Source organism: Streptomyces sp. BE303 (assembly GCF_036290945.1).
In the GTDB taxonomy this organism is placed as follows: Bacteria; Actinomycetota; Actinomycetes; order Streptomycetales; family Streptomycetaceae; genus Kitasatospora.
In genome coordinates this window covers 57,672-115,342 of sequence record NZ_JAQYWZ010000859.1, presented here as the reverse complement: position 1 = coordinate 115,342, position 57,671 = coordinate 57,672, and the positions used below count along the sequence as shown (strand labels likewise).

Sequence of the window (57,671 nt, the reverse complement as noted above, 5' to 3'; positions counted from 1 at the left end):
CCAGCAGGCCACCCTCGCCGAGTTCAAGAACCGCGGGCTGAAGGTCGCCCAGTGACGATCCGCACCACCCGCACCGGGACCGCCCGCGCCGCCGCCACCGCGCGGCGCGGGCGGTACGGGGCCCCGGCCGTCCTGCTCGCCCCGTTCCTCCTGCTCTTCACGGCCTGCACCCTCGTCCCGATCGGCTACGCGGTCCGGCTCAGCCTCTTCACCGAGCGCCACTCGGGACTCGGCTTCGGCGGCACCGAGACCGTCTTCACCGGCCTCGGCAACTACACCCGGGCCCTGGAGGACGAGGCCTACCGCGAGGGCTTCCTCACCATCGCCCGGTACTGCCTGCTCTACATCCCGCTGATGGCCGGCTTCGCACTCGTCCTCGCCCTGCTGCTGGACTCCGCGCTGACCCGCGCGAAGCGGTTCTTCCAACTCGCGCTGTTCATCCCGCACGCCGTCCCCGGCATCATCGCGGCGCTGATCTGGATGTACCTCTACACCCCCGGCATCAGCCCGGTGCTCGACGCCCTGGAGACCCTCGGCACCCGGCCCGACCCGCTCGGGAACCCCCTGCCCGCCGTGGTCAACATGGCCCTGTGGCAGTGGACCGGCTACAACATGGTCATCTTCTACGCCGCGCTCCAGGCCATCCCCCGCGAGGTGCTGGAGGCCGCCGTGGTCGACGGCGCCGGCCCGCTGCGCACCGCCCTGAGCATCAAGATCCCGCTCATCAAGCCCTCGCTCGCCATGGTCGGCCTGTTCACCGTCATCGGCTCGCTCCAGCTCTTCACCGAACCGATGATCCTGCACGGCACCGCACCGGGCGTGGTCTCCACATGGACCCCCAACATGTACGCCTACACCGCCGCCTTCGAGCGGGGCGACTACGGCCTGGCCGCCGCCTCCTCGGTGCTGCTCGCCCTCGCCGCCGCCCTGCTGTCCTTCGCGGTCACCCGGGCCACCCGCAGCCGTTCCGACCGCCGGAAGGAGGCCGCGGCATGAGCACCCCCCGCCGCCCCTGGACCCTCTCCGGGACCGCCGTCAACGGCACCCTCGTCCTGGCCACCGTCTACACCCTGCTGCCGCTCGGCTGGCTGCTGACCGCAGCCGCCAAGAACACCGCGGACCTCCTCGGCGGCAACGCCCTGACCCCCGACAACATCAACCTCGGCCGGAACCTGCACGACCTCGCCACCACCGGCGACGGCATCTACTTCCGCTGGTACCTCAACTCCCTGCTCTACGCCGGGTTCGGCTCCGTGCTCTGCGCCCTGGTCTGCGTCGCCGCCGGCTACGCCTTCCACGTCTACGACTTCCCCGGCAAGGAGAAGGTGTTCGGACTGGTGCTGCTCGGCGTCCTGGTGCCCACCACCGCGCTCGCCCTGCCGATGTACCTGCTCGCCTCCGAGCTCGGCATCGTCAACACCTTCTGGGCGGTCTTCCTGCCCTCCCTGGTCAACCCCTTCGGGGTCTACCTCGCCCGGGTGTTCTGCGCCGGCTACGTCCCCGGCGAGGTCCTGGAGGCCGCCCGGGTGGACGGGGCCGGCGAGCTGCGCACCTTCTGGTCGATCGGGCTGCGCATGGTCATGCCCGGCTTCGTCACCGTGGTGCTGTTCCAGTTCACCGCGATCTGGAACAACTTCTTCCTGCCGCTGGTGATGCTCTCCGACAACGAGCTCTTCCCGGTCAGCCTCGGCCTCTTCACCTGGAACGCCCAGACCAAGGCCTTCCCCGAGTACTACCCGCTGGTCGTCACCGGCGCGCTCCTCGCCGTCGTCCCGCTCATCCTCGCCTTCGTGCTGCTCCAGCGGCACTGGAAGGCCGGACTCACGGCGGGGAGCGTCAAGTGAACCCCGCCGCCCACGCCGACCCCGAGGGAACGAACACCATGCCCCACCCCCCGGCGGCCGAGGGGGCCGGCGCGGTGCGCCGCCCCCGCGCCGTGCTCGCCATGCAGCGGGACCTCACCGGCCGCCTGATCGACGAGCACACCATGGCCCGTCTCAGCGCCCTGGCCGACCTCGACCCGGCGCTCGTCCTCGACGACTTCACCACCCCCGAGGCCGCCACCGCCCTCGCCGGGGCCGAGGTGATCGTCTCCGGCTGGGGCTGCCCCCCGATCGACGAGGCCGTCCTCGCCGCCGCCCCCCGGCTGCGCGCCGTCATCCACGCCGCGGGCTCCGTCAAGCACCACATCACCGACGCCTGCTGGCACCGCGGCATCCAGGTCACCTCCGCCGCCTGGGCCAACGCCCTCCCCGTCGCCGAGTACACCGTCGCCGCCGTCCTGCACGCCAACAAGCAGCTGCTGCGCATCCGCGAGGACTACCGGACCCGCCGCGCCCCGTACGACTGGCAGGCCGCCTACGCCGACGCGGGCAACTACCGGCGCACCGTCGGCATCGTCGGCGCCTCCCGGATCGGCCGCCGGGTCCTCGAACTCCTGCGCCCCCACGACCTCGACCTGCTCCTCCACGACCCGTACGTGGAACCGGCCGAGGCCGCCCGCCTCGGCGCCCGCTCCGTCGGGCTCGACGAGCTGTGCGCGGAGAGCGCCGTGGTCAGCGTCCACGCCCCCGAGCTCCCCGACACCCACCACCTGATCGACGCCCGGCGGCTCGCCCTGATGCCCGACGGCGCCACCCTCGTCAACACCTCCCGCGGCTCCCTCGTCGACCAGGACGCCCTGGTCCGCGAGCTGACCACGGGGCGGCTCGACGCCGTCATCGACGTCACCGTCCCCGAGGTGCTGCCGCCCGACTCCCCGCTGTACGACCTGCCCAACGTCGTGCTCACACCGCACATCGCGGGCTCGCTCGGCCGCGAGCTGCACCGGATGGCCGCCGCCGCGGCCGACGAGCTCGCCCGCTACACCGCCGGACAGCCGTTCGCCCACCCGGTCCACGCCGAGGACGCCCACCGCACGGCGTGAAGCGCGCCGTCCACGGCCCGCCGCCGCCCGACCGACCCGACCCGGGTCCTCGGGCGGCGGTCAGCCGTCGATCCGGTGGGCGGCCCAGAACGGGGCCAGGTCCTCGGCGGTGGCGGCCTGGGCCGCGGCCTTGAACGCCGGGGTGCTGCTCACGCCGTACCAGTGCTCGCGGACGTAGCCGCGGAGCAGGTCGGCCATCGCCCCGGCGCCGATCAGCCGGCGCAGGTCGTGCAGCGCGCACCCGCCGTACCCGTAGACGACCTCCCCGTACCGGGCCGGGTGGTCGTCCCAGTACGCCATGCCGTTGGTGATCCGCTCCTGCGGCGACGACCACGCGACGGAGTTCCAGCAGTCCGCCCCGTCCCGGCCGAGGGCCAGGTCCGTGGCGTACTCGGCGAACGACTCGTCCAGCCAGGGCCGGCCGTACTGGTCGTCTCCGACGACGCCGTACCACCACTGGTGCGCGACCTCGTGGACGAGCGCGGTCGTGTTCACCCGGTCCAGGACGAATCCCGGGTACTCCATGCCGCTGAACCAGAGGTCGTCGTCCAGGACGGCGTCCAGCTCCGCGTACGGGTAGGCGCCGAACGCCCGGGAGTGCGCGTCCGTCGCGGACACCGCGACGGCCAGTATCGCCCGCGCGTCCTCCGCCCCGACGCCGGCCACCGTGTGGACGTTGACCACCACCCCGCCCGCGGAGACGCCCGAGACGGTGCCGAACGGGCCCGCGGCCCACGCGAAGTCGCGCACCTGCCGGGCGGTCGCCGTGGTGACGGTGCGTCCCGCGGAACCCGGGGCCCCGGTCGACGTGCCGGTGGCCGGCACCCCCAGGCCGGACGGGTGGTCCAGGGCGACGGTGAAGTCCGCGGCCAGGGTGTAGAAGGACTCCCCGGTGTCGGTGAACGGGTCGAGGTGCCAGCCCGCGGCGTCCCGCACCGCGAGCACCGGAAGCGCGTTGCCGAAGTAGCTGTACGCCCCGTGCCGTCCGAACCGGTCGGCGCTGTCCGCGCGTTCGGGGGCCCGGACGGTCAGGTCGAAGCCGATCGTGTGCCGGTCCCCGGGACCGAGCGGGACCGGCAGGGTGACCCGCAGCGCGGTGCAGCCCACCGAGAACGCGTCCCCGGCGGCTCCGACCAGGCCCGTCACCGTGACCGCCGGCTCCGCGCAGCCCCCGTGCGCGTTGCCCCACAGGCGGAGCTGGACCTCCCGGAGCGGTTCCGGGGAGTCGTTGGTGAAGCTCACCTCCTCGTGCCCGGACCACCGGCCTCCCGCGGAGTCACCGGTCAGCGCGACCGTGTAGACCGCCGCCGCCGGTGTCGGGGCCGGGGCCGGCTCGTGCCGCCGGCCGCCGGGCGGCACGAAGCCAGTGGCGGTGGCGGTCAGGGCGAGGCAGGCCAGGACGGCCGGCAGGATCCGCACGGACCTGCCGCGCTCCCCGGGGACCGGCCGGGGCGGGGCGGTGGACGAGGCCGTGAAAGGGGTCGTGGACGGGTGGGCCGGGCTCCGGCCTGAGCCGGAGCCCGACCCCGGGCGGTCGACGGTCACCGGCCGCCTTCGCCCTCCCGCAGGCGCAGCACCGCCCGCTCGACCGCCCGGTCGACGGCGGGCAGGCAGGCGGCGATGTCCGTGTGGACCACGTACTCCACCGACGCCACCGTGTGCAGGCCCTGCACCAGGAAGGTGTACTCCCTGCCGCGTTCCAGCAGCAGGACGATCGGCTTGCCGAAGGCACTCGCCCAGCCGATCTCGATGTGGGTGCCCGGGGAGGCCGGATGGCCCGGCAGCGCGACGAAGACGTCGGCCTTGCGGATCTCGTCCTGGTCGAGCCGGGTGCACTGCTCGGGCCGCATCAGCTCCGCGCCCCACGCCTCGCGGCGGTGGGCGTTGTGCACGGAGAGTCCCTGTGCCTCGAAGTGCTTGATCAGGACGTCGAACGGGGCCCGGGCGTCGGCCGGCATCTCGCCGGTCTCCGGGTCCAGGAGCTGGATGAACGGGCCGGCGAGGAAGATCGATCGGATGCCGAGGTCGGGGCGGGAGCCATCGGGCAGCGTGACGGTCATGGGAGTACCTCCGGGGCGGCGCCGGTGCGCGGTGTCGGGTGAGGGCCGACCGGCGGAGCGGTCGTGGACGGCGGGCGGTGTGCCGGGTCAGTCCTTGCGGAAACACTGGATGAAGGCGTCACCGGTGGTGCCGCCGTGGGTGTACTCCGTGGTGTCGTAGGCGACGAACGGGTGCCGCTCGACCCGGATCGACCGGAAGTGCGGCAGGTACTGCCAGCGCAGCTCCGGCTTGGTGCTGAAGAACGGGATGAACACGCCGCCGGGCCGCAGCACCCGGACGACCTCCGGCATGGTCCTGGCCCACAGCTCGGCGTCCGTCCAGACGTCCATGTCGAGGGCCGGGTCGAAGAACATCCCGTCGATGCTCTCGGACGGCAGGTCGAAGACCCGCTCGAAGAAGTTGCCGCGCTCGACGGTCAGGTTGTCGGGCACCCGGGGGTGCCGGGCCCGGAAGAGGTCCTCGACCTCGTCGAAGAGTTCGAGCACGGTGTGGCTGCGGGTCGCCGGGTTGCCGGCGATGCGCAGCGCGGACAGGCCGAGGCCGAGTCCCACCTCGTAGAAGTCCCGGCCGTACTCGCAGAGCATGTCGGCGCTGGCCCACATGAGGTCCCGCTCCCAGGCCTGCATGGCCTGCTCGCCGCCGATGCTGAGGGTCACCTCGCCGTTCTGCTCGATCAGTTCGATGGCCGGCTTGGTCTGGCTCTCCATGGTTCTCCCTGGGGTTGCGGGTGGGTCAGGCGCTCCGGGGGACGACCCCGAAGTGGCGCCGGGCCGTCGAGACGGCGAGGTCCTGCACGGCGAACACCGTGAAGTAGTAGGCCTGCGGGGCCGTGCCGGGGGCGAACCGCACACGGAACGCGACGTCCTCGGCCTGTCCGCCGGGGAGCTTGAGCCTGGTGGTGGCCGGCTCCACGGTGGTGTCCTCGCGCAGGTAGGTCGGGACGAAGAGCCCCAGCCGGACCGGGCCGGAGCGGGCCGCGGTGACCGTGGCCCGGACCTCCAGCACCCCGCCCTGTTCGACCTCGTCCGCGGCGTGGGCGAGCAGCGCGGGAGCGTCCGGGACCCGGAAGGTGACGTCGCCGCACCGCATGCAGACGGCGCAGGTGGTGTCCAGGATCTGCGGGAGCAGCCCGCGCCGGGTGAACTCCTGCGCGGGGCGGCCGCAGTGGCAGGTGACCTCCCGGACCTGCGGATCCAGGCTGCTCCGGTCCCCGAAGTGCGCCGGGTAGTTCATGAGCTCGGTCTCGGGGTCGGCCGCGACCTGCTCGGTGATCACGTGGTCGAGGGACTGCAGGTCCGCCGTGAGCGAGGCGTGGATCTGCTCGGGCGACTGGTCGGCGAGATGCGTGGGCCGGGCCACCCAGAGGTCCACCTTGCGGGCCAGTTTGGTCAGCCGGGGCCGGAGCGGGTGGTTGTGCGGCAGCAGGTCGGACGCGAGGTAGGCGGTCAGCCGCCGGCCCACGGTGAGCAGCAGCGCGTCGGGCCGGTGGTCCGCCGGGGCCGGGGGCGGCGGGGTGTCCTCCGGTGCGCCCGGCAGTCCGAACCGCATGAACGCCGGGTAGGGGTGCGAGCCCGCCAGACTGGCGTTGAGGGTGTCGACGGAGTCGGCGCCGAGGAGGGCGCCGTGCATCCAGGCGACGTTCTCCGGCCGGTCGGAGTCGTGCACCGACACGGCCGACACCACCGTGCGGGCCGGGCCGTCGAGCGCGTTGAGCAGCAGCTGGTACTTCGGGTCGTACAGGGCGAGGTCCGCGAGCGGGCCGCTGTTGCAGGCGCTGAGCACCACCTCGACGGCCTCCACCCGGTTGAGGGGCACCAGCTTGTCCTCGGGCTTGTAGCAGGGGAGTCCGTACGCGCAGCGCGGGCCGAGCAGTCCGGGCACGGCGCGGGCCGTGCCGTTGAGGCCGCAGATGGTGAACTCGCCGAGGTTGACGCTGTCGTCCTTGCCGTGCCCCTGGAAGGCCACCCGCCGCCACCGGGTGCCGAGGATCTCCGCCTGGATGTCCGAACGCTCGAAGTCGCGGTCGTCGAAGACCTGGACGCCGGGCAGCCGCGGGGGCCGGTCGGTGTCGGTGAACAGGCCCAGCGCGTCGACGTCCAGGGCCGGTTCCGCGTACTGCTTGGCCACGTTCCAGACCACCGAGTCGCCGTCCCGGCCGCTCAGCAGCGTCAGCCCGTGCCGCGGGCCGCGGTAGGTGGCCATCAGCAGGGCCCGGACGGGGTCGAGGGTGAGCCGGTCGTAGCAGCCGACGACCAGCAGCGAGCCGGCGTGCCGGGCCCGGAACGCCGGGAGGTCCGCCAGTTCCTCCTCGGACACCCAGGTCCGGGCGAGCGGGCGGGCCAGCTCGGCGAGCCCCGCGGGCAGGTCGGCCGCGCCGAGGACGACTCCGACGTCCAGCGGGTGGGGTCGCCGCAGGCCGCCGTACAGCCGGCCCGCGAGCTCGACACCGGCTGCCAGGTCGGCGCGGTCCTCGGTCGCGACGGGCACCGGCGAGAGTTCCGGAGCGTCCAGGAACTCCCGGACGGCCTGGGGTAATTGCTGCCGGGTGACCTGGCGGAACAGGGGCTTCGGCGCGGACGGCCCGTCGGGCCGCCGGTCGGTGAGGGCTGTACTCATGAGGGACCACCTCGGGTCGTCCGCGCCGGGAGGGCGGGAGGGAAGGGAGCGGCTCGGGGCACGAGCCGACGACGGGTGAACGGGTCGACGGGCCGGCGGAGGCGGGAGCGCCTGCGTGGCCGGAGGGAGCCGGGGGGACGGTGCGGGCCGGGGGGACGGCCGGGACTGCGGGGCCGGCGGGGGCTCCGCGGACCGCGGGCCCCGCACGGGTGGCGCGGGCCGCACAGGCCGGCGGGGCCGGAGGGGCCGGACCGGCGGCCTACCACGGGGGTCGCGGGCCCGGCCGTCACGCCGCACACTCCACCAGCGGGGCCGGCCGACGGGCCAGCAACCCCCGGCAGGCGAAGGCCAGTCCGGCGGCGGCCAGGGCGGTGCAGGTCGCCACCGCGAAGACCGCCCGCGGCCCGAACGGGTCCATCAGCAGGCCGCCGACCTGCTGGCCCAGTGCGTCGCCCAGGACGGTGGCGAGCGACGCCCAGGTGAACGCCTCCGCCAACGACCGGCCGTCGGCGATGGCGCTCACCAGGGTCATCTCACTGGCGGACACCAGGGCGATGGGCGCGCTGCCCACCGCGAGGGCCAACGCCAGGCCCACCTGGGAGCCGGCGAGCAGCGTCAGCCCCGTCCCGAGGGCGTACGCCAGCAGCAGGCGCGGGAAGCGCACCTGGGGAGGCACCCGGGACTGCGAGCGGCCGAGCCAGAGGGCGCCCAGGGCGCTGCCGATCCCCCAGCACGCGTACACCACGCCCGCACCGCCGGGGGCCCCGTGCCGGGCGACGAAGGCCGGGATCGCCAGGGTCAGCAGCCCGACGGGCACCGCGGAGACGGCCATGACGGCCGCCAGCGCGAGCAGGGCCGGTTCGCGCAGCGGACCCAGCAGGCCGCCCCGGTCCTTCGGGCCGCCCGGGTCCTTCGGATCGTTCCCGCCACCCGGGCCACCCGGGCCGTCCGGGCCGTCCGGGGCGGACGCCTCGGCGCCGTCGGTGCCGGGGGGCAGCCGGGTGTGCGCGAGCCCCAGCGTGCCCAGGCCGCCGAGCACCGCGACCGTCGTCAGCGCCAGGCCCGCCGAACCGACCAGCATCAGCGCCGCCAGCATCAGCGGCGCGCCGATCACCAGGACTTCGGTGAGCAGGGCCTCCCAGAGGTAGGCCGTCTCGCGCTCCTCCTCCCGGAGGGGCAGCCGCGCCCAGAGCGAGCGCATGCAGGCGTTCGCCGGCGGCAGCACCACCCCGGCGACGACCGCCACCACCGGCTGCGCCCACCCGCCGGGGCGGGTGACCCAGACCAGGACGGCGAGCGCCGCCGGGTACGCGAGAGCCGTGGCGGTCAGCACCGTCGCACGCCCGCGCCGGTCGAGGCGGCGGGCGATCAGCGGACTGCCGAGGGCCATCCCGAGGGTGTACAGCGCGGCGACCAGACCGGCCTGGGCGTAGCTGCCGCCCTGCTCACGGACCGTCAGCACGACGGCCAGCGACATCAGGTAGACCGGCAGCCTGGAGACGACGCTCCACCAGGCCGCGCCGGCCACCCGGGGTCGGGTGAGCAGGTCGAGGAAGCGACGGGGCAGGCCGCTGGTCACGTGGTCGGTCTCCGTTCCGTGGCCGCCCGGGGGCGGCGGGGGTCGGTGGTGCGGCCCCTGCCCGCGGACGACGCGAGCGAGGCGGGTGGTGCGGGTGGTGCGGGTGGTGCGGGTGGCACTGCTCGCGCGCGCGTGGGATCAGAGCGGGACGGGGTCGGTCTCCCGCTCCGGCAGCACCTCGATCGTGAACCGGTCGAGCACCTCGCGCATCCGGGCCTCCACCTCCTCCACCGACCCTCCCACGACATGGGCGTAACCCGAGGCGTTGTGCGACGCCCGACGGGCCGTCACCGCGTCACCGGCGGCGACCTTGAGCACGGCGTCGACGACCCCCGGCATCCCCAGGATCTCCTCGCGGGACGTGATCCGCCCGACCCTGCCGGACCCGGGCAGCGGCAGCAGCAGGTCGCCCGCACAGCGGCGCTCCCGGTAGGCGAGGTCCGGGCGGCGGCCGAGGTAGACCGCCAGGGTGGCCCCGAACACGTCGAAGCCGTACGCGTGGCCGTGGTTGGCGGGGATCTCGCAACCCGCGAGCCGCACGCCGATCTCCCCCGCGTACACCTCGCCGTCGATCAGGAAGAACTCCATGTGCGCGTACCCGTGGTCGACGCCCGTCCCGGTGACGATGCGCTGGACCAGCGCCCGCAGGTCGACCGGCGGGCCGTCCCCGGTGCCGACGCTGATGTTGGCGTTCATCGCCCCGTCGACGATGTCCAACGGGCGGCAGGGCATCGCGCTCGGCCACGCGTCCAGGACCTCGCCGTCGAGGATGAGCGCGCACACCTCCCACTCGGTGCCGCCGAGGTGCTCCTCCACCATCCAGTTCCGCGCGCCGAGGTCGATCCCCGCGAGGTCGCCCGGCCCGGTGAGCCGGTGGGTGTCCACGCAGGCGAACGAGTCCACCGGCTTGAGCACCACCGGCCAGCCGTGCCGGGCGGCGAACCGCCCGACCTCCTCGGCCGACCGGACCCGCGCGAACTCCGCAGTCCGCAGGCCGAGTTCACGGAAGCGCTCCTTCATGGCGGCCTTGTCCCGGACCAGGACCACCTGCTGTTCGGTCAGGTGCGGGAGGCCCGCCAGCTCCGCGAACCGCTGGGCCACCGCCTGCCGGGGCTCCGACGGATTGCAGAACCGGCTCGGGGCCGTCGGCAGCCCGGCCGCCCACTCCCGGTAGCGCTTCGCCTCCTCCTGCGCCGGCACGTCCTCGCGCACCCAGAAGGCGGGCAGGTGCGCGGTCTCCAGCAGGTAGTCCTCGGGCAGGTCCGGCGCCGTCCCGGCGAACCTCAGCAGGACCAGCCGGCCGGCCAGCTCCCGGGCCGCGTAGCGGGTGAACGAGGACGGCCGGTCGTCCACCATCAGCAGCACCTCGGCGTCGGTCACACCGCCTCCAGCGTCTGGCGGACGGCCTTGGCCGCGAGGGCCTGCTCCTCCTCGGACAGTTCCGGGGAGAGCGGCACGCACAGGGTGCGGTCCAGGAGGTCCCTGGTCCGTGCGAAGCCGTCGCGGCTGAGCGCGAGCGGGCCCTCGGGCGCGTGGTTCCACGGAAAGCCGTCGCGGTAGAGCGAACGCCGGCCGGTGAGCACCGGATGGTCGGGCAGCAGGTACTTCCCGAGCGTCCAGTTGGCGATCCCCGCCGCGGTGAGCGCCGCCACCGAGGCGTCCCGCAACTCCCTGCTCTCGCACCGGAACCGCAGGCTGACCTTCACGTCCCCGGCGGCCCGGGGCCGCACCACCAGGTCGGACCGGTTCGGCAGCTCGGCCATGGCGATGGCGTACATCCGCTCCAGGCCGGCGAGCAGCTCGTCGAGATGCCGGAACTGCTGGCACTGGACGGCCGCGACCTGCTCGCTGGTCACGAAGTTCTCGCCGAAGTGGGCGTCCCGGTTCCACGTCGGGTAGTGCCCCGGCACCCGGGCCGAGCCGTGGTCGTGGTAGCGGCGCATGGTCGCCCAGGCGTCCTCGTCGTTCGTGACGAGCAGCCCGCCCTCGCCCGAGGTGAGGACCTTGTTGTGGTGGAAGCTGAACGTCCCCGCGTACCCGGCCGTCCCGACGTACCGGCCGTCGGGGAACCGGGCACCGAGGGACTGGGCGCAGTCCTCGACGAGGTACGGCACACCCACCGGCAGGGGTGCCACGGTGCCCTCCATGTGGGCCGTGATCACCCGCTGCGCGTCGGGCGGCAGCAGGGTCGGGTCCATCGAGAGCGAGTCGTCGGCGTCGACCAGCACCGGGACCAGACCGCAGGACAGCACCGCGCCGGCCACCGCGACGAAGGTGACCGCCGGGATGTGGACCAGGTCGCCGATGGCGGGCCGGGTGGAGATCAGCGCCAGCCGCAGCGCCTCCGTGCAGTTGTGGACCGCCAGGGCGTGGCCCGCGCCCAGCCGCTCGACGACGCTGCGCTCCAGCCGGGAGGCCATGCTCTCGGTCTCGGTCTGGTAGCGGAACAGGACCTGGTGCTCGATCACCTCCTGCAGCTCCGCCATGTCGGACCAGTCGAGGTAGTTCGCTCCGTAGGGCAGGAAGCGCTGCCCGAGCCGCTTGTCGAGAGAGCTCATGGGGTGTCTGACTCCGTGATCGGCTGCGCCGTACCGTCGACGACCATCTCCTGGCCTCGGTAGTTGCGGAGCAGCAGGCCGTCGGGGGTGGGGGTGTAGGAGGGCTGCGCGATGGGGATCTTGCCGATCTTCGTCGTCAGCACGTACTGGGGGACGCCGAACCCGGTGATGTGGCCCTGGAGGCCGGCCATGATCTCCCAGCCCTTCTCCACGGACGTCATGAAGTGCGAGACCCCGGTGACGTTGTCGCAGTGGTAGAGGTAGTAGGGCCGGACCCTGATCCGCAGCAGCTCGGTCATCAGGGTGCGCATGGTGTCGACGTCGTCGTTGATCCCGCGCAGCAGCACCGTCTGGTTCCCGACCGGGATCCCGTGCCGGAGCAGGCGGTCCACGGCCGCCGCGGCCTCCGGGGTGATCTCCTTCGGGTGGTTGAAGTGGGTGTTCAGCCAGACCGGGTGGTACCGGGCGAGCATCGAGCAGAGCCCCTCGGTGATCCGCTGCGGCAACAGCACCGGGAACCTGCTGCCGATCCGGATGATCTCCACGCTGGGGATCGCGCGGAGCCCGGCGATGATCTCCTCCAGCTTGCCGTCCTGGTAGGACAACGGGTCGCCGCCGGTCAACAGCACGTCCCGGATCTCCGGGTGGTCCGCGATGTACCGCAGGTCCTCGTCGTACGAGCCGCCCTCGTCGTCGCGGAAGTAGGTGCCCTCGACGTCGGTCGTGTGGAACTTGCGCGTGCAGTGGCGGCAGTAGACCGGGCACGCCTCGGTGACCAGCATGATCACCCGGTCCGGGTACTTGTGCACCACCCGGTTGGTCTTGCGGTAGAAGGTGTCGCCGACCGGGTCGACCTCGGCCCCGGGGAACTCCATCAGCTCGCCGAGCGCCGGCACCGCCTGCAGCCGGACCGGGCAGGCCGGGTCGTCCGGGTCCATCAGCGACGCGTAGTAGGGGGTGACGCTCCAGCGGTACTTGCCCGCCACCCCGGTGATGGCCTTCTCCTCGTCGACGCTGAGGTTGATCCACTGCCGGGCCTTGTCGGCGGTGGTGATGCGCCGGCGCATGTGCCAGCGCCAGTCGTCCCAGTCGGTCTCGGGGACCCTGGGGCGGATCAGTTCGGGGCGGGTGGCAGCCGTGGGTTCGCGGAGGGTGTCGGACATGGCGGCTCCAGCACGAGGCGGGCGACGTGGGCGAGGGGGGCGGTACCGGCGTGGCCGGACCGGCGGGCTGACGAGGTGACGGGACGGACCGCTGCGGCGAGCTCACCGCGGGGCGCGCTCGGGGGCGGCGGGTTCACCGCGCGGGGGCGCTCACGGTGGGGCGAGCGCGAGCTGGCGGACGGTGCGGGCGACGCGCTGTGCGCCGCGCAGGTCGTCCAGGGCCGGATCGAGCAGGTGCCAGGGCCCCGCCGCGGTCGCCTCGGACGGCTCCCACAGGCCGGGGTCGTCGGGGTCCTCCGCCGTCGGCAGGGGCAGGACCGCGGCGACCCGGGCGGCCAGGTCCCGCTGGGCGGGCCCGAGCGGTGGCAGCAGGGTCAGGGGAGCCCGGCGCGCCTGGGCGAGGGCCAGCACCCCGAGCACCGGCGAGGCGAGGAACACGGCGGCCCCGGCGTGCAGCGCGTCCGGGTCGACCTCGGAGGCCCGGTCCACCCGGAGACCCGGGCGTTCCGCGCGGCCCTCCAGGGCGGACCGCAGGAGGTCGAGCCCGGTGTCGGCGACCACGGTGCAGCTTCCGGTGCGCCGCAGCGCGGCGTCGGCGAGCTGCGGCAGCGGTCCGGTGGCGAAGGCCTCCGCGTCGGCGTCCGGCACGCCCCAGAGGGACAGCAGCAGGAGGGTGCCCGAGCGCGTCCGGCTGCGGCCGGTGCGGTGCGGCGCGAGGACCCCGGTCGGGCGGGCGGCCCCGGCGGCGGGCCCGGACCGCGGCAGCCACCCGGGCCGGTGGGTCCGGCCGAGCGCGCGTTCCGGCGGCGCGTCGGCGGCGGACGGCCCCGGATGGCCCGACGCCAGGTGCACCACCGGAACGCCCAGGGCCAGCAGCCGCTCGGTGGCCGCCAGGTCGTCGCAGACCAGTGCCACGACGGGTGGCGGGTCGGGGTCCGGCCCGTCCACCCGGTGGAGGTCCCCGAGGTGGGCCGCCACCCGGCGCAGGGCGAGCGTCGAGTCCAACTGGCCCTCCCGGGCCCTCAGCAGCACCCCGGGGCCGCACGGGGCACGGCCGTCCGGAGCGTGCGGGGCCGACCGGACCTCCGCAGCCTGCGAAGTCTCCACCGACGAGGTCTCCGCAGCCGGCGGGGCGGTCTCCGGACCGGAGGTCAGTAGTGCCACGGTCCCACCGTCCCGAGCCGGGCCACGTCGTCGCTGTAGCCGGCGGCCGTGGTGGAACACCCGCTGCACACCTCGGGGCCGCGCTCGCGGAAGTAGTCGGCGTGGGACCGGAAGACCGGGGTGTCCAGCCGGATCACCCCCTGCTCCCGCAGCGGTGCGCCGCCGGGCCCGTCGTCACCGTCCCGGTGCGGGATGCAGCTGCACGCGTACATCCGCCCGTACTTGCCGTCGACGTAGATGACGTCGTCGGCGACGTGGCACAGCGGCTCGGCGGCGCGCGGGGTGACGGACCGGGTGAAGTACCGCTCCTGCTCCTCCGGGGTGTCGCCGTAGAAGCGCTTGCCCATCGGGACCAGGACGGCGTCCGGGTCCGCCTCGTAGAGCGGATCACAGACGGTGCGGACGTGGTCGGCGTCGGGGTAGGTGACGGTGCGGTCGAGCTTGAGGGCGGACAGCTCCCACTGCTGCACCCCCGCCTCGGTCAGGACCTGTTGCAGCTGCGGCATCTCGGTGTAGTTGTGCGGCCCGACCACGGTGTTGACCCTGGGCAGGACGCCGAGCGCGGCGGCGTCGCGCAGGCCCTGCAGCCCGCTGTCGAACATGCCGGGGGACCGCCGGTAGACGTCGTGGGTGGCACCGGAGGAGCCGTCCAGGCTGACGATCACCTGGGCCAGGCCGGCCTCGGCCAGCCGGGCGGCCTGCCGGGGCAGCAGCGAGCCGTTGGTGATCAGGGACATCCTCATCCCGGCGGCCGTCCCCGAGCGCACCAGCTCCACCACGTCCGGGTGCATCAGCGGCTCCCCGCCGGTGAACCGGACGTACCCGACGCCGGCGTCCCGGGCCTTGGGCAGCAGGTCGTCGAAGTCCTCGCGGGAGAACCGGAACGTGTCGCGGGAGAGGGCGAACTCGCACATGAAGCAGTCGGCGTTGCAGGCTTCGAGGATCCTGATGAAGAGGTAGCGATCACGTGCACGCACGGGGCGGGACCTTCCAGGCGGTTCACGGGACGGAGGCGGGGCGGGGTCGAGGGCGGACGGAGCAGGGGCGGGGACGGCCGGACCCGGCCGCCGGGTCAGGTGGACGGGTGCGCCGCGTCCAGGACTTCGAGCAGGGCGTCGGCCACCTGGGCCGCGCCTCCGGTGCCGACCGCGGTCGTGAGCGCGCCCCAGTCCTCGACCTCCGCGGACCGGCGCAGCGCCTCCAGGACACCGTCCCGCAGGACGCGCCCGACGGCTCGGTGGTCGTCGCCCCGGGCCGCCGCCTCGATCGCGCCGTAGATCAGCTCCAGGGCGTGGTCCTCCCCCTCGGAACGCAGCGCCAGCGCCTCGTCCTCGGCGAGCACGTCCTTGGGCCAGGGCACCCGGAGCCGGGCGTCGAGCGCCTGGCTGTGGTAGCGGCCGTTGAAGATCTGGCTGAGGTTCTGCGGCGGCAGGCAGATCGTGGGGACGTTCAGGCCGCCGGCCTCCAGCAGGGTGGTCAGGCCCGGCGAGGTGAGCAGGACGTCGCTCGCGGCCAGGCGCTCCAGGAACGCCCCGTGGCCGAGCGGGCCGGTGGTCGTCCGCGGCGGGGCGATCGACGCGTCGACCAGCCGGCCCGCCAGGTCGGCGGGCAGGTTCCCGGCGATGTGCACCTCCTCGACGCCGTGGGCGGCGAGGGCTTCCAGGACGGCCGGCACGACCAGGCGCGGGTAGTTGCCCGGATCGCCGAGTCGCGGGGCCCGCAGCCCGCCCAGGCTGATCAGCGCCCTGCGGTACGGGCCGCCGGTACTCCGCCCGCCCGCGGGCCCCCCGGCGGCATGCGCGGACCCCAAGGCACTCGGCGCGGCGATGACCGCCTCGACCCAGCGCAGGGCTCGGGCGCCGGCGAGGACGTCCAGGCACTCGGACGGCAGCTCGACGCTCCGCTGCGCGCAGTACACCGTCGTGTCCAGCGGCAGGGCGTCCCGGTCGCCCTCGGACCAGAGGAAGGGCAGGCTGTCGACGAACACCGTCGGCACGCCGGCCGCCAGCAGCGCCTTCGCGGCCGCGCCGTCCAGGACGACCACGGCGGCCCGCACACCCTGCGAGCGGACGATCTCCCGGACCGCCGCGGCCAGCCGCTCCGGATCGGCCGGCAGGTCGTACCAGCCGTCCACCGTGTGCTCGGCGAGCAGCGGCCGGCCCAGCCCGGAGGCCAGGCCCACGAAGCGCAGCGGCGTCGTCGGACGGCGCCGCAGCGCGGAGAGCACGGCGCTGAGCTTCCCCGAGCTGCCCCATCCGAATTCGGCCCCCACGAGCGCGACGGTGGCGGGGCCGGACCCCGGGGCGGGGTTCTCGGCGGGCGCAGCGACATCGGACGGCATCGGTTGTCTCCCGCATTCCTGAAAAGGCCGGCAGGGTTGGCACCGGGACATCCGCCGCACGCGTGCACGGAGCAGCCCCGGGAGGGATCACGCACCCCACCGTGCGGTCGACGCGGCGAGGCTTCCTTCGACCACAACCGTTACGCATACGGCCGACCGGCACAAGGGCCCGATTCGGCATTCATGCTCACGAGTGAATATCCCGATCTGGCGACTAACTATCATCCGAAGATCGGTAGTTGATGATCCTTCAGGGACCTCCTGCGTCACGTAAAGGACGCCGGAACGGACGCCGGAACGGCACCGCCGGCCGACCGTTCGACGGCCGCAGGCCGATCCGGTCCGGCAGGTCCCCCGCGGCGTACCGGCGGGAGGTGGGGCGGCGCCCCGGCACCGGCGCGGGCGGCACGACGCCGCCGCGCACCCTCGCGGCGGAAATCCCGGTCCGGTACGGGCCGTTCCGACCCGGGGCGCGCCTGCGGTCACGCCGCAGTCGATCGGCAGACGGCGGGCGGCGGGCGGCGCGATGCCGGGACGGTCGAGGACGGGCGCGCCCGACTCGGCCACGCCCAGGGGCCGTCGGACGGTGTGGAGACCGGCGTCGAGACCGGGTACGGGGCGCGCGGGGACACCGTCATTGCCGCCGCGGCCGGCACCCCGCGCCGGGTCGCACCGGGAGGTCCCGACGCCGCGCGGTGGCGAACAAGCCCAGAGGTCGGCGCGGTCGGCCACGCCGCTCGCCGCGTCGGGTCAGACGGTCGGCTTCCACCCCAGCAGGGGGGCGAGCCGGGTCGCGATGTCGGTGAGGATCTGCACGTAGTCCTCGTGGCCGAAGGTGAACGGCAGCGCGAAGACGGCCTCGTCGACCTCCCGGAACGCGGCGTGCGCGTAGAGCTGTTCGGCGATCTCCTCGGACGTCCCGACCAGGTCCGGCGCGAACATCACGCGTGCCGGACCCTGCGGGGAGGTGGTGCGCGGGAGCCGGTTCAGGGCGTACTCCCGGTACTTGGCGCGCTGTTCGGCCGAGGCGCCGTCGGTGGGGATGACCACGAGTCCCTGGGAGACCCGGGCGCGCGCGCCCTCGGGGTGGTGGGCGCGGAAGGCCTCGATCTGCGAACGCTGGATCTCGGCGAAGTCCTCCGCCTCCTCCGCCCGCACCACGTTGCTGGTCAGCAGGCTCAGCCCCTGCTCCCCCGCCCACCGGGCCGAGCGCAGGCTCCCGCCTCCGTACCAGATGCGGCTCGCCAGGCCGGGCGCGACCGGCTGGACCCGGTCCGAGAACACCTCGATGCCCTCGACGCCGCTGAAGTCGGTGGCCGGCTCGCCCTTGACGAAGTCCAGCAGCCGCCGTACCCGCTCGTAGCCGAACTCCTCGGCCTCGGCGGTGTCCGGGTACAACGCGGGGGCGACCTGGTCGAAGTGGCCGGGCCGTCCGACACTGATGCCGGGGTTGAGCCGGCCGCCGGACAGGATGTCGGTGGTCGCGAGGTCCTCGGCCAGCCGCAGCGGGTTCTCCCACCCCAGCGGGATGACCGCGGTGCCCAGCTGGATGCGCCGGGTGCGCTGCGAGGCCGCCGCCAGCACGGCGACGGGCGAGGATATCCCGTACTGGAGGTGCCGGTGGCGCACCCAGGCGCTGTCGAATCCCAGCTGCTCGCCGAGCTCCATGAGCTGGAGCGTCGACTCGTGACCCCGGCCGGGGTCGGCGGGGTCGAACAGCCCGATGGTCAGGAACCCCAGCTTGCGAAGGGGCTGCGAGGGCAGCGGCACCGGTTCCTCCGTTTCCGCGACGGGCTCGGCACGGAGCGGCGCGGTTCGACTGTCACGACCCGGGGACCGATCGCCGGGCGTCCGACCCACACTCACACGTGGGCCGGAGGCGATCAAGTGCCGCACGGGTAACGCCATCGGGGGCAACACGCCCGTGACGTCGCCGCAGCAGTCGGCCGCGCGCCGGCGCCGCGCGGCGTCCGTCAGTCCGCGGTGCGGAACAGCGGCTTGCCGGCGTGCAGCCGACGGCAGATCCGCCGGTAGCTCGGCCGCCCCAGCTTGGGCGGCCGGCCCTCCCGGGCCCGTTTCGCGCCCCCGTCGTACAGCTGCGGGACGAGGATCTCCCGCGCGGCCCTGAGCTGTTCCCGGGTCGGGTCGTAGGAGTCGATCTCGGCCTCCAGCTCACCCGTGCCGTAGGAGGAGGACTTGTCGCTCAGCACCAGCGCCCGCCCGTGGACGGCGCCCGCCACCTCGAAGACGAAGTCGTTGTAGTGGCCGCAGACCATGCCCTCGGCCCGCAGGTCTCCCCCGACGTACACCGAGCCCCAGGAGACGAGGTCGCGCACGACGAGGTCGCCGAGGACGACCAGCAGGCCGATGCGGGAGACGTAGTCGTCCACGAACCCGTGCACCACGAGGTCGCCGTCGACGATCAGCGCGACGTCGTGGTCGAGGTCCTCCGGCACGACCAGGTCGCCGTGGTGGACGTACCAGCCGTAGTCGGGGTCGTCGAGGTGGTCGGCGATCTGGGTGTGCCGGCCGATGCGCTCGGCGTACGCGCCGGCGTCGGACAGGCGGTCGAACCGGGCCCGCCAGTCGGAGGTGGTCAGCACGGGTTCCCCGTCTCCCCTCGTGCGGCCGCGCGCAGGGTCCGGACCTCCAGCAGGTCGCGGGCCTCGGCGGCGTGGTCGTCGTCCGAACACCCGGCGATCGCGGCGAGCACGGGCACCGGAAGCTCGGGGTTCTCCATCATGGTCGAGCAGTACCGGTTCTCGGCGGCCCAGCCGAGCAGGACGTCGCGCGGGGCGGCCGGGTTCCTCGCGAGGTCGTCCAGGTCGTGGCCCTCGGGCGACAGGGCGGCCGCGCGGGCGTACTCCGCCAGCGCCTCGGGCGGGACGTGCCGGTTGGCGACCGCCCGGCTCAGGTAGTAGACCGGGCTCCCGACCATCGCGGCGAGGACCTGCTCCGGCGGTTGCGTCCCGACCGCCCGCTCGATCCGGTCGAAGCTCGCTCGTTCGGCCTCGCCCTCGACGTTCCGCCCGCTGTAGTCGAGCCCGAAGCCGATGAGGAGATCGGCCGGCCAGTTCGGCTGGGACATCGCGTTCCCCTCGTGGAAGTACGGGTTCAGCTCCAGCGCGTGCAGGCGGCGCAGCGTCTCGGGCGGGGTCGCCGGGTGGCCGAGGACGGCGTGGACGAGGCGGCGGCGCTCCTCCCGCTCCTCGGGGTCGGGCTCCCGGCCCGCGGCGGTGTCGTCGTCGGCGAGCCCCGCCAGCGTGTCGGCGAGGCGGGTGAGGGCGGCGGGCGGGGCGAGGCGGTTGTCGGAGAGCTCCGCCAGCACCCTGCGGTCGGGATCGGCCGCGAGCGCGGTCAGCTGCGCGACCGGGGTGTACCAGTTGTCCGCCGTCGCGGCCCGCACCCGCGGGTCGGGGTCCTCGGCGAGCCGGGCGAGCGAGACGGGGTCGTGGTTGCGCCACCGGGTGGCGACCAGCGCGCGGACGGCCGGGTCCGGGTCGCCCGCGAGGGTGTCCAGCACCGGTGCCAGGTCGCGGTGCCCGCGGCGTTCGACGGCCGTGCGGCGCACCCTCGGGTCCGGGTCGGCGAGGTCGGCGGCGCTGCTGCGTCCGAGGGCCGTCAGGACGCGGCGCACGCGCGGGTCCGGGTCGCCGACCAGCGCGTCGAGTTCCTCGGGCCGCGCACCGACCCGGCGGGCGACGGTCAGCCGGACGTCGGCGCAGGGATCGGCGACCAGGACGGCGGCCACCGAGCGGGGCAGCTTCTCGCGCGCGGCGAGTGCGCGGCGCACGGCGACCGCGGGGTCGGCGGCGAGCGCCTTCACCGCCCGCCGGGGCGTGGCACGGTGCACGGCGGCGGCCCGCCGCACGCCTTCGTCGGGGTGGGCGGAAAGCCGGGCCAGCCGTGCGGGAGCGGTGGCCGGCTGCGCGGCCAGCGCGCGGGCGACGGGTGTCCACCGCGGCACGTCACCGCCCGCCTCGGCCCGCACGGCGAGTTCCTCCGCCAGGTCGGCGGGCAGGCCGATCCGGGACGCCACGATCCGCGCGAGCGCGGGGTCGGCGGCCAGCTCGCGCAGCCGCGCCGGCGGCGTCGCGCGGCGCCAGGCCTCGTCCACCAGCAGATCCGTCGTCATCCCGCCCCCTCGTCCTGCCCCCTCGTCCTGCCCGTTCCGGGCCGCCGTGCGGTGTCGGCCCGGCCGCTGCCGGGCCACCGTCCGGCCACGGGGCAAAGCCTCGCACGTACCACCGACACCGCCGGCACCACCCTCCTCGACGGCCCCGCCGGGCTCCGGCAGGCCCGGTCGGACCGTGAGCGGTTCGTTCAAGACCGCGGGCGTCGCCGCTCCGAGACTGCTCGCATGACCGAGCACACGACCCGCCGAACGACCGACGAACCCTCGGCCGGCCACGCCGCCGACCCGACGACCGGACGGGCGACCGGGGAGGTGACCGGCCGGGCCTTCACCCCCGCCACGGGCCGGTTCGCCCCGGTCCGCTTCTACGACCCCCTGATCGCCCTGACCCGGGAGCGGCTGTGGCGCGGGCTGCTGGCCATGCACGCCGCACCGCGGCCCGGTGACGTGATCGTCGACGTGGGCACCGGCACCGGCTCACTGGCCCTGCTGCTCAAGCGGGTCGAGCCGCGGGCGAGGGTGGTCGCCGTCGACCCCGATCGCGAGGTGCTGGCGCTGGCCCGGCGCAAGGCGAAGGCCGCCGGTGCGGACGTCGAGTGGCGGGTGGGCATGGGTGACGCGCTGGCGGACGTCCTCGATCCCGGCTCGGCGGACACCGTCGTCTCCGGCCTGGTGCTCCACCAGTGCCCCCTCGCGGTGAAGCGGTCCGTCCTCGCGTCGATGTCCGAGGCGCTGCGGCCCGGCGGGAGGCTGGTGATCGCCGACTTCGGGCTCCAGCGGACGCCGCTGATGCGCCTCGCCTTCCGGATCGTGCAGCTGGCGGACGGGAAGGAGGACACCCAGCCCAACGCCGACGGCGTCCTGCCCGGGCTGATCTCGGAGGCCGGCTTCCGGGACGTCCGCGAGGCCGAGGTGGTCTCGACGGTCAACGGTTCGATCTCCGTCCTCGTCGCCCGGCGGGGCTGACGGCCGCAGCGCGAGCAGGACGGCGGAGGGGGTGAAGCCGATCATCTCGCGCATCTGCCGGCTGAGGTGCGCCTGGTCGGCGAAGCCGCCCGTGATCGCGGCGTCGGCGAGCGACTGCCCCTCCCGCATGGCCTCGGCCGCGCGGGCCAGCCTCCGCCAGATGCGCCAGCGGGCGAGCGGCAGGCCCAACTGCAGCCGGGCCAGGGCCCGCAGGCGCTGGGGTGAGAGTCCGACCCGGGCGGCGAGGTCCGGCATCGGCAGGCTCCGGTCCGCCAGCAGGTCCAGCGCCGCCGACAGCCGGGGGTCGAGCCGGCTCGACGGCCGCCCGCCGGCCGGTCGCAGGTCCGCCTCGCGGAGGTCGCGCAGCTCGGACGCCTCGGTGACGCCGGCACCGCAGCGGTCGCGCAGCCGGTCGGCGAAGGCGCAGTGCGGGTCGACGAAGAACGTCCGCAGGTGCGGCACCGCGAGCAGGCGGTGCCGCACCATCGGCGGGACGAGCAGCGCCTCGGCACGGTGGCGGACGCCGTCCGCGTCGACCATGGCGACCTCGCCGTGGACGGCGACGGCGATCTGGAAGGCGGCGTGCCGGTGCGGGGTGCTGTCGGATGCCGCCGGTCCCTGGAACCACGCGTACCCGTGGCCGACCGCGAAGCCCCGCACCGGTTCCCTCCCTGCCCCCATGTCCCCGATCCTGCCAGCCGGTTGACGCCCCGGCGAGGTCGGCCCCGGCACCACGGGCCGACCTCGCCCCCGCCCACCGGGTGGTGGGCGGACCGGTCAGGGGCAGCGCTTCCAGGCGAGGTGGTAGACCGTGTTGACGTTGCCGTCCGTGGAGTCCATGGTCATGAAGCTGGTGGTCCTGCTCGTGTCCGAGGTGCCTCCTTGGACCCGGATCTCGGTGTTGATGTTGAAGTTGCGGAGCTCTCCGCAGGGCGCCCAGACCAGGGCGGCGATGGCGACGTTGTCGGTCGCCTGCCAGCTGTCGTCGAGCTCTCCGCTGAAGCGGTGGCTGAGCGCGGCGGTGTCGGGCGAGCCCTGGAAGTAGTAACTGGCCTTCTGGATGGCGGTCGCCCCCTTCTCCAGATGGGCGAAGCCCCGGTAGTCGGCGGCGGCGATCGCGTAGGTGAAGCCCTGGGGAACGTGGACGTTGAGGTTGAGCTGACAGTTCTTCCGGAAGTCGGTGGGCTTGGAGCCCACGCCGACCTGCGCCACGTACTGGCTGTACGTCACGGTGAAGGCGGTGTTGTCCGGGGAGATGGCGACCGCGGCCGTGCCGGCCGGGCAGCCGGAGCCGTTGACGGTGGCCACGTCGATGACGATCTTGTCCGGCGGAGGCGTCGTCCAACCGGAGGCGCCGGCGGTGCCGGCCAACGGGGTGGCGAGCAGGATCGCGGCGACGCCGCCGATGGCCATGAGGCGTACGGACACGGGTGTTTCCTTCCGTCCAACCGCCGGCTCCCGGTGACGCACCCCCACGTGCGGACCCGGCCGGCGAGTTGTCTGTACATGTCAGCACGGAGAGTCCGGCCCCGTACAGGGGGCGCAGTAGGGCGTACTAGGCAGCGCCGGGGCAGACAAATCAGCGCTCGGCTGCGCGTTCACGCCGGGCCCCGCCCCGGGGGCGCACCACCGCGCCGCGACCGTGGTTCTCCTCCACGCCAGGGGAGTTCCACCGTCCGCGGCGGAACTCGGCGGAACGGCGGAACCAGGCGGAATCGGGGGAACGCCGAATTCGGGCGAAGAAAGAGGCAAGGGGAGAAATCCGCTCCTTGCCACTCTCAACGTACAGCCCATCAGGGGGCTTGCGGCAAGGCCCCCGCAGTGGCCCACAATCTCCGATCGAAGCCGGAACTGCGACTCCGGACCTGCGAGAACCGGAGACGGAAATGCGCGCGCTGTTGTCTGCCTACGATTCACGCGGGGGCGTCGAGCCGCTGGTGGCCCTCGCGGTGCGCCTGCGGGAGTTCGGTGCGGAGGTCACGGTGTGCGCACCGCCGGACGAGGAGTTCGCGAAGCGGCTGGCCGGGGTCGGCGTCGAGCTGGTGCCGACCGGCCGGTCGGTGCGGGAGCTGGTGACGGGCCGGACGCCGCCCTCGCCGGGCGGCGTGCCCCGGCGCGCCGCCGAGATGGTCGCCGCGTTCCACGCGAACGTCACCGCGGCGGCGGCCGGGGGGTGCGACGTCCTGGTGGCGACCGGCCTCGTCCCGGCCGCGCCGGGGTGAAGTCGGTGGCCGAGAAGCTGGGCATCCGCTATGTGTACGCGAGTTACCAGCCGGTGAGCCTGCCCTCGCCGCACCACCCGCCGATCCCCCGGCCGGGCCGGCCGCTCCCGCCGGACGTGACCGACAACCGGGTGCTGTGGGACCGGGACGCCCGGGACGCGCAGGAGGTGTTCGGCGCAGCGATCAACTCCCACCGGGTCTCGGTCGGCCTGCCGCCGGTGGACGACGTCCGTGACCACGTCTTCACCGACCGGCCCTGGCTGGCCACGGACCCGGTGCTGGCGCCCTGGGAGCAGCCGGCGGACCTCGACGTGGTGCAGACCGGCGCGTGGGTCCTGCCGGACCTGCGCCCGCTGCCCGCCGACCTGGCGGCGTTCCTGGACGCCGGGGCTCCGCCGGTCTACGTGGGCTTCGGCAGCATCCCCCTGCCCGACCCGGCGGGCGTCGCCCGGGCGTGCGTCGAGGCGGTCCGTGCGCAGGGCCGCCGGGCCGTCCTCTCCCGTGGCTGGGCCGACCTGGCCCTGGTCGACGACCGGGACGACTGCTTCGTCGTGGGCGAGGTCAACCACCAGGCGCTGTTCCGCCGGTCGGCCGCCGTCGTGCACCACGGCGGCGCGGGCACCACGACGACGGCCACCTGGTCCGGCGCGCCCCAGGTCGTGGTGCCCCAGGGGGCGGACCAGCCGTACTTCGCGAGCCGGGTGACCGGCCTGGGCATCGGCGCCACCCACGACGGCCCGACCCCGACCGCCGCCTCGCTGTCCGCCGCGCTGGCGATCGCGCTGGCCCCGGAGACCCGCGAGCGGGCGACCGCCGTCGCCGGCGCCTTCCGCACCGACGGGGCGGCGGTGGCCGCGGGGCTCCTGCTCGACACGGCCGGCTGAGGACGACCGGCGGCGGGGGCCGGGTCCGCGGGGCGCCCGGGGAGCACCGCAACCGGGGCCACGTCGGGTTCCGCGCCGGCGACGGCCGGGTCGTGCACGCCTGGGACGCGGTCAGGGTCGAGGACCACCTGGCCGTCGACGAGGTGGCCGTCCCGCCCGGCCGGGAGCCGCCCTCCTCCCTGGGCCGGGTCCCGGTGCAGCGCGTCTTCGAGGGCCACCGGTCGCGGGACCGGACCGCCGAGGGCGGCCCGGAGACGGCGGCGGTCCGCGCGCAGAACACCCGGTTCGGCACCCCGCAGCAGTCGGTGACCGAGGTCCTCCCGCTCCCCGTCGTCCGACGGACGGGGAGCGGGAGGACCTCGGCGAGACGTGCGCGGCCCGGCCGGCCTCAGCCGGCGCCCGGGCCCACGTCGCCCGGCCCGGCCGCGGCGGCCCGGGAGCCGGGGGTGCGGAAGGCGGCGATCTCCTCGGTCAGGGCCCCGGTCACCGCGCCCGGCCGGGTGGCCAGGTAGAAGTGGCCCCCGGGGAAGCTCCGGAGCCGGAACCCCCCGTCGGTGAGCTCGGACCAGCGCTCCGCCTCCGCCCGGGTCACCTGGGGGTCGGCGTCCCCGGTGAACACGGTGACCGGGCAGCGCAGCGCCGGTCCGGCCTGGTGGGCGTAGGTCTCGACGGCCGTGTAGTCGGCCCGCAGGCTCGGCAGGATCATCCGCTGGATGTCCTCGTCCTGGAGCAGCGCGGAGTCGGTGCCGTTCAGCCGCTGGATCTCGGCGAGGATGCCCGCGTCGTCGCGCAGGTGCACGGTCTCCTCGCGCGCGGTCGTCGGGGAGCGGCGGCCCGAGGCGACCAGGCCCAGCAGCCGGACGGAGGACTCCTTCTCCAGGCGCCGGGCCGTCTCGTACGCGAGGACGGCGCCCATGCTGTGCCCGAAGAACACCACCGGGCGCTCGGTCCGGGGGCTCAGTACCTCGCAGATGCCCTCGACGAGTCCGCCGATGCTGTCGAGGCACGGTTCGGACCTGCGGTCCTGCCGGCCGGGGTACTGCAGGGACAGCACCTCGACGTCCGGGGAGAGTGCGGCGGACAGCGGCTGGAAGTAGCTTGCGGAACCGCCGGCGTGCGGGAACGCGACCAGGGTGAGGCCGGCCCCGGGGGCCGGGTGGTACTGCCTGAGCCAGAGTCGGCTCAGCTCCAGGAGGTCGGGCATGCGGTGGGTCCGTTTCTCGTGGTTCGGGTCGTACCCGGGGGACGGGGCGGGATCACGCTCCGGGCAGTCTGTCGGTAGAGCATCAGGTCCGTAAAGCAGATCATCCGGTGTCGGACGGTCAGGCCCGGCCGCGTGGCGGACCCGGTCCCGGTCGGCGGCCGACAGCAGGACCCGGGCCGGCCCGCCCTCGCGGACCACCACGCCACCGGCGCTCGACGTCGGAACGCCGAGCGCCGCGCCACCTTGGCCTGCCGCCGGGCCTCCTCGACCGGCACGGCACCCTGCCGGTGGCCGACGAGGATCCCCGCCCGACCCGGCCGGCCGTTCGGCCCGGCCCAACTCCCCGGGCCGGTCACCGGATGCGCCCGGTTCCCCGGGCCCCGCCGGCAGGACGTCCGGGAGGAGCCGTACGGCTGCGTGCCGGAGCAGGACCTCCGTCCGCAGCAGCGCCGGGACGTCCGCGTCGGGCCCGGCCGTCCTCGCCGGCCCGGCCGCCCGGACGGTCCGAACGGCCCGGTCCAGGGTGAATCGTCAGCCTTTCGGAACCGCCCGGTCACCCGACTGTGCCCACCCGTACCGCCACCGGCGATCCGCCGAGAAGCCCTGCGCGGGCGGGGAGCCGCCGCCGGACGGCGGTCCCGCGCACGGCCGCCGCCCCGCCGACGGAAGGCCGCCGGCCCCTGCGCCGGCCCCTGCGACAGGGCGCCCGACGGTGCGAAACCGCCGGTCCGGACCCGGCTGCGGGCGGAAGGCGGTTGATTGCCGGTCGAGATCCGGTCGCCGGTCCCGGGCAGGGTTCATCCGGTTCCCCGGCAGGCCATGATGTGGACGCCACGAGGCGCACGGATGACGGAGTCGGATCATGACGCTTGGTCAGAATGACCCTCCAGGAGACGAGTTGACGGGCACCGGCGGTCTCGCCGGGGTCCGGTCCTGGGCTCTGGACGCGACGGGGCGGGCCGAGGCCCTGCTGCTGCCCGACCCGTCCGGGCCGCCCCGGCTGCGGCTGGACGACCCGGTGGCCCACGACCGGCTGATCGACGAACTCGACCGGCTGGAGGGGCTGCTGGCACCGGACGAGCCGGCCGGGCCGGTCCTGGCGGCACGGCTCGGCGGGCTGCTCGCACAACGTCACCTACGCGGGGGCGGGGCACCCGCCGACCGCCCCCACGCGCTGCGGCTGCTGCGCGAGGCACGGGCCCACCAGGTGCCGCTCACCGGCTGGGAGGCCCACCGGGCAGCGCTGTACCTCGTCATGCTGGTGATCCCCCACCCGGCCGGCCGGCCCGACGGCGGCACGGGACACTTCTCCGCCCTGATCGGCTGGCAACGGGACAACCCCGGAGCCTTCGACCCGCGCGGGCCGGAGGTCACCGAGCTGCGGGGACTCCTGGACGACCTGCGCGACGTCCGGCTGATGCCTGAGCTGCGCGCGCAGTTGGACACCATGACCACGGTCCTCGGGCTGGCCCAGGGCGACACCGCCGACTTCGCCGCCGGTGTCGGGCCGCTGGTGGAGTCGCTGCCGGCGGACTTCCCCGGCCTCCAGCAGCTGCGCATGCTGATGAGTCTCATCCCGACCGTCCCGGCCCCGACCGCACCGACCCCGGCCGGACCGCTCGCCGAACCGACGCCCTCGGCCCCGGCGCCCGTTGCCCCGCCGCCCGCCGAGCCGTCACGGCCCCGGGTGCCGATCGACACGGAGGCCGAACGCGAGGAGTTCGACCGGACCATGGCGATGACGCTCGCCATGGTGGAGATGTCGATGCCGGGCTCCCTCGCACCGGAGCAGCTCACCGAGCTGGCGCAGCAGCTCCGGCCCGGCCGAGCCCACGGCACCGGCGACCCCGCGGACGCGGCGCAGGACGCGCTGGCCTACGCCATGACCGTCCTGGTCCCCGCCCTGCAGCAGCGGGACCAGGGCCTGCTCTCCGACGCCCTCGGCTCGCTGCAACGGGCCGCCGACGGCCTGCCGCCCGGCAGCGACTGGCAGCAGCTGCTCGGCGCCATCGGCCCCGCCGTCCTGTCCGCCTCGCAGTACCTCGGCGGGAACCTGGTCGACGCCGAGGCGGCGGAGCGGCAGCTCACCGAGGTGCTGGGGCGACTCGGCGATCTGCCGCTCTCGTTCACGGCCCAGGTACGGGCCCTCGCGGCGGGCCAGCGGAGCCACCGGTTCCAGCGCGCCGAGGACCGGGCGGGCGTCGCGTCCTGCATCGAGGAGCTCCGCGCCGTGCGGGAGGGCCTGTCCGGGGAGGACAGCGCGCTGGGAATCACGTTGCTGATGCTCGGATCGTCCTACCAGGACCTCTGGACGCTGACCCGCGACACGGAGACCCTGCGGACCGGAGCGCAGCTCATGGAGGAGGGCGCGCGCCTCCTGGACACCGGGCCGGGCAACGGCGGCCTGCTGGAGCCGCTGCGGGTCAACCTCTCGGCGATCCGCGCCGTGGTCGACGGCGACCCAGGGCTCATCCGCGCCCACCCGGGGCCGGAGTCGTCCGAGCATCCGCCCAGTCTGCTCAACGGTCGCGGACGGCGCCTGCCGCTCGACGCGTTCGTCAGCCACCTCCAGGCCGAACTCACCCGCTCCCGCGCCGACCAGGACCGTGCCGTCGAGGAGCTGGCGGCGGCCTGCCGCGACGCGGCGGACGGCGGCACCTGGCAGCACGCCGACCTCCTCTGGGCCCTGGCCGAGGCCCATCGCCGGCGCGGCGACGCCGGGGCGGGCGATCAGGCGTCCGCGGCGCAGGCCATGGTGGAGTCCTTCGAGGTCCTGACCGCCGACGTCCTGCTGGAGGTCGGCGCCGAGCACCGGCTGATGAAGGCCCGGGACGGGGCCTCGCGCGCCCTGGACGCGGCCTGGTGGGCCGGCTCCCAGGGGCAGGTCGAACGGGCGGTGACCATGCTGGAACTCGGCCGGTCGATGGTGCTGCAGGCGGCCGCCGCCTCGGCCGAGGTGCCCGAACTGCTGGCGGCGCGCGGCCACCGCGAGCTGGCGGACGCCTGGCGGCAGGCCGAGTCGGCGCAGGGCGGCGGCGCCGCGCAGCCGGTCCCGAGCCTGTTGCGGCGGCGGGCCCTGGACGCGCTCCGGGGCGGGCCGGGGTTGTTCGAGCCGCCGACCCCGGCGGAGCTGTCCGCCGGGCTGCGGCCGGGCGAGACCGACGCCCTGGTGTACCTGCTGCCGGGCGCGGAGGGGACGCCCGGCATGGCGGTCATCCTGGGGCCGGACCTCGAACCCGGGGTGCTCGCCCTGCCCCAGCTCGCCCTGGCCGGCCGCGCGCCGCTGGAGTCCTTCCTCGACGTGTCCGCGGAGCGCTCGCGGCTGCGCCGTACGGCCGCCCGGGCCGCCGAGACCGGCGCGACCGGCGCGACCGGCGCGACCGGCGAGGCGGACGCCGCCGCCCGGGCGCTCGACGCGCCCTGGGAGAAGGCCCTGACGGACCTGTGCGACTGGGCCTGGCCGGCCGTCGTCGGCCCGGTCCTCCTCGGCATCGCCGAGCGCCTGGAGGCCAACCCCGGCCGCCACCGGGGCCGGCCCGGGCCGCCCCGGTTCGTGCTGATCCCCTGCGGCAACCTCGGCGCCGTTCCCTGGCACGCCGCCAGGCTGCCCGAGGACGCCCGGCACCGCTACGCGTGCGAGATCATGGTGCTGTCGTACGCGGCCTCGGGCCGGGAGTTCCTGCGGGCGGCGGCCCGCGAACGGATCGCCCCCGGCGCCCGTCCGGTGCTGGTGGCCGACCCCCGGATGGACCTGACCCGGGCCGAGCTTGAGGTCCTCGCACTCCGCGACGGCTACTACCCGGATGCCGAACTCTACGGTGAGTACTACCAGTTGGACGGCGATCCGGCGGGCCTCGGGACCCCGGAGGACGTGCTCGCGCTGCTCCCCGGCGCGGGCGCCCCCCGACCGCTCTCGCTGCTGCACATCGCCTCGCACGGTTCGGCGGGCGTCCGCCCGACGGTGTCCGCGCTCAACCTCGCCCCACCCGACCCGGCGCAGCCGCGCTCCCTCTCCACGCCGCCGTCCGACCCGTCCGACCCGTCCGCCCCGTCCACGAACGGGCCGACCGACGCCCCCGACGCCGGGATGCTCACCGTGACCAGGCTGCTGGACCGGCCGGCCGCGACCGGCGCCGTCCGGGCCGGCCCGCTGGTGGTGCTGAGCGCCTGTGAGACGGACCTCTCCACCCGCGACCACGACGAGGCGCTGACCCTCGCCACGGCCTTCCTGGCGGCCGGCGCGAAGGACGTCGTCGGTTCGCGGTGGACCACCCGGGACGGCGCGTCCGCACTGATGATGGCGGTCTTCCACCACCACGTGGCGGTCACCGGACTCAGCCCGGCCGACGCGCTGCGCGCGGCCCAGCTCTGGATGCTGGACCCGCGCCGCGAGCCGCCCGAGAGCCTCGGCGGGGAGCTGCGCCGCGAGGCCGCGCATCCCCACCTCGACCGGCTGCCGCTCTGGGCGGCCTTCATCCACCAGGGCCACCCGGGGGCCGCGGACCCGCCGCCGAACGCGACGGACGCACCCGACCCGACCGGCACGACCGGCACGGCCCGCACGACCGGCACGACCGGCACGACCGGCACGACGACGGAACCGGAGGGGACGGAATGAACCCGGAGGAGCTGCTGGCGCTGATCCGCCGGCACTGGGCCGCGATACGGGCCGACCTGGACGACACCCAACACGGCGTGCTGGTGGCCCGGTTGAACAAGCTCGCCGGAACACGGGGTGACGAGCGGGCCATCAGGAGGGCCTTCCACGGGGTCAAGCTCGCGCTGCTGCCGCTCCCGCTGGACCACCCGGTGCGCGCGGCGCTGGACTCCTCCCGGCTGGTCGCCGCCGATCCCCGGCCCACCGCCTCGCTGGCCCGGGAGCTGCTGGCCTGGCTGGCGGAGACCGACGCCGCGTCCGCGTTCACGGAGTCCGCCCTCGGTCTCCCCTCACCCGGCCCCGGCTCCGACTCCGGCCCCGGCCCCGGCCCCGGCCGTGATCACGGTCCCGTCCACGGACCCCCTGCGCACACCGCTCCGCACGCCGCTCCGGACACCGCCGAGATCATCGCCACGGCGCAGCGCCGCCTGCTCGCCGAGCCCTCGCTCGGCCGCGCCGACCTGGACGCGCGCGGCCTGGACGCGCCCGCACTGGCCGGTGCCGGTCTGATCATCCGCCTGGTCGACCAGGCGGGCGAACACCGCTACCCCGCCTTCCAGTTCGCCGGACCGGCCCCCGGCGCGGAGCCCGGCACCGGCCACGGCCCGCTGCCGGTCGTCACGCGGATCAACCGGCTGCTGCTCGCCGAGGCGGACCCCTGGGGAGCTGCCGACTGGTGGCTCGCCGGCAACAGCTGGCTGGGCGGCACACCGGCCGCCCTGCTCGGACTGGTCTCGGACGAGCTGCTCACCGCGGCCGCCCTGTCCATGGTGGAGGGGGACTGATGCCCGCGTACCCCCCGCCCCGGGAGTCCGACGGCTTCCGGATGCGCCCGAACCTGCGGACCCTGCCGGCCGGCACCGAGCTCTGGCGCTGCCACCGGACGGGGCGTCCCGGTGCCGGGTTCAACCCGGTGCCGGCCGACTCCCACTTCGGCGGCAGCCGCTTCGACGGCACCGTGGCCGACCCCTACTCCTTCCTGTACGCCGCGCCCGAGCCGGCCACCGCGCTGGCCGAGGTGCTGCTGCGCGCGATGCCCTTCGACGCGGACACCGGGATGCGGCTGGTCCCCTACCGGGCCGTCGCACAGCGCTCGCTCACCGCGCTGCACACCACCGCCGACCTGTGCCTCGTCGAACTGATCACCGAGGAGGACCTCGCCGCCGTCTGCCAGGACTCCTGGCTCCTGGAGACCGAGGGCCCCGGGTACGCCCAGACGCGGCGCTGGGCCACGGAGCTGCGGTCGCGGGTGCCGGAGGCCCAGGGGCTGGTCTGGCAGTCCCGGCGGCACCGGCCCCGGCAGGCCCTGGTGCTGTTCGGCGACCGCTGCGGCGAGGAGTCGCTGAAGGGCGGCTCCGGGGTTGCCCGTGAACTGGACACCACGGACGGGGTGACGGAGGTGAACCGGCTGTTCGCCCCGCTGCGGGCCGCGGTCGTACCGCCCCGGCCGCGCACCGAGGGCCTCGTCGACGCCGCCGGCCTCCACCGCGCCGTCAACGCCGTCGACGCCGTCACCACCGCGAACGGCGGCGGCCCGAACGGCGGCGCGCCCGGCGCCCGCGGTGCCTCGCGCGGCCCCGGGGCGGCGGAGGCGGTGGGCGCGCCATGACGACGGCCACCGGGGCGACGGGCACCCGGATCGGGTTCGGGAGCGGCTGGGACGAACGTCAGCCGGTCATCGTCCTGCTGGACACCTCCGCCTCCATGAACCGCCCCGCGCACGACCCGCCGATCGCGAGCCTCAACCGGGCCCTCACCCGTGGTTTCGACGCCGTCCGGGACCGGGACCGCCTGCGGTCCCGGGTGGAGGTCTGCCTGGTCGCGTTCGACTCGCGGGTGCGGGTCTTCGACATCGCGGCGGGTGCCTTCCGCCCGCCGGAGGAGGCCGACCGCGAGGCGCTGTTCAGCCCGCTGGACGGGCTGCGACCGCCCGAGCTGACCGCCGGGGGCTACACCTGCATGGTTCCCGCCCTGCGGTTCGCCCTCGACCTGGCCCGCCGGCGCCACCGCGACCTCTCGGCCCGGCAGGTGCCGGTGGTCCGGCCGCTGATCTGGCTGCTCACCGACGGCGCGCCGAGCGATGAGGCCGGGGCGCGGCTGGGCGCGGCGGAGATCGCGGCCACCGCCGAACAGCTGCGGCAGGCGGAGCACGACGACGAGTGCGTGCTCTTCGTGATCGGGGTGAGGGGGGCCGACCGGGAGGTGCTGGAGGTCCTCGCACCGCAGGCGACCCACCTGCTGGAGGACCTGGACTTCGGCCGGATCCTGGACATCGTGTTCCAGAGCTCGGACCGCACCGGCCACCTCAGGGCCACGGAGATCTCCGACCGGCTCAAGACCCACGCCGAGAGCGCCCGCACCCTCGACAGCCTGGAAGGGGACCACCGGTGACCGCCGCGGCCCGGCGGGCGGCAGCCGGCGGCGGCGCGCCGATCGTGGCGGGCGCCGTGGTGCAGGGCACCGGGCACCTGGCGAGCGGACGCGGCTGCCAGGACGCGTTCAAGGCGGCGGCCGGGCACGGCGACGACGGGCCCACGACGGCGGGGGGCCGGCCGCTCGTGCTGGCCGTCGCGGACGGCGCGGGCAGCCGCGACCGCAGCGCGCTCGGGGCGCACCTCGCGGTGGACGCGGCCTGCCGGCTGCTCGCGACCGACGTACCGCCCGCCGACGGCGACGCGGCGGTCTGGAGGGGCTGGATCGGCGAGCGCTCGGTGGCCGTGGTGGACGCGTACCTGCGGGCGGTGCGGGCCGTCCTCGCCGCGGACCACCCGGACCCCGCGGGCGCCGCGGACGACGCGGACACGGTGGGTGCCGCGGGCACGGTGGACTCAGCGCAGGCGGACGAGGGTGCGCTGGCCGCGACCCTGGTGGCGGCCGTGCTCCGGCCCCCGTGGGTGGCCTTCCTCGCCCTCGGCGACTGCTTCGCCACCGTACTCACCCGCACCCGACCCGGCGACGACGGCGACGACGGCGACCGGGGCCACGACGGCGACGGCGAACGCTGCCGTCTGGTGCTGCCGCCGCGTACCCCGGCGGTCTTCCTCTCCACGCCCGGGGCCCGCGCGAGCGTCACCACCCTCGTCCTGCGGGAGCCCGACCTCAGCGGCGTCGTCCTGGCCACGGACGGCTGCGCGCCGCTCGCCCTGGACCACCCCTCGGTGCTCGGCCTCCCGGACGACCACGGCCCGCTCGCCGCACCGGACTTCTTCGGCCCGCTGGCCGCCCTGCTGCGCGCCAACGGCGGCGACGCCGAGCCGCTGCGAGCCCTGCTCTCCGGCCCGGCGGCGGCCCGCAGCGGCGACGACCTGACGGTGCTCTGCGCCCTGCGTCCGGACGGTGCCCGATGGCTCTGAAGGTGATGGCCGACGACGGCCGGCAGTGGTGGCTGACCGAACGGATCGGCCAGGGCGGCGAGGGCGTGGTCTACGCCGTGGACGACTCCCCCGCGCTGGTCGCCAAACTGGTGCCGCGCCCGCCCGACCCCTCCGCGTACCGGGACCGGATCGAGCGGCTGGTACGGCGGCGGCGCGAGCCCCGCACCGTCCGGCTGCTCGCCGGCGCCGGCGGCGGGGTGGCCTGGCCCCGGGTCCCGGTCACCACGGCGCGCGGCGGGGTGCACGGCTATCTGATGGGCGATCTGCGCGGCCGGTACCGGCCGATGGAGGACCTGCTGTCGGAGTCCGGCCGTCGGACCCGGCTGCCGGACTCCACCTGGGAGACCGCCCTGCGGGCGGCGGCCGGACTGGCGGCGCTGCTGGCCGCCGTGCACGCGGAGGAGTACCTCGTCGGCGACCTCAAGCCGGACAACCTCTGGGTGGACGGGCACGGCGCGGTCGGGATGGCGGACGTCGACTCCTGGCAGTTCACGGACGGCGGGCGGGTGTTCGCCTGCCGGATGCGCACGGCCGGGTACACGGCGCCGGAGGCGGTGGCGGCCCCGGTGACCGCCCCGACCCGGGCGGGCGACGACTTCGTCCTGGCCGTCGTCGTGCACCAGTTGCTGATGGCCGGACTGCACCCGTTCGCCGGGCACCCCGGACGGGGCGAACGGTACGTCTCGCTGGACGACAACCTGGCGCACGGACGCTGCCGGCTGACGGACCACCGGTCCGTCGCGTTGCGGGGGCCGCTGCCCCCGGCCGACCTGCTGCCCGGCCGGATCGCCGCGCTCCTGCGCGCCGCCTTCGGCCCCGCCGGGCGGGGCAGCCCCGGCAGCCGTCCGGCGGCGGCGGTCTGGGCCGCGGCCCTGGGCGCGGAGCTGGCGGACGGCAGGCTGCGCGGCTGCGCCGGGAACAGCCGCCACGTGTTCACGGTGGAGCGGCCGTGGTGTCCGTGGTGCGACCTGGCACGGCGCGGCGGCGAGGCGTACCCGGGCGCACCCGCCGGGGCGGCGCCGGACCGGCGGGCGTCCCGGGCGGCCAGGGCGGCGGACACCACGGGGAGGACCACATGACCGGGGCGGACCTGCGGCTGTCGGTGGCGCGCACCCTCGACCGGTGCTCCGTTCTGGGGCCGGGCCGCCGGGCGGTGCTGTGGGTGCAGGGCTGCCCGCTGCGCTGCCGGGGCTGCGTCGCGGCGGAGACGCTGCCGTTCACCGACGGGCCGGGTCTACCGGTGACCGAACTGGTCGACCGGATGGCCGGGTTGGCCGGGATCGAGGGGATCACGATCTCCGGCGGCGAGCCGTTCACCCAGGCCGCGGCGCTGGTCGCGCTCCTCGACGGGCTGCGGGCGGAGCGGCCTGAGCTGTCCGCGATGGCGTACTCCGGCTTCCGCATCGAGACCCTGCGACGCGGCACCCCGGCGCAGCGGGACCTGCTGGACCGGCTCGACCTGCTCGTCGACGGCCCGTACGTGGCGTCGCTCCACGCGGACCTGCGCTGGCGGGGGTCGTCCAACCAGCGTCTGCACCGGCTGTCGCCGCGCTACGCGGACCTGCCGGCGTATCCCGACACCGGTGCCGGGATCGAGTTCTCCGTCGGGCTCGACGGGTCGCTCTCCTGGGCCGGGGTGCCGGCGGTGCCGGGCTTCCGCGAGGAGCTGGAGCGGCGCGTGGAGGCCCGGGGCTTCGCCCTGCGCACCACGGCGGAACCACCGGACCGACCGGACCGACCGGACCGACCGGACCCACCGGACCGGCACGGCCGCCCGGACCCGCACGACCCGGGCCCGCACCGGCCGGGGCGGCCGGTCGGGGCCCCGAGCACCGAGGTCCCCCGGCACGGGGGCCGGCACACCGAAGGAGGGGGACAGTGAGCGGATCACCGATGTACAGCAGCGTCTCGGTCGGCGCCTCGCGGCTCGCCGCCGAGGCCGCGCAGCGGCGGCGGCAGGCCGAACGGCGCCGCCGGCTGGAGCAGGAGCGGGCCCGCGAGCGGGCGCGCCGCGCGGCGGCCAGGGCCAGGAGCCACGCCGAGGCGGAGCGCCGCGCCGCCGCCAGGGCCAGGGCCCGTGCCGAGGCGGAGCGCCGCGAGCGGGAGCGCGTGGCGCAGGCTCTGGCGGAGGCCGAGCGCCGGACCGACGAGCGGCGACGGCTCCAGGAGGCCGAGCGGGCCGGGCAGGTGACGGCCGCACTGCGCGAGCAGGGGACGGCGGCGGCCCGCGGCCTGGACGAGGTGGCGGCCCTGCTGGACGCGGCGCGGTCGGCGGCCGACCCCCGCACCGTGAGCGAGCTGACCGGCCGGCTGGCCGACCTGCGGTCGCGCGCACTGCACCACCCGGACGCCGCGCTCGGTGCGGAGGTCGAGGAGTTGCGCGGCCGGGCCGTCGCACTGCGACCGGGCGGCCAGGACCACGGCCGGCCCGCCGAGGCCGGCCACGAGTACCAGCTCGGCGCGCTGGAACGGCAGTTCACCATGCTCGCGGCGAACGGCGCGGACGTCGACGCGGCCGGCCGGCGCCGGTGCGCCGAGCTGCTGCACGACCTGCGCCGCGCCCTGATGGACGGTCAGACCCTGCGGGTGGAGGCGCTGATGGGCACGGCCGAGCACGAACTGGCCCGCCACGCGCTCGCCGTGCAGACCGCGCGGACCGCCGCCCTCGCCGAGGCCGCGAGCCGACAGGCGGACGAGCGGCACCGCAGGGCACAGGAACTCGCCGCCGAACGGCGGCGGGAGGCACAGCGGCGGGCCGCCGAACTGCAGCGCGAGGCGAAGGAGCAGACCGCCCGGCGGATCCGGCTGGAGGCCGAACGGCAGGCGGCGAGACTCGCCGCCGAGCTGGCGGAGGCGGTCGACCGGCTCGCCGTCGTCGAGCAGACCGCACGCGACGCCGCGCGGGACGCCGCCGACTTCGGGGAGACCGAGCTGCAGGGCAGGCTCCTCGCCGCCGTGCACCGGGTGGCCGGCGCGATCGACTCCTCGTGGGGCGGGGCCGCGCTGGCCGCCGTCGCGGAGCTGGAGCGGCTGCTGCCCGAGGCGGAGGCCCAGCTGGACGAACTGCTGCTGGCGTTCGAGCGGCGTGCCGCGCTGGCAGGGGTGCTGAAGGAGGCGATGGCCGGCGAGGGGCTGGCGTTCTCCGGCGGTGGCGACCTGGGGCAGGAGTTCGTGCTGATCTTCGAGCGGCCGAACGGCGCCCGCTACGAGACGAGCGTCAGCAGCGCCACCGACGGCACCGCCGTGCTCAGCTACACGGTGGAGGGCGAGTCGGACGTCGTCGTGGTGCCCGAGCGCGGCGAGGTGACCTGCGACCGGACCGAGGCGCTGCTGGACCGGGTGCACGAGGCGATGGGCGAGGAGGGCTACCACCCGGGCGAGCTGGACTGGGACGGCAAGCCGCCGCGCGGCGGCGTCGCGCGGCCGGGCGGCAGTGCGTCGGCCCGCCCCTTCGGCACCGACCACAGCTCGCACCGCGGCACCTCGCGCAACGGGGCGAACGGCACCGCGGGCGGCACCGCGTGAACGCCCGCGAGGAGGCCGGGGCCGACCGGACCGGCAGCCGGAGCGTGGCCCGGGAGGAGGCGCCGCTCTGGGCGGCCGCGCTGCGCTGGGAGCTCTGGCGCGGCCGTCAGGTGATCCTCACCGGGCAGGTCAGGGACCGCTGGTGGTGGCGGGGCAGGCCGGTCCCGTTCCGCACCGTACTGGCCCACGCCCTGCACGGCTGCGGCGTCGACACGGTGGCCTGGTGGGACCCGGTGGGTGGCCTCGCCTTCCCGCTCGACGGCGATCAGGAGCGTTACGCCGCACTGGACCAGCGGTCGTCCGAGAGGACGTCCGCCGCACGGCCCGTCACAGGGGAGCGGGCCGCGCACCCCGTCCCGGAGGCCACCCGGCCTCCGGGACGGGCCCCCGGGGGGGCCGACGACCCGGCGCGGGTCCCGGCCCCGGGCGGGGCCCTCGCCGAGGAGAACCCGACCCGGCGCGGCGGGCTCCGCCAGGTGGCCTCGGACGAACTGTTCACCGCCCGGCCGGCCCGCCGGCTGGCCTCGGTGGACGACGCGCTGGCCGAGGCCCACCGCCGGGCGGCCTCCCCCCGGGCTGCCACCGCCTTCGTGTTCGAGGACATCGACCTCGCCCTGCCGCTGAACGAGGCCTCGTCCGTCCAGGGCTACCTGCACCTGCGCGCCGCCATGGCGGACGCCGCCACCCCGCTGCCCCCCGCCGTCGGCGGCGACGGCGCCGGCCCGCACACGGACCGCGCCGGCGCCGAGGTGCCGCCGCGCGCCCGCAACGCCGTGGTCGCCGTCGTCGGTGACCTCTCCCGCGTGCCCGCCTGGCTGTACCGGGAGGACCCGCGCACGGTGGTCCTGCACATCGGTCCGCCCGACCAGGCGGAGCGCCGCCGCTGGTTCGCCATGATCGGCGGGGAGTTCAACGGCGGTGCGGACGCCGGCCCGGCGGAGTTCGAGGCGCTGGTCGGGGCCACCGACGGCATGGCGGGCTGGGAGCTGGACGCGCTCGCCAGGACCTCGCACATCCGCCGCGTCCCGGTCCACCAACCCGGCCGGCTGCTGGAACGCCACCGCATCAACCTCAACGTCGACCCCTGGAGCCAGATCGACCGCCGCACCGTCGCCGAGGCGGCCGGGGAACTCGGCGCCCGGGTGATCGGGCAGCGGACCGCCGTCGACGCGGTGGTGGGCGCCCTCCAGGCGGCCTACGTCGGCGTCGGCTTCGGCGGCTCGGGGGCGGCCCGGCCCCGTGGTTCGTTCTTCTTCGTCGGCCCGACCGGCGTCGGCAAGACCGAACTCGCCAAGTCGGTGGCCCAGCTGATCTTCGGTGACCCGAGCGCCTACGCGCGCTTCGACATGAGCGAGTACCAGCAGGAGCACGCGGCCGAGCGGCTGGCCGGGGCGCCGCCCGGCTTCATCGGCTACGACCAGGGCGGCGAACTCACCCGGCGGGTACGGGAACGGCCGTTCAGCGTGCTGCTCTTCGACGAGATCGAGAAGGCCCACCCGGCGGTGCTGGACAAGTTCCTGCAGATCCTGGAGGACGGCCGGCTCACGGACGGGCAGGGCCGGACGGCGTACTTCTCCCAGAGTCTGATCATCTTCACCTCCAACACCGGCGCGGGCGGGCTCCCGGCCCTGCTGGCCGAGCACGGCGGCGACCTGCCGTACGAGGTGCTCCACCGCCACTTCACCGCCGCGGTCGAGGAGAAGTTCCGGGCGATCGGCCGCCCCGAGATCTACGGCCGGCTCAAGCCCGGCGTGGTGGTCTTCGACATGCTGCGCACCGAGCACGTGGTCGGCATCGCGGACCGGCTGCTCGGCCAGCTCGCCGAATCACTGCACGAACGCCACGGCGTGGAGCTGGTCCACGACCCGGCGAGCATCCGGCCCTGGATCACCGGGCGGATGGCCGACCCCGAGCGGCAGGCCTACGGCGGGCGGCAGATCCGCAACGAGTTCGAGCCCGTGCTGGGCGCCGTGGTCCGGCACGTCATCGGGCACGCGCCGCCGAGGGGGAGCCGGATCCGGCTGGGCATCGCCGAGGACGGCACGGTGTGCGTGACACCCGACGCCGTCAAGGGCGCGGACGGGGGGACGGGCTGATGCACGGCATCGACCTGGGCGACAGCTACGCCCGCATCGCCTGGCCGGGCCCCGACGGGGTCCCGGTGGTCACCGGCGCCACCGACGTCCCGGCCACCGTCGACGTCACCGGGCCGGACGGCCCCCGGCTCGTGAGGGCGGCCGGTGCCGGATCGGCCCGCGCCCCGCTCTTCGCGGCCACCCACGACCCCTTCGCCGCGGGCCCGTTCGGCACCGTCCCGTTCGCCGCGGGCCCGTTCGGCACCGACCCGTTCGCCGCGGGCCCGTTCGGCACCGACCCGTTCGCCGCGGGCCCGCGGGGAGGTCCGGACGGCCCGCACCGCTCCGGGGCCTCGGGCGCCCTCCGCCCGGAGGCACTCACCGCCCTCGTCCTGTCCGCCCTCGCCCGGCGCAGCCGGGAGTGCGGCGGCGGCGAGCCGGCGGAGGTGGCGCTCGCGCTGCCCCCCGCCGGAGGCAGCGAACCGGCCCTGCGGCGGGCCGCCGAACACGCCGGGCTGCGGGTCGGCCGGGTGCTGCCGGAGCCGGTGGCCACGGCCCTGCACTACGGCGCGGTCCGCGAGGGCGTCGGCCTCTCCGTCCTGGTGTACGACCAGGGCGCCACCGGCTCCGACCTGACGCTGCTGGCCGTCGACGGCGACCGCACCGTCCGCGTCCTGGAGACGGTCTCGCACCCGCTCGGTGGCGACCACTGGGACGAGGCCGTCGCCGGGGAGCTGCTGCGCCGGCTCGGCTCTCCCGGCGGGCCGGTCGGGCCGCTGCTCCCGGTCGCCGAGCGGCTCCGGCTCGCGCTCGGCGAGGCGCCGGAAGCGTGGCAGCGGGTGCACTGGGAGGGCGCGGACCGCGAGGTCGCCCTCGACCGGGAGACCCTGGCCCGGCTGGTCGAACCGCTGCGCGAGGCGAGCGGCGCGGTGGTCGGGAGGCTGCTGGACACCGTCCAGGAGCGCGGCGGGGACGTCCCGGGCACCCTGCTGCTGGCCGGTGGTCTGAGCGCGACGCCGGGGGCGGCCGGGTGGTTCGAGGAGCGGTTCGGGCTCACCGTCCGTGCCCGGACGCCGGGGGCCGCGGTGGCGAGCGGGCTCGCGCTGACCGGGGAGTTCGGCCTGCTCCGGGTGTTCACCGGTGACCCGGCCGCCCGGCCGCGACCCGGCGGCCACGACCCCGACCCCTACGACCGGAGCGGCGCGAACGACCGGAACGGCGGGTACGGCGGGTACGGCGGGGGGCCGGGGGAACCGGCGGCCCGGCCCGGGGTGGAGGACCCGTACCCGGGGAAGCCGGGCCCCGAGGAGGCCCCGGTCGGGGACGACCGGGCCGGCGCGCCCGGGGCACCGTCCGGGGTGCGGACCGCTCCTCCCCCGGACTACGGCCGTCCCGGCGCCGACCCCGCGTCCGGTCCGGACGAGCCGGTGCCGCAGCCCCGGACGTCCCGGACACCCGAGCCGGACGGGACGGACATGACAGACATGACGGACTGGACGGACAGCCCGTACGAGGCGGACGGCCCGTACGAGGCGGACGGCCCGTACGAGGCGGACGGACCGTACGACGCGGACGGACCCGAGGAACCGCCTCCGCCGCCCGGCCCCGTCCCCACCGCCCCGACCGCTCCGACCACTCCGACCGCCGCCGAGACCGCTCCGACCGCCGGGGTCACCGGGGCCACCGGCCGGGCCCTCCATCCCGTCCCGGTCGGCCGGCTGCGCGCCACCCGCCGGGACGACCACCTCCTGATCGTCTGGGCCTGGCCCCCCGACGGCCGTGAGGCCCGCGTGCGCTGGACACTGGACCTCCCCGACCCCGGCGGCCTCCCCCGGGCCGGGGACGTCCGCTGCGGACGCCGGTCCTACCAGCACGACGGCGGCCTCGACCTGCGGGTGGGGCGCGGCGCCGTCACCGTCACCGTGGAGGCGTTCACCCCCCACCCCGCCGACCCGCTCGCCGAGCCGTCGGCGCTGATCCTGCCCGCCCGGCCGCCGCTGGTCCGCTACGAGGCGGTGGTCAGGCGCGGTCTGCGCGGCCGGACCGCCCGGCTGACCTTCGTCACGGACACCGCCTGCGAACTGCCCGCCCTCCAGGTGGTGCACGGTCGCGGCCGGATCTGCCCCGCCGAGGCCACCGACGGGACGGTGCTGCGCGAACTGCCCGCCCGCCGGCTGGACGCGCGGATCCCGTTCACCGTCGAACTGCCCTTCCCCGCCACCCGGGGCACCTCCTGGCTGGTCTGTCTGCCGCTCACCCGGGACGACCCGGCCGCCGAGCTGCGTCCGGCCTCCCTGCACCGACTGAAGGTGAGCTGAATGGCCGCCGGACTGGCCTGCCCCTACTGCTACGAGTCCTTCACCGCCCGCGAGATCTGGTTCCGGTGCAGCGGCCGGCCCAGCCGGACCGGCCGGCGCTGCGCCTTCGAGCGCGACCCGGTGCTCGCCGAACGAACCGGCCGGCGCGGCGACGTCGGCCCGGCGTTCCGGGCCGACGGGCGGAAGTCCTCCGCCGTCTGCCCGGGCTGCGAGGGCGACACGACCTACCGGATCTGCCCGGTCTGCCGCAGCACCCTGCCGGTCCAGTTCGGCGCGGTCGGCCACCGGCTGATCGCCATGGTCGGCGCCAAGGCCTCCGGCAAGACGGTCTACATGACGGTGCTGCTGCACGAACTGATGAACCGGGTCGGCGCCGGGCTCGGGACGGCACTGATGGCCTCGGACGACGCGACGATCCGCCGGTTCGGCAGCGACTACGAGGAGCAGCTGTACCGGCACGGCCGGCTGTTCCACGGCACGAGGACCGCCGCGGCCAACGACGGGCGGGTGGAGCCGCTGGTGTTCCGGTTCAGCCGCAGCCGCGGACGGCTGTACCGGTCCCGGCCGCAGCACAGCGTGCTGTCCTTCTTCGACACCGCGGGCGAGGACTTCAACTCGCGGGAGAACGTCGAACTGAACACCCGCTACCTGGCCAGTGCCGACGGCGTCATCCTGGTCCTCGACCCCCTGCAGATGTCCGGAGCGCGCCCGCTGGCCCGGCCCGGCACCGTGTTGCCGGGGTCCGAGGGGGTCGACGAGCCGGTCAACGTGCTCAGCCGGGTGACGAACATGCTGATGGCCCGCCAGCAGGGCGCCTCCGGGCGGATCACCACCCCGCTCGCGGTGGTCTTCGCCAAGCTCGACGCCTTCTGGGACACCTTCGATCCCGGCAGCCCGCTGCGCAGCCACCCGCCGGCCGGGGACCGCTTCGACACGGCCGACAGCCTGGACGTCCACGAGGAGGTCCGCCGGCTGCTGAGGGAGTGGGAGGGCGTGCGGATCGACCAGGACCTGGAGAACCACTACCGGCGCTACCGCTACTTCGGGGTCTCCGCGCTGGGCGCCGGACCGACCCCGGACGCGCTGGTGGCGCCCACCGGCATCCAGCCCTACCGGGTCGCCGACCCGCTGCTGTGGCTGCTCAGCGAGTTCGGGGCCGTGCCCCGCCGGGGGCGGGGGTGACATGCCGTTCCAGCAGCTCTACTACACCTCGTGCGAGCAGGGCCTGAGCGGCTTCGCCGGCTACCAGTTCAACGCCGTCAGCGCGGACGTCTCCGCCGGGACGATGCGCGAGGTGGAGGCCCTCACCGCGTACGAGCCGCCGGCCTCGCTGCTGTACGCGCAGGCTCCGGAGGAGCTGGCCCGGTGCCCGGTGAACCTGGTGTTCGTCCCCGGGGCGACGGCCCTGGCGGCCCGGGTCCAGTACGTCGGACGCGACTCCTCCCAGCGCTTCGGCAACTACTTCGCCCATGCCCTGACCAGCCCCGACTTCGCCCGGGACGCCGGCGGCCTGCTCGGCATCGAGCTCTGGGGCTCGCCGGTCTGGTCGTCCCGACCGGCCGACCGGACCAGGCTCCCGGCCCTGGACGCCCGGCCCGGCGCCGGCCCGCTCACACCGCGCTCGGTCGGCCGTTTCCTGGCCTCCCACCCGCACGCCGCGCTGCTGCCCGCCCTGCTGGAGGCCGCCCGGGCCGCGCTGGCCGAGGACCGGTCGGTGCTCGTGGTGGACACCGGAACCGACCGGATCGCGCACTGGTTCGCCGCGGTCTGCTTCCTGCTCCCGCCCCCGCTCGCCCGGCGGCTCTCCTTCGCCACCTACCTGCACCGACCCGGCCGCGGCCGGCTGCACCTGATCGGGAGCCTCCCCGAGAACCGGATCGACCTGGGGCCCGACGACCAGGACGTCTACTACCTGTTCGACTTCGTCCGGGGTCTGGTCCCCGCGCTGCCCGTGCACCCGCTGACCGGGCTGCTGGCCCGGGTCGGCCCGTCCTCCGCCCGGGCCTTCTGGTCCTGGGCCGACGACTACCTGAGCGGCCGCGAACGCACCGCCGAGGACTGGCACGGCCCGGCGGCGGCCGCGGCGACGGCCGGCGGCACCCCCCTCACCCCGGCCGACCTCGTCGCGCTGATCGCCTGGCTGACCGGCCCCGAACCGCCGCCGGCTCCCGCGCTCACCGCCGCGGTCCGCGACGTCCACCGCCAGTACCGCCTGGACCGTGAGCAGTTGAGGGCACTCGGCCGGGCCGCCGCCCGCGGCGACGACCGGGAACTCGCCGAGCAGCTGCTGGACGAGGTCCACGAGTCCGACATGCTCCGCTGCGAGGAGGGCGACGGGCAGGCCCTCCCGCCGGTCCGGTTCACCGACCCCGTCCGGCGCGCACGGGTCACCGGGCGGTGGCTGGACCGGTTCCGGCGCGCCGACGCCGCCGGGGCGCTGCGCCTGCTCGGGTGGGCGTCCGCCGCCGGCCTGCGACCGCCGTCCGGCGAACTCGTCCGGCGCAGCGCCGAGCTCACCTCGGAGCTGCTGGGGGCGACCGTCACCGGCCGGCCGTTCCGGGGGCTGGAGGAGCTGCTGACGACCGCCGCCCGCCAGTGGCCGGAGTTCCGGCAGGGCCTGGTGCACACCCTCGGCGTGCTGGCGGAATCGCAGCGGGGCCAGCTCCCCGACCTCCTCCTCGGCCTGCCGCCGGGCCTGCTGCGCGAGGAGGACGTGGCCGGCCACGCCCGGCTCCTGGAGCACTTCCTGGTGGCCCGGGCCCACCGGAGCCCGGAGCTCGCCGTCGCCACCCTGCGGCGGGTCGTCGCCCTGCGGGGCCCGGACGTCCCGCTCGACCTGTCGCTGCTGCACCGCCTCTGGCCGCCCCGCACGTACTGGTCGTACGCCGAGGCGCTCGCCGCCGTCCCGGCGCTGCCGCCCGGGCTGCCCTGGGAGGAGGGGGCCCGCCGGTGGCTCGGCCGGAGCCTGATCCGGGAGATCACCGACGACGCCGGCCTCGACGACTGCCTGCGCCTGTACGAGCTGCTCGCCGACCCGCCCCGGTCCGGCTGGCCGGACCCCGACAGCGCCGCGTGCGTCGCCCGCGCCCTGGAGGTCCGCGACCGCCTGGACCGCGCGAGGACGGCCGATCAGCTCGCCGAGGTGCTGGACGACCTGCCGCCGGTGCGCTGGCCGCCGGCCCGGGCGCTGCTGCTCCGGCGGCTCCCCCGGGGGCTGGCCGAGCGGCCGGTCGTCCGGCCCGACCGGCTGGCCCAACGCCTGCACCTCCTGACCCGGTTGTCGGACGGGGCCGCGCGGGCCTACCTGCAACGGATCCGCACCGAGGCCGCCCGGGTCGGCCGGTCGGGCCCGCCCTCCGACACCCTGCTCGGGCACCTGGCCGCCGCCGCCGGCTACCTGGCGCACCACCGCCCGCCCGGCGCCCAGCTGGACCTGATCGTCGCCACCCTGCACCACGCCCGGGAGCACTGGCCGCCGGACGAGACCGACCGCCTGGCGCGGGCGCTGCGCCCGTACGCCCCCGCCGAGGCCGACCTGCTGGAGCGGCGGTCGGCCGAGCGCCGGTCGACCGCCGTGGGGCGGGTCCTGCGGTGGATGGCGTCCCCGCTCGGGACCGCCCGCCGGACGCCGAGCGACGGCGGCTCCCGCCCCGGCGGCCCGGCGGCGGCCGACCCGGCTCCGCCCGCCGCCGCACCGCGGGTCCCGCCCGTCACGCCCCCCGAACCGCGGCGGCCCGGGGCGGCGGAGTGAACGCGCTGACGGAACTCGTGACGGTCCTCTTCGACCTGCTCGTCCCCCTCGTCCGCTTCCTCGTCCGCCTCGCGGTCTCCCTGGTGCTGGCCCCGCTCGTCGCAGCCGCCCGCGCCCTGCGGCTGCTGGACCAGCTGCTCCGGGCGTACGGCCGGGTGCTGGTGGACGTGCTGCGCCGCAGCGATCCCCAGTACCAGACCCTCCCCGTCCACCGCCCGCAGGACGAGCCGCAGCCCGCCCACCGCGCCTACGCCTTCGGCCCCGCCCGGCGGGACCTGCGGCTGGTCGCCGTCCACGGCCGGCGGGCGCACCGCCGCCGGACGGCCGACGCCCTGCGGGCCGTCACCGACGAGCTGCGGATCGGCCGGGACGTCGTCCTCGCCCTCGCCGGCTACACCGGCGCCCTGTCCGCCGCCCTGGTCACGCTCCCGCTGCTCGCCGCCGCGCTGCTGGTGCACGCCCTGGTGGTGCTGGCCCTCGGGACCGGCGGCGGGCTCGCCGTCCTCGTCCTCACCGGCCTCGACCACGCGGCCCTCGGCGCCCGGCGGCTGCGGCAGGGCGTGCTCTGCCCGCACTGCTTCGAGCGGGTGCGCCGCCCCGCGTACGAGTGCTCCCGCCCCACCTGCCGCCGGCGCCACAGCGACCTGAGGCCCGGCCGGTACGGCATCCTCCGCCGCCGCTGCCAGTGCGACGAACGGCTGCCCACCACGCTGCCGGCCGGCCGCTACCGGCTGCCCGGGTACTGCACCCACCCGCACTGCGGCCGGCTGCTGAGCACCGAGACCGGCCGGCTCGCCGAACACGCGCTGCCGCTCATCGGAGGCCGGGCCGCCGGTAAGACCCAGCTGATGGCCGCCATGCTCACCGTCCTCCGGCGGACCGACCCCGACGGACGGGCCCACGCCCGGTTCGCCGACGAGGAGACGGCGGAACGCTACCGGCTGCAGCGCGAGGTGCTGGAGATCCGCGGCCACCCCCGCAGCACCCCGCGGGCCCGGCACCGGGCCCACTCCGTCCTCCTGGACCGGGCCCGGCCCCCGCGCCTGCTGCACCTCTTCGACACCGCGGGCGAACACTTCGTCAGCCGCGAGGACACCGACGCCCTCCGGTACGCGCGTGCCGCCCGCACCTTCCTGTTCGTCCTCGACCCGCTCGCCGTACCGGACTTCTGGGAGCTCCTCGACCCCGACCGGCAGGCCCGGCTGGACCGCACCCTCGCCTCCAGCGTCCCGCCGCAGCCCGTCTTCGACCAGGCCGTCCAGGCGATCCTGGCGATGGGGGTCCCGCTGCACCGCTCGCGGCTGGCCGTCGCCATCAGCAAGACCGACCTGCTGGACGGGACCGGGCTGCTGGAGGAGACCGGGCCGCCGAGCGGGACCGGGCTGCCGGGCGGGACCGGGCCGTTCGACGGACGGCCGGTGCCCGGCGCCGGTGTCCGGGACAGCGACCGCGCGGCGGAGTGGCTCGAACGGGCGCTCGGGCTGGGAAACCTGGTCCAGGCGATGCGCAACGAGTTCGGCGAGGCGCGGTTCTTCTTCACCGCCGCCGTCCTCACCGAGGACGGGTCGGTCCACCCGAGCGTCGCCCCGCTGCTGGACTGGTGCCTCGCCGACGGGCGCCGGGCGCGGGCCCGGGCGCGGGCCGCCGCGGCGGCCGTCCGGCCCCGGAGCGACGCCCGCACCGCCTCCCCGGGGGCGCGTGCGACCTGACGATCCGGCTTGTGAACCCCCCTGCTCCGTGCCATCGTTGGGGCCATGCCGCACCGCACCGGCGACGACCTTCCGGCATCCGGCCCTCCGGTTCTCGACCCTCCGGCTCTTGCTCCCCCGGCCCCCGACCCACCGGCGTTCGACCCACCGCCGTCGGGCCTGCCCGCACCCGGCCCACCCGCGTCCGACGCTCCGGCGCCCGGCCCACCGGCGTTCGACCACGACACGGTGCTCGCCGAGCTGCGGGCCGTCCGGCGGGCCGGCCCCGTCCGGCTGCGCGCGCTCGACCTCCCCCTGCTCGGCGCCCTCGCCGCCGCACCCGAAGCACGGCACCCGCGCACCGTCGAGGACCTGCTGCGCCGCGCGGTCGCCGAGCTCGACACCGGCACCCTCCAGGAGGCCGCCCGGCACACCCTCGGCCTGGCCCCCGGCACCACCGACTCGCCGGCCGCCGACCGCCGCAAGCGCGCCGCCGCCGTCTACAACGTGAGTGTCGAACGCTTCCGCCGGCACCACGAACTCCTCGTCCTGGCCGCCGTCGCGGACGAGATCGGCCGGCTCGCGGAGGCGCCCGCCGGGCCGGACCGCCGGGTGGCCGCACCCGGGCCGGTCGAGTCGCCGGCCGCCGAACACCAGGTGCTGCACCTGCCGCTCCGGGGCCGGACCGTCGCGGTCCACCTGCACACCCACTCGGTCGACCTGCTCCGCGACGTGGACGTCGTCGTCTCCCCCAGCAACGTCTACCTGGCGCTCGCCGAGGCCTACAAGAACTCGGTGTCGGCCGTGCTGCGCCGGGCCTGCGCGGTGCGCGGCCCCACCGGCGACCTCATCGAGGACCGGATCTCCACCGAACTGCGCCAGTGGCTCGACCAGTACCGCAGCTTCGGCCGTCCGGTCCTCGCCTCGACGGTCGCCCCCACCGGGGCCGGCGCGCTCGAACGGCAGGGCCTCCGCCGGATCTACCACGCCGCCGTGGCCGTCCCCCGTCCCGGCACCAACGACTACGACGTCCAGCCCGCCGACGTCACCCGGTCCGTCACCCGCGCGCTCGCGCTCCTGGGCGAGGAGCACCGTGCCTTCGACCCGCCGCTGCGCTCGATCTGCTTCCCCCTCCTCGGCGCCGGCCGGGGCGGCCTGCCGCCCGAGACGAGCATCGCCGCGGTCTGGGCCGCCGTGGAGGCCGAACTCTCCCGCGGCGCCCCCTGGGAGATCCACCTCGTGGTCCGCGACGCGGCGCGGGCCCGCACGGTCACCCGCCATCTCCTCGCACCGCACACCGCCCCGCTCCGGCCGGCCGCCTCCTGACACCGGCCGCCGCCCCGGCCGGTCCGCCGGGGCGGGAGACCGGTAGGGCCGGACCTCCCGGCCCGGCGGGCCCGCCGGGAACCGATGTGGTCAGCCGCCGCTCTTGCGGCGGAAGTTGCGCTTGCCGCCGGCCGCGCCGTGGGCACCGTGGATCTTCGAGTCACCCGCCGGACCGCCGGAGGTGCCGTCGGTCTTGGCGCCGTGCTTGCGCTCCAGCGCGGCCAGAAAGCGGGCCTTGACATCATCCTGGGCCGGGGGCGCGGGGGCCTCGGCCGGCCGGCCCGCCTCCGGGTTCTCCGGGTTCTCGGCGCTCTCGGTCGACGCTGCGTCGCTGCTCATACATGACCTCCTGGATCGGGTGGAGCCGATCGACGGCCCCGGACACACCATCCCACGTCCGGGGACCCCCCGGCGGCCACCACCCGCCCCGCACCGGCGGAGCCGGCCCCCGCTCCGGCGCCCGCTCCGGCACCCGACACCCGGCACCCGGACGGCGCCGCAAGGTGGCGTGCACCACCGCGGGCGGGCGGCACGGCTCGATCCGCTCCCGGATCCCCGCGCCCCCGCCACCTCCCCACCCCCCACGGTGACCCCCGCCGACCGGGCGTCCGTCACGACGCCGGTCCGCCCCGCAGCACCACGCGCACCACCCCCCGGGAGCCCCCGCACCGGCCCCGACGGACCGGACGCACCGTCAGAACCGCTCGTGGGCACGCCTACCGGGAGGATCCGGGCCGAGCGCGGCCACCGTATGCGAGAACGTCACGGAACGGCCTCCTGCCGGTTACACGGCGAACCCCGAGGACATGTCATCCTCCCGTTAACGCCACGTCAACACGCGTAGATCGCGGCCCGGCCCACCCGGGGCCCGCGGCCCGGCTCGCGTCGTCCGGGAAGGGACAGCCCCCCATGTCCGTTGCACAGATACGCAGATGGAAGGCGCTGGCGGCTGCCGCCACCGTCCTCGTCGGCCTCGCGCTCCCCGCGGTCGCCGCGCCCACCGCGAGCGCCGCCGCCGGCCCGTACGACAGCACGTACTACAAGAACGCGATCGGCAAGACCGGCGCCGGCCTCAAGGCCTCGCTGCACACCATCATCGGCACCGGCCAGACCAAGATCTCCTACGACGCGGTCTGGAACGCCCTCAAGGTGCTCGACCAGGACCCGAACAACACCGCCAACGTGATCCTGCTCTACAGCGGCACCTCGCGCGCCAAGTCCCTCAACGGCGGCAGCGTCGGCAACTGGAACCGCGAGCACGTGTGGGCCCAGTCCCACGGCAACTTCGGCACCTCGGCCGGCCCCGGCACCGACCTGCACCACCTGCGTGCCGCCGACGTCCAGGTCAACAGCACCCGCGGCAACAAGGACTTCGACAAGGGCGGCAGCGCGGTCGGCGGGGCACCCGGCAGCTACACCGACGCCGACTCCTTCGAGCCGCGCGACGCGGACAAGGGCGACGTCGCCCGCATGATCCTCTACATGGCCGTCCGCTACGAGGGCGACGACTCCTGGCCCGACCTGGAGCCCAACGACTCGATCAACGGCAGCACCCGCTTCCACGGCCGGCTCTCCGTCCTGAAGCAGTGGAACGAGCAGGACCCGCCCAGCGACTTCGAGAAGCGCCGCAACCAGATCGTCTTCGACACCTACCAGAAGAACCGGAACCCGTTCGTCGACCACCCGGAATGGGTCGCGGCGATCTGGTAGACCACCCGCGCCGGGCCTCCGTCCTCCGGGCGGGGCCCGGCCGCGGTTCAGCGACGGGGGAGGCTCAGCCGGGCGGTGAGGCCGTCGGCGGGGTTGGGCGCCGGCCGGAAGGTGCCGTGGTGCGCTTCGGTGGCGACGACGAGGGCCAGGCGAGACCGTTGCCGTGGCGGGCCGGGTCGGCGTCGGCCGCGCGGGCGTCCGGCGGGCACTATCAGCCACTCCCGGCGGCGTGCGCCCGGCTTCCGGCCGATCGGGCCCGAACGGGGTTGACGGCCAAATTGGTCTATGCCACTTTCTGATCGCGCGGCCCGCCACCTCCTCCCCCATGCTCCCCCGAGGTGACCCGGGCTCCCCTCCGCCGGTGCCGCGCACCGTCCCCCACCGCAGGAGAGGAACCCCCATGAAGAACGGAACGACCACCCCGCGCCCACGCGTCCGGGCGGCGCTCGCCGCCGCCGTCGCGGCCGGGCTCGGCGTCGGCGCACTGACCGCCCTGCCGGCGGCCGCGGCGGGCGACGCCGTCACGGTGCAGTACCGCAACGGCGGCAGTGGCGCCTCCCAGGCCGCGCCCTGGCTCAAGGTGGTCAACACCGGCTCCACGGCGGTCGCGTTGAGCCAGGTGAAGGTGCGCTACTACTTCAGGGCGGACAGCGCCCCGGCCGCCTACTCCTTCGCCTGCGACTGGGCCGTGAAGGGCTGCGCCAACGTGACCGACACCTTCGGCACGATCGTCGAGCCGGGCGCGCCCGCCGACCGCTACCTGGAGATCGGCTTCACCGCGGGCGCCGGCTCGCTGGCCCCCGGCGCCGACAGCGGGGACCTCCAGCTGCGCTTCCACCGCACCGGCTGGCTCCCGCTCGACCAGGGCGACGACTACTCCTTCGGGCCGGCCCAGACCGCGTACGCGAACTGGTCCAGGGTCACCGCGAGCGTGAACGGGGTCGCGGTGTGGGGCACCGCCCCCGTCGGCAACACTCCCGGACCGACCACGCCCCCCGTCGGCGCCGCGCTGTTCGACGACTTCGACTACACCGGCCACACCGACCCGGCGATCGGCGCGCACGGCTGGAACGTGCGCTCCGGCGGCGGCGGGCCCGGGGTCTCCGGCGCGACCTGGGCGCCCGAGAACGTCTCCTTCGCCAAGGAGGGCGGCAACTCGGTGATGACCCTGCGGACCACCACCGCAGGGACCGGCGAATCCACCCGGCAGACCGAGTTCCACAGCCGGGCGCAGAAGTTCAGGAACGGCACCTACGCGGCCCGGGTCCGCTTCGCCGACGCGCCGGTGAGCGGCCCGGACGGCGACCACCTGGTCCAGAGCTTCTTCGCGATCAACGACCTCAAGGCCCCGATGGCCGACGACTACGCCGAGTACGACTTCGAGTACCTGCCCAACGGCGGCTGGGGCGAGCCCGCCGACGTCTTCTACGCCACCTCCTGGGAGACCTACGGCCCCGACGGCGCCGACAACCGGCACACCGCGGTCCGGGCCGGCTACGCGGGCTGGCACGACCTCGTCCTGACCATCGACGACGAGGCCGTCGTCTACCACGTGGACGGCGCCGAGTTCGCCCGGCACGAGGCGCGCTTCCTCCCGGAGCGGCCCGTGGCGATCCACTTCAACCAGTGGCTGACCGACTTCGCCGGTCTGGCCTCGACGACCCCGCGCGCCTACGAGGAGAGCGTCGACTACGTCCTCCACGTCAAGGACCGGGTCCTGACCCCCGCCCAGGTCGGCGCCGCCGTCACCGCCTACCGGGCCGCCGGCACGACCTTCACCGACTCGGTCCCCGCCACCCCCTGACCCGCCGTCCGGCTGCCGGACGCGGTCGGGCCCGGGGCGGCGAACCGCCCCGGGCCCGTTCCGGCGGGATCAGACCGCCGAGGTGTACGCGGTGAAGAAGCGGCCCGGGACCGGAGAGCCCCCGCCGTTGAAGCAGATGGTGTAGAGGCTCACCGTCCCCGAGCTGCGGTTCCACGGCAGGGCCAGGCCGCACCAGTCGGGACCGGGCCCGAAGGCGGTGGCCTGCGCGGTGTCCGAGGGGACGCCCACGTTCGGGAGCGTGACGGTGTAGGGCACCGATCCGGCGAGCGTGTTGGCCGGGCCCGTCGAGTTGAAGTTGCCGCCGGGGGGCAGGCCGCCGTTGAACCACAGGTAGCCGAAGCGGTTCGGCGGGAACGCCGGCCCGTGGACCGCCCGCTTCAGGGAGTAGCTCAGCGTCCACCGCGTGTCGTACGGGGCGTTCGCCGCGTTGAAGCAGGCGACCACGACCGTCTGGCCGGACGAGGCGGGTGCCCAGTCAGCCACCTTGCAGCGCGCGCCCTGGGCCGCGTCGACGGCGGTGACCTCGATGTTCCCGTCGTAGCCGGCCGAGCCCAGGCCGGGGAGCCAGGCCTTCCAGATGCCGGACCCGCTACCGCCCCAGCTCACCGCGTTGGTCGCGCCGGTGGAGTTGTACTGGGTCAGCACCGCCCCGGTGGAGTTGGAGTAGACGTAGCCGTAGCCGCCGCCGGGCGGGGACGGCGTGCCGCTGCTGGTGGTGTAGAGCACGGTGAAGAGGGTGTTGGCGGGCGCCCCGCCGGGCCTGTAGCAGGCCACCGCGACGTCCTGGCCGGTGCCGGCCGAGCCCCAGCCCTTGATCTGGCACCAGTTGCCGGTCCGGCCGACGGCGGTGGCGTGGGCGATGCCGCCGGGGCCCGCGATCAGCGGGAAGTGCACGACGTAGGAACCGACGCCGGTCTGGTCGACCTTCACCGGGTTGGTGGCCGGCGAGGGCCAGTTGCCCCACTGCCGGGTGGTGTCCGGGACGTACCCGGGCGGCGGGGTCGGGTTGTCGAGGAACGCGAAGCCCCACCGGTCCGGCACGGCGGCGTGGGCCCGGCCGGCCGCCGGAAGGCTGGCGCCCACCAGCGCGGCCAGCACGGCGAGGACGAGCAGGACGGCGCGGACGGGTCTGAACGACGGTGCGACGGTGCCGACGTGCATGGGCGTACCCCCTGGGTGGTGAGGAGTGACGGGCGGCCTGCGCGGTGCTGCCTGCACTGCGGGCCCGTTCCCGGTCGCCGGGTCGGGCTGCGGCCGACGGGACGGCCGGCCCACGGGCGCGGCGGTACCCGGCCTCGGCCGGCAGTGTCGGGGGTCAGGCCCGACGGCGCTCACATCGTAGGGGGGCGTCATCCGGCGGCACAGACCTCCGGCATGGGCCGCCGGGTGCGTTGTCGGCCGATCACGGGCCGGCCCCGGCAGTCCCTCCCGCACCCTCCGTCCCCGCGGCCCCACCGGCCCGCGCCGCGCGGCGCCCCGTGCCCGGCCGCCACCGGCACACCCGCCCGCGCCGTCCCCCCGCGCCCCACCACCACTCCGGCGTCCCGCGCCGGCGCGCCCGGCCCGGGCTCCCGGCCGTGGCCGGAAACGGACGGCCGCCGGGGCGCGACGGCTGCCGGTGCGCCCCGCCGCTCGGGCCACCGGCACACCGGAATCGGGGCCGTGGCGCGTTGTCGTCGGCGGCACGGCCGGCCCATTGACCGCGTCCCTCCCCGGACGGTTGGCTCGGTACCGGCCGACCGCCGGGGGGCGGGCCGCGCTCGCCCGCCGCAGCGGGCCGGACGCGGCGAGGCACGGACGAGGGAGGGACCTCACCATGACCGGCACACCCGGCACACCCGGCACACCCGGCACACCCGCCACACCCGGCACGGACCGAGCGGACCGCACGGGCGGGACGGCCCGCGGCGCACGCCCGCGCCGGCGGGCCGGCGCGGCCGCAGCCCTGCTCGCCGCCGTCCTCGCCGGCACCGCCACCGCCGCGCCCGCCCGGGCCGCGGCGCCGTGGGCGGCCGACACCGTCCGGCTCAGCACCGGCCCGGCCGGCGTCCAGCCCGACGGCGACTCCTGGCCCGACAGCCTCAGTGCCAACGGGCGCTACGCCGTCTTCGGCTCCTCCGCCACCAACATCGTCGCCGGCGACACCAACGGACAGTCCGACGTGTTCGTCCGCGACCTCGTCACCGGCCGCGCCGAGCGGGTCAGCCTCACCGCGGCCGCCACCGAGGCCGACGGCTCCGCCATGGACGGCTCCATCAGCGGCGACGGCCGCTACGTCGTCTTCGCCTCCACCGCCGCGCTCGTGCCCGGCGACACCAACGGCGCGGAGGACGTCTACGTCCGCGACCGTTTCGCCGGCCGCACCGAGCGGCTGTCCGTCGGTGACCCGGCCCGCGAGCAGCCCGGACTGAACTCCTACCTGCCGACGATCAGTTCGGACGGCCGGTACGTGGCCTTCGCCTCCAGCAGGACCGACCTCGTCCCCGGCGGCACCCCGGCGCTCGCCAACGTCTACGTCGCCGACCGGCGGACCGGCGCCGTCCGCCTGATCACCGTCGGCGCGGACGGCTCCCCGGCGGACCGCCCCTCCGCCGCGCCCGTGCTCAGCGCCGACGGCAGCACCGTCGGCTTCATCTCCAAGGCCACCAACCTGCTGCCGCCCGGCGAGGGCGGGCCGGTCGATCCCGACGCCGCCCGCGCGAACGCCCCGGTCGTGGCCGCGGACCGTGCCGACGACCACGTACCCGGCCGGCCCGCCCACGCCCCCGAACGGGCCCCCCATCGGGCCCGGGCCGACGGCCGGGCCTCCGGGGCGAGCACCGAGATCCTCAAGCCCCGTCTGTACCCCTTCTACGTCCACACCCTGGCCACCGGGAAGACCGTCGGAGGCAGCCTCGACGAGAACGGCGAGCTCAGCGGCTCCTCCACGGGCGCGCTCAGCCCCGACGGGCGTTTCGCCGCCTACTCCCAGCTCGTCCCCAACCGGCCGGGCGACAGCGGCTTCGACCGGCACTACGAGATCCGCGTCCGCGACCTGCGGACCGGCACCGTCCGTCAGATCCCGCCCGGCCTCCCCGGCACCACCACGCTGGACGACTCCTTCGGCGCGGTGATCGCGTCGGGCAACCGCTGGGTGTACTTCACGTCCTACGCCGACAACCTGGTCGCCGGCGACACCAACGGCGGCGAGGACGTCTTCCGCCACGACCTGTGGACCGGGCGCACCGAGCGCGTCAGCGTCTCCGCCGACGGCGCCCAGAACCCCGGTCTCTCGTCCGGACCGGTCGTCGGTGCGCTCGGCACCACCGTGCTGTTCGCGTCCACCGACGGCACGCTCGTCCCCGGGGACACCAACACGTTCGGTGACGCCTTCGCCCGCCGGCTGCCGCCGTCCTGACCGGCGGTAGCGGGCCCCGGCGGGATCGCCGGGGCCCGCTCCGTCCCGGCAGGACAGGAGTCCGACGGGTCAGACGCTCGGGGCCGCGTCGGTGGGCGGCCGGTCGACGGCCGGGAGCGGCCCGGCGAGGTACACCGCCTGCGGGGCGAGGGCGGGGGCGGGCGCGGCCAGGGCTCCGGCGACGATCAGGCCGAGTCCGGCCAGGTGGAACGGGAGGGCGAGCAGGACCGGCGCGTTGATCGCCATGGCGAGCCCGAGTTCGTCGTAGAGGCTGTCCGTCGCGAAGGCCAGCACGACCGAGACGACGATCGGGCTCACCGCCATGACGAGGCAGCCGATCATCGCCAGGCGGGCGTTCCGCCCCCTGCGGCGCAGGAAGGTGCCGGCCACGACGGCTCCGGCCAGCGGGACGAGGACGTTGGCGGATCCGACGATCAAGCTGACCAGCCGGGCCGTCTCGTAGTCGGTCACAGCACTCCATCAGTGGTCGGAAGCCGGTGGGTCGGCGAGCAGCACCTCTCGGAACGCGAAGATAGCGGTCCGGCAGGGCCGCGTACAGCCGGATTCACCGCACGCCCGGCCCTGCCGGGCCGCACCCCCGCGCTCACCCCGCCGGACGGCTGAGCAGACGCCCGTCCGCCGAGACGGCGAGGAGGCGGCCGGCGTGGGCGGCGAGGGCGACGGCCGGCGGGAACGAGCCCTCCGCCGGGACGAACGGGACACCCGGCCCGGCTGTCGGGGGGCGGGTGGCGAGGCCGGTCGGGGTGAGCGCGTGCAGGCGGCCGTTCAGCACCGCGAGGGCCGTGGCGCCGGCGGCGGGACCGAGCGGACGCCACGGCTCCTCGGGGGCGAGGGCGGACCGGTGGTGCAGGGTGTCGTCGTGCGGGGTGACGGCGAACAGCGTGCCGTCGCAGACCGCGAGCGCCGCCGTCCCGCGCGGGACGTGACCGGCGGCGGCCCAGGGGGCCGGACCGGGGACGGGGTCGCGGGTGAGCAGCCGGTCGTCCTCGGTGACGGCCAGCAGGGCGAGCGGGACCGGGCCGGCGGCCTCGCGCGGGGCGGTGAGGCAGCGGATCGGGGCGACCGGTGCGGCGGCGGGCCCGGGGGCGCTGCCGGTCCGCGCCCCGGCGGCGGGCCCGGACACGGGCGGGCAGGGCGTCCAGGGGAGGTTCTGGTCGCCGGGCTCACGGTGGAGCAGGGTGGTGCCGTCCCCGGCGACGGCGAAGAGCAGTCCCTCGCACACGGCGAGGGCCCGCAGCCCCTCCGCCGGACCGACGGTGTGCCAGCGCGGTGCGGCGGCGCCGCCGAGGCGGTCGAGGACGTTGCGGGTGATCCGGTCGACCACCGGATCGCCCAGGGCCCGACCCCAGTTGATGGTGGCGGCGTTGAAGACGGTCCCCGCGCCGAGCCGGTGGACGCCCATGGTGGCCCAGCCACCCTGCCCGTGGGCACGCCAGTGCCGCAGGTCGGCGGTGGCGAGGACGGCGAAGGAGCGGGGGGTGCCGTCGCGGCCGGTGGCCCGCGGGACGCCGGCGGACCAGTCGAGTTCGGCGGCGTCGGTCTCGTAGCCGAGGGCGCCGCGCGCGAAGGTGTCGCCGTCGGCCAGACCGGTGCCGTCGAAGACCCAGTGGTCGGCGAAGCGGACGGTGTACGACTCGCGGCCGATGACCGCCATCCCGTCGCCCCAGGCGCCGGCGCCGTGACGGAAGCTGACGCCGGTCATGGTGTTCTCCGGACGGTCGACCGGGGAGCTGGACCACTCGACGGTGGCACGGCGCGGGTCGGTGGCGGTGACCGGGTCGGCGGCGGCGTCCCGGTGGCAGACCAGGGTGCGGCCGCCGTCCTCCAGGCGGATCTGCCACCACGCCGTATTGGCCGCGAAGAAGGCCAGGTTGCCGCCCCGGCGGGCGAACTCCTCGACGGTGTCCCGCATTTCGGCGGACCAGTACTCGTCGTGCCCGTTGACGACCAACAGCCGGTAGGAGGAGAGGAGTTCGGCGCCACCGGGCCGGTCGTGCAGGTCGAGTCCGGAGCAGTACTCGACCGGGTATCCGGCCCGGGGCAGCCAGTGGAGCAGCGGCTCCTCCCAGCGCTCGGGCGGCGGGCCGCCGCCGGGCGCGTCGAGCGGGACCCGGGCGGCGCGGTCCGGCTGTTCGGCGTAGTAGAGGCCCCGGCCGGGCTGCCCGGCCCGGTGGTAGGCGCGCCA

The 57,671-nt window shown here is 75.8% G+C and carries 42 protein-coding genes and 2 pseudogenes (2 of these 44 cut by a window edge); 23 read left to right on the top strand and 21 right to left on the bottom strand.

Annotation, left to right across the window (positions count from 1 at the left end; genetic code table 11):
- The 4 genes from PUR56_RS30590 to PUR56_RS30575 all read left to right on the top strand — a co-directional run.
- On the top strand, positions 1-55 hold the final stretch of the coding sequence (locus tag PUR56_RS30590; RefSeq protein ID WP_329951354.1) for an ABC transporter substrate-binding protein. It extends 1,292 nt beyond the left edge of the window; only the last 55 of its 1,347 coding nucleotides appear in the window; its start codon lies beyond the left edge, outside the window; it ends in the stop codon at positions 53-55.
- Between the two features lie 2 nt (positions 56-57).
- Positions 58-996 carry a carbohydrate ABC transporter permease gene (locus PUR56_RS30585; RefSeq protein WP_380520260.1) on the top strand — a complete coding sequence of 313 codons (939 nt, stop codon included), beginning with the start codon at positions 58-60 and terminating at the stop codon, positions 994-996.
- On the top strand, positions 993-1,844 hold the full coding sequence (locus PUR56_RS30580) for a carbohydrate ABC transporter permease (RefSeq protein ID WP_329877028.1): 852 nt from the start codon (positions 993-995) through the stop codon (positions 1,842-1,844). Before PUR56_RS30585 ends, PUR56_RS30580 begins: the two co-directional genes overlap by 4 nt.
- A 101-nt stretch (positions 1,845-1,945) precedes the next feature.
- The gene (locus tag PUR56_RS30575) at positions 1,946-2,926 is read left to right on the top strand and encodes a hydroxyacid dehydrogenase (protein ID WP_329877063.1); all 981 of its coding nucleotides are present in this window, start codon (positions 1,946-1,948) and stop codon (positions 2,924-2,926) included.
- Between the two features lie 60 nt (positions 2,927-2,986).
- Here the strand turns inward: PUR56_RS30575 and PUR56_RS30570 are convergent, their stop codons facing one another.
- From PUR56_RS30570 to PUR56_RS30505, 14 genes are all read right to left on the bottom strand, one after another.
- A complete protein-coding gene (locus PUR56_RS30570) occupies positions 2,987-4,345 on the bottom strand; it encodes a M1 family metallopeptidase (RefSeq protein WP_329951353.1) in 1,359 nt (452 codons plus the stop codon).
- 122 nt (positions 4,346-4,467) lie between these two features.
- Positions 4,468-4,986, bottom strand: coding sequence for a nucleoside 2-deoxyribosyltransferase (locus PUR56_RS30565; RefSeq protein WP_329951352.1), 519 nt, complete (start codon positions 4,984-4,986; stop codon positions 4,468-4,470).
- Positions 4,987-5,073: 87 nt separating this feature from the next.
- Positions 5,074-5,694 carry a class I SAM-dependent methyltransferase gene (locus tag PUR56_RS30560; RefSeq protein ID WP_329951351.1) on the bottom strand — a complete coding sequence of 207 codons (621 nt, stop codon included), beginning with the start codon at positions 5,692-5,694 and terminating at the stop codon, positions 5,074-5,076.
- 25 nt (positions 5,695-5,719) lie between these two features.
- Positions 5,720-7,603 (bottom strand): hypothetical protein, encoded by a 1,884-nt coding sequence (locus PUR56_RS30555; protein WP_329951350.1) that lies wholly within the window; start codon positions 7,601-7,603, stop codon positions 5,720-5,722.
- Positions 7,604-7,889: 286 nt separating this feature from the next.
- Positions 7,890-9,182, bottom strand: a complete 1,293-nt coding sequence (locus tag PUR56_RS30550) for an MFS transporter (protein WP_329951349.1) — start codon at positions 9,180-9,182, stop codon at positions 7,890-7,892.
- Positions 9,183-9,320: 138 nt separating this feature from the next.
- Positions 9,321-10,562, bottom strand: a complete 1,242-nt coding sequence (locus PUR56_RS30545; RefSeq protein ID WP_329951348.1) for an ATP-grasp domain-containing protein — start codon at positions 10,560-10,562, stop codon at positions 9,321-9,323.
- The gene (locus PUR56_RS30540; protein ID WP_329951347.1) at positions 10,559-11,740 is read right to left on the bottom strand and encodes a DegT/DnrJ/EryC1/StrS family aminotransferase; all 1,182 of its coding nucleotides are present in this window, start codon (positions 11,738-11,740) and stop codon (positions 10,559-10,561) included. Before PUR56_RS30540 ends, PUR56_RS30545 begins: the two co-directional genes overlap by 4 nt.
- Positions 11,737-12,903 carry an arginine 2,3-aminomutase gene (blsG, locus tag PUR56_RS30535; protein WP_329877012.1) on the bottom strand — a complete coding sequence of 389 codons (1,167 nt, stop codon included), beginning with the start codon at positions 12,901-12,903 and terminating at the stop codon, positions 11,737-11,739. The genes PUR56_RS30540 and blsG overlap by 4 nt, the downstream gene beginning before the upstream one ends.
- 150 nt (positions 12,904-13,053) lie before the next feature.
- Positions 13,054-14,067: a CGA synthase-related protein gene (blsF, locus tag PUR56_RS30530; protein WP_329951346.1), complete on the bottom strand. Its 1,014-nt coding sequence runs from the start codon at positions 14,065-14,067 to the stop codon at positions 13,054-13,056.
- The gene (gene blsE, locus PUR56_RS30525; RefSeq protein ID WP_329951345.1) at positions 14,055-15,044 is read right to left on the bottom strand and encodes a cytosylglucuronate decarboxylase; all 990 of its coding nucleotides are present in this window, start codon (positions 15,042-15,044) and stop codon (positions 14,055-14,057) included. The genes blsF and blsE overlap by 13 nt, the downstream gene beginning before the upstream one ends.
- A 95-nt stretch (positions 15,045-15,139) precedes the next feature.
- Positions 15,140-16,408, bottom strand: a complete 1,269-nt coding sequence (locus tag PUR56_RS30520) for a hydroxymethylcytosylglucuronate/cytosylglucuronate synthase (RefSeq protein ID WP_329951344.1) — start codon at positions 16,406-16,408, stop codon at positions 15,140-15,142.
- A gap of 750 nt (positions 16,409-17,158) precedes the next feature.
- On the bottom strand, positions 17,159-18,178 hold the full coding sequence (locus PUR56_RS30515; RefSeq protein WP_329951343.1) for an LLM class flavin-dependent oxidoreductase: 1,020 nt from the start codon (positions 18,176-18,178) through the stop codon (positions 17,159-17,161).
- 203 nt (positions 18,179-18,381) lie between these two features.
- Positions 18,382-19,011, bottom strand: coding sequence for a hypothetical protein (locus tag PUR56_RS30510; RefSeq protein ID WP_329951342.1), 630 nt, complete (start codon positions 19,009-19,011; stop codon positions 18,382-18,384).
- Entirely contained in the window at positions 19,005-20,543 is a 1,539-nt protein-coding gene (locus PUR56_RS30505; RefSeq protein WP_329951341.1) for a hypothetical protein, read from the bottom strand. Before PUR56_RS30505 ends, PUR56_RS30510 begins: the two co-directional genes overlap by 7 nt.
- Positions 20,544-20,768: 225 nt before the next feature.
- Here PUR56_RS30505 and PUR56_RS30500 point away from each other — a divergent pair, with 225 nt between their 5' ends.
- Positions 20,769-21,509: a class I SAM-dependent methyltransferase gene (locus PUR56_RS30500; protein WP_329951340.1), complete on the top strand. Its 741-nt coding sequence runs from the start codon at positions 20,769-20,771 to the stop codon at positions 21,507-21,509.
- Positions 21,510-21,539: 30 nt separating this feature from the next.
- Here the strand turns inward: PUR56_RS30500 and PUR56_RS43650 are convergent.
- Both PUR56_RS43650 and PUR56_RS30495 read right to left on the bottom strand, forming a co-directional pair.
- A pseudogene (locus tag PUR56_RS43650) lies at positions 21,540-21,764 on the bottom strand (helix-turn-helix domain-containing protein); the annotation flags it as partial.
- A gap of 522 nt (positions 21,765-22,286) precedes the next feature.
- Positions 22,287-22,922: a DUF4360 domain-containing protein gene (locus PUR56_RS30495; RefSeq protein WP_329951367.1), complete on the bottom strand. Its 636-nt coding sequence runs from the start codon at positions 22,920-22,922 to the stop codon at positions 22,287-22,289.
- 473 nt (positions 22,923-23,395) lie between these two features.
- On the opposite strand from PUR56_RS30495, the pseudogene PUR56_RS30490 reads away from it, so the two are divergent.
- Positions 23,396-24,615 (top strand): annotated as a pseudogene (locus PUR56_RS30490) (glycosyltransferase).
- 388 nt (positions 24,616-25,003) lie between these two features.
- On the opposite strand, the gene PUR56_RS30485 reads toward PUR56_RS30490, so the two are convergent.
- Positions 25,004-25,819: a thioesterase II family protein gene (locus PUR56_RS30485; RefSeq protein WP_329951339.1), complete on the bottom strand. Its 816-nt coding sequence runs from the start codon at positions 25,817-25,819 to the stop codon at positions 25,004-25,006.
- 898 nt (positions 25,820-26,717) lie between these two features.
- Here PUR56_RS30485 and PUR56_RS30480 point away from each other — a divergent pair.
- The 14 genes from PUR56_RS30480 to PUR56_RS30415 all read left to right on the top strand — a co-directional run bounded on the left by PUR56_RS30480 (position 26,718) and on the right by PUR56_RS30415 (position 48,533).
- A complete protein-coding gene (locus PUR56_RS30480) occupies positions 26,718-30,437 on the top strand; it encodes a CHAT domain-containing protein (RefSeq protein ID WP_329951338.1) in 3,720 nt (1,239 codons plus the stop codon).
- A complete protein-coding gene (locus PUR56_RS30475; RefSeq protein ID WP_329951337.1) occupies positions 30,434-31,261 on the top strand; it encodes a hypothetical protein in 828 nt (275 codons plus the stop codon). The genes PUR56_RS30480 and PUR56_RS30475 overlap by 4 nt, the downstream gene beginning before the upstream one ends.
- Positions 31,261-32,085 carry an RES family NAD+ phosphorylase gene (locus PUR56_RS30470; protein ID WP_329876978.1) on the top strand — a complete coding sequence of 275 codons (825 nt, stop codon included), beginning with the start codon at positions 31,261-31,263 and terminating at the stop codon, positions 32,083-32,085. Before PUR56_RS30475 ends, PUR56_RS30470 begins: the two co-directional genes overlap by 1 nt.
- Positions 32,082-32,867: a vWA domain-containing protein gene (locus PUR56_RS30465; protein ID WP_329876976.1), complete on the top strand. Its 786-nt coding sequence runs from the start codon at positions 32,082-32,084 to the stop codon at positions 32,865-32,867. Before PUR56_RS30470 ends, PUR56_RS30465 begins: the two co-directional genes overlap by 4 nt.
- Positions 32,864-33,829 carry a protein phosphatase 2C domain-containing protein gene (locus PUR56_RS30460; protein ID WP_329951336.1) on the top strand — a complete coding sequence of 322 codons (966 nt, stop codon included), beginning with the start codon at positions 32,864-32,866 and terminating at the stop codon, positions 33,827-33,829. Before PUR56_RS30465 ends, PUR56_RS30460 begins: the two co-directional genes overlap by 4 nt.
- Complete coding sequence (locus PUR56_RS30455) at positions 33,820-34,929, top strand: hypothetical protein (protein ID WP_329951335.1); 1,110 nt, start codon at positions 33,820-33,822, stop codon at positions 34,927-34,929. Before PUR56_RS30460 ends, PUR56_RS30455 begins: the two co-directional genes overlap by 10 nt.
- Positions 34,926-35,732 (top strand): 4Fe-4S single cluster domain-containing protein, encoded by an 807-nt coding sequence (locus tag PUR56_RS30450; protein WP_329951334.1) that lies wholly within the window; start codon positions 34,926-34,928, stop codon positions 35,730-35,732. Before PUR56_RS30455 ends, PUR56_RS30450 begins: the two co-directional genes overlap by 4 nt.
- Positions 35,729-37,375: a hypothetical protein gene (locus tag PUR56_RS30445; RefSeq protein ID WP_329951333.1), complete on the top strand. Its 1,647-nt coding sequence runs from the start codon at positions 35,729-35,731 to the stop codon at positions 37,373-37,375. The genes PUR56_RS30450 and PUR56_RS30445 overlap by 4 nt, the downstream gene beginning before the upstream one ends.
- Entirely contained in the window at positions 37,372-39,471 is a 2,100-nt protein-coding gene (locus PUR56_RS30440) for an AAA family ATPase (protein WP_329951332.1), read from the top strand. The genes PUR56_RS30445 and PUR56_RS30440 overlap by 4 nt, the downstream gene beginning before the upstream one ends.
- Positions 39,471-41,768: an Hsp70 family protein gene (locus PUR56_RS30435; RefSeq protein ID WP_329951331.1), complete on the top strand. Its 2,298-nt coding sequence runs from the start codon at positions 39,471-39,473 to the stop codon at positions 41,766-41,768. The genes PUR56_RS30440 and PUR56_RS30435 overlap by 1 nt, the downstream gene beginning before the upstream one ends.
- Entirely contained in the window at positions 41,769-42,950 is a 1,182-nt protein-coding gene (locus PUR56_RS30430; protein ID WP_329951330.1) for a TRAFAC clade GTPase domain-containing protein, read from the top strand. It begins immediately after the preceding gene.
- 1 nt (position 42,951) lies between these two features.
- Entirely contained in the window at positions 42,952-45,519 is a 2,568-nt protein-coding gene (locus PUR56_RS30425; RefSeq protein ID WP_329951329.1) for a GTPase-associated protein 1-related protein, read from the top strand.
- Positions 45,516-47,228, top strand: coding sequence for a TRAFAC clade GTPase domain-containing protein (locus PUR56_RS30420; RefSeq protein WP_329951328.1), 1,713 nt, complete (start codon positions 45,516-45,518; stop codon positions 47,226-47,228). Before PUR56_RS30425 ends, PUR56_RS30420 begins: the two co-directional genes overlap by 4 nt.
- Before the next feature lie 228 nt (positions 47,229-47,456).
- The gene (locus PUR56_RS30415) at positions 47,457-48,533 is read left to right on the top strand and encodes a hypothetical protein (protein WP_329951327.1); all 1,077 of its coding nucleotides are present in this window, start codon (positions 47,457-47,459) and stop codon (positions 48,531-48,533) included.
- 90 nt (positions 48,534-48,623) lie between these two features.
- Here the strand turns inward: PUR56_RS30415 and PUR56_RS30410 are convergent, their stop codons facing one another.
- Entirely contained in the window at positions 48,624-48,872 is a 249-nt protein-coding gene (locus tag PUR56_RS30410; RefSeq protein WP_329951326.1) for a DUF5302 domain-containing protein, read from the bottom strand.
- Between the two features lie 570 nt (positions 48,873-49,442).
- On the opposite strand from PUR56_RS30410, the gene PUR56_RS30405 reads away from it, so the two are divergent.
- Together PUR56_RS30405 and PUR56_RS30400 are read left to right on the top strand one after the other, a co-directional pair.
- Positions 49,443-50,243 carry an endonuclease I family protein gene (locus tag PUR56_RS30405; RefSeq protein WP_329951325.1) on the top strand — a complete coding sequence of 267 codons (801 nt, stop codon included), beginning with the start codon at positions 49,443-49,445 and terminating at the stop codon, positions 50,241-50,243.
- A 400-nt stretch (positions 50,244-50,643) separates the two neighbouring features.
- Positions 50,644-52,047 (top strand): cellulose binding domain-containing protein, encoded by a 1,404-nt coding sequence (locus PUR56_RS30400; protein WP_329951324.1) that lies wholly within the window; start codon positions 50,644-50,646, stop codon positions 52,045-52,047.
- A gap of 69 nt (positions 52,048-52,116) precedes the next feature.
- Here the strand turns inward: PUR56_RS30400 and PUR56_RS30395 are convergent, their stop codons facing one another.
- The gene (locus PUR56_RS30395) at positions 52,117-53,229 is read right to left on the bottom strand and encodes a hypothetical protein (RefSeq protein ID WP_329951323.1); all 1,113 of its coding nucleotides are present in this window, start codon (positions 53,227-53,229) and stop codon (positions 52,117-52,119) included.
- A 655-nt stretch (positions 53,230-53,884) separates the two neighbouring features.
- On the opposite strand from PUR56_RS30395, the gene PUR56_RS30390 reads away from it, so the two are divergent.
- Positions 53,885-55,465, top strand: a complete 1,581-nt coding sequence (locus tag PUR56_RS30390; RefSeq protein ID WP_329951322.1) for a hypothetical protein — start codon at positions 53,885-53,887, stop codon at positions 55,463-55,465.
- Between the two features lie 69 nt (positions 55,466-55,534).
- Here PUR56_RS30390 and PUR56_RS30385 read toward each other — a convergent pair whose 3' ends face one another.
- Both PUR56_RS30385 and PUR56_RS30380 read right to left on the bottom strand, forming a co-directional pair.
- A complete protein-coding gene (locus tag PUR56_RS30385) occupies positions 55,535-55,936 on the bottom strand; it encodes a hypothetical protein (RefSeq protein ID WP_329951321.1) in 402 nt (133 codons plus the stop codon).
- Between the two features lie 133 nt (positions 55,937-56,069).
- Positions 56,070-57,671, bottom strand: partial view of a N,N-dimethylformamidase beta subunit family domain-containing protein gene (locus PUR56_RS30380; RefSeq protein ID WP_329951320.1) — the 3' portion only. Its footprint extends 390 nt past the window's final position; 1,602 of the gene's 1,992 nt are visible here — the last part of the coding sequence; the start codon falls outside the window, past its right edge — the gene reads right to left on this strand; its stop codon occupies positions 56,070-56,072.

Bases quoted from the DNA above. Each gene is read 5' to 3' on its own strand.
- PUR56_RS30500 (WP_329951340.1), top strand. From the start codon at position 20,769: ATGACCGAGCACACGACCCGCCGAACGACCGACGAACCCTCGGCCGGC.
- PUR56_RS30540 (WP_329951347.1), bottom strand. From the start codon at position 11,740: ATGAGCTCTCTCGACAAGCGGCTCGGGCAGCGCTTCCTGCCCTACGGA.
- PUR56_RS30555 (WP_329951350.1), bottom strand. From the start codon at position 7,603: ATGAGTACAGCCCTCACCGACCGGCGGCCCGACGGGCCGTCCGCGCCG.
- PUR56_RS30470 (WP_329876978.1), top strand. From the start codon at position 31,261: ATGCCCGCGTACCCCCCGCCCCGGGAGTCCGACGGCTTCCGGATGCGC.
- PUR56_RS30390 (WP_329951322.1), top strand. From the start codon at position 53,885: ATGACCGGCACACCCGGCACACCCGGCACACCCGGCACACCCGCCACA.
- PUR56_RS30400 (WP_329951324.1), top strand. From the start codon at position 50,644: ATGAAGAACGGAACGACCACCCCGCGCCCACGCGTCCGGGCGGCGCTC.
- blsG (WP_329877012.1), bottom strand. From the start codon at position 12,903: ATGTCCGACACCCTCCGCGAACCCACGGCTGCCACCCGCCCCGAACTG.
- PUR56_RS30520 (WP_329951344.1), bottom strand. From the start codon at position 16,408: ATGCCGTCCGATGTCGCTGCGCCCGCCGAGAACCCCGCCCCGGGGTCC.
- PUR56_RS30560 (WP_329951351.1), bottom strand. From the start codon at position 5,694: ATGGAGAGCCAGACCAAGCCGGCCATCGAACTGATCGAGCAGAACGGC.
- PUR56_RS30405 (WP_329951325.1), top strand. From the start codon at position 49,443: ATGTCCGTTGCACAGATACGCAGATGGAAGGCGCTGGCGGCTGCCGCC.
- PUR56_RS30435 (WP_329951331.1), top strand. From the start codon at position 39,471: ATGCACGGCATCGACCTGGGCGACAGCTACGCCCGCATCGCCTGGCCG.
- PUR56_RS30475 (WP_329951337.1), top strand. From the start codon at position 30,434: ATGAACCCGGAGGAGCTGCTGGCGCTGATCCGCCGGCACTGGGCCGCG.
- PUR56_RS30575 (WP_329877063.1), top strand. From the start codon at position 1,946: ATGCAGCGGGACCTCACCGGCCGCCTGATCGACGAGCACACCATGGCC.
- PUR56_RS30505 (WP_329951341.1), bottom strand. From the start codon at position 20,543: ATGACGACGGATCTGCTGGTGGACGAGGCCTGGCGCCGCGCGACGCCG.
- PUR56_RS30450 (WP_329951334.1), top strand. From the start codon at position 34,926: ATGACCGGGGCGGACCTGCGGCTGTCGGTGGCGCGCACCCTCGACCGG.
- PUR56_RS30565 (WP_329951352.1), bottom strand. From the start codon at position 4,986: ATGACCGTCACGCTGCCCGATGGCTCCCGCCCCGACCTCGGCATCCGA.
- PUR56_RS30455 (WP_329951335.1), top strand. From the start codon at position 33,820: ATGGCTCTGAAGGTGATGGCCGACGACGGCCGGCAGTGGTGGCTGACC.
- PUR56_RS30395 (WP_329951323.1), bottom strand. From the start codon at position 53,229: ATGCACGTCGGCACCGTCGCACCGTCGTTCAGACCCGTCCGCGCCGTC.
- PUR56_RS30495 (WP_329951367.1), bottom strand. From the start codon at position 22,922: ATGGCCATCGGCGGCGTCGCCGCGATCCTGCTCGCCACCCCGTTGGCC.
- PUR56_RS30580 (WP_329877028.1), top strand. From the start codon at position 993: ATGAGCACCCCCCGCCGCCCCTGGACCCTCTCCGGGACCGCCGTCAAC.
- PUR56_RS30425 (WP_329951329.1), top strand. From the start codon at position 42,952: ATGCCGTTCCAGCAGCTCTACTACACCTCGTGCGAGCAGGGCCTGAGC.
- PUR56_RS30430 (WP_329951330.1), top strand. From the start codon at position 41,769: ATGGCCGCCGGACTGGCCTGCCCCTACTGCTACGAGTCCTTCACCGCC.
- PUR56_RS30485 (WP_329951339.1), bottom strand. From the start codon at position 25,819: ATGCCCGACCTCCTGGAGCTGAGCCGACTCTGGCTCAGGCAGTACCAC.
- PUR56_RS30410 (WP_329951326.1), bottom strand. From the start codon at position 48,872: ATGAGCAGCGACGCAGCGTCGACCGAGAGCGCCGAGAACCCGGAGAAC.
- PUR56_RS30465 (WP_329876976.1), top strand. From the start codon at position 32,082: ATGACGACGGCCACCGGGGCGACGGGCACCCGGATCGGGTTCGGGAGC.